Below are 57,671 nucleotides of genomic sequence, written 5' to 3'. Positions count from 1 at the left end.
CGAACCCGCCCGGCCTCAGCAGCGACGCCAAGCGGAAGACCCGCGCTTCGGGATCCGGCAAAGACTCGTAGCTGTCGGCGATGCCGGCCTCGACCGCCATGCCGTCGGCCTGCAGCATGCTCAGCAGCCGCTTGTGCAGCCGAGTGACGAACGTCGCCAGCGGCCAATTCGGCTGTCCGGATAACCGAGCGCCGGCGATCCGCACGGCTAGCGGGAGCCCGCCGCAGGCGTCGACGATGTCGGCGGCGGCGCCTGCGTCGGAGTGAATGCGCTTGGCGCCGATGATCTCGCCCAACAGGCTCAGCGACTCCTCCGGTGACAAGGGTTCCAGCCGCACCATCCGCATCCCGGCTCCGCCGACCAGCTGCGCGCGGCTGGTCACCATCACCGCGCATCCCGGCGTACCGGGCAGCAGCGGATCCACTTGGTGCATGCCGGACACGTCGTCGAGCACCACCAAAACCTGGCGGCCGGCCAGCACCGAGCGGTAGAGCGCGGTGCGACCGGGGACGGTGGCGGGCACGTGGCCGAGTTCGACCCCCAGCGCGGCCAGCACCTCCCCCAGCACATCGGTGGTCTCCCGCGGCTGGTCGGACATGCCGGCGAGATGCACGTACACCTGGCCGTCCGGGAAGTGCGGCCGCAGCAGGTGCGCGACCTGATGGGCCAGGGCTGACTTGCCCACCCCTGGAGGGCCGCTGATGGAGGCGATGGGCACGCGACCGGTCTGTCCGGCGGTGCGCAGGTATCGCGCCAGTTCTTCCATTTCCGCCGCGCGACCGGTGAAGTCGCTCACCGCCGGTGGCAGCTGCGCCGGAGGCAGTCCTCCGGCTCCCCATGTGGTGACGGGGGTAACTTGCTCGTCTTCGTCCAGAGTCCGGAGATCGAGGGCGTCGTTGGCGATCTCGTCACGCAGCCGGCGCAGCCTGGCCCCTGGGTCCGCGCCGGTCTCCTGCGCCAGCAGTGTCACGAGGCCGTCGTAGTGCCGTAGCGCCTCCACCCGGTATCCCGCCCGGTACAGGGCGGTCATCAGCAACGCGTTGAGCATCTCCGACAGCTGGTCCTCAGCCAGCTCCCGGCGGAGGTCGCCGAGGAGCTGATGGTGCTCGCCCGTGTTCAATCGGGCCTTCAGGAGATCCTGCTGCGCGACCTTGCGCTCCCACAGCAGTTCTTGCCGCCAGGTCGCCAATCGGAGGGGGTCCTCAGGTACGTCGACTAAGGGAGGATCGCCCCATAAATCCAATGCCCTTCGTAATGAGGCGACTGCGGCATGTTGATCACCAGTTGATATCTGGACTCGGCCCTCCTCGACCAGCCGCCGGAATTCCGTCAGGTCGAAACTGTCTTCCGGGCGCAGCACGATGCGGTACCCATGGTTGCGTGCGGACGGAATGCGCCCCGGGAGCAGTTGACGAAGCTGCGACATGGCGGTTTTCAGTGAGTTCTCTCGGCCGTGAGTATCACCCCAGACCGCCTGCATCAGCGTCTCAGCGACGATCCCGTCGGAGCCGGCCAGCAACAGTGTCACCAGCAGCGATCGCCTGGTACGCGTGATCTCGACCGACTCGTCCCCGCACTCGACCTGGAGCCGGCCCAAGATTGCGAACCGCACAGGAGCCCCCCATTCACCACGTGAAGGCGATCGGCGATGTGATAGCAGTGATTCCTGATCAAATCTGACCATTGTGGATATTACTGCGCAAATCCACGAGAGGATCATGACCAGGCGACAACCACATCACAACCAAGTCAACACCACTGCCTGACAGGTCCTGACATCCCGCACCCGCGCGGGCCGGATGGTCCGCCGCGTCATCGCCACCGACGTGTCCACCACCTCGTTTGGCCAGGGGACCTGGTGCCGTACTGCGGGAACGTGCCAGGCCAGGACGAGGCCACCAGGGACTGGCACTCCGGCCACGATCGGGATCTGCTCATCGAGTCCGTCAGCTTCGGGCCGCCCGGGTGCTTGACCTGCCTGTCCCGCCTGTCCCCCGAGGCGCTGGGCGGCTTCACGCCGCTGATCCTCGAGGATGAGTGACGGCCCGAGCGAGACTGCGACGGGGGAGTTCTAGATGCCTCAACCCGGCGCATCGGTGAAATGTCAGTGGTCGGTCGTAGCTTCAGGTGAGGGCTGAGAAACGCTCGCCCGAATCAGAGTGAGGAGCCCGCAGTGGCGACCAAAACGGTGTTCTATTCGTTCCACTACGAGCGTGACGTGAACCGCGTCCAGCTTGTCCGGAACATCAACGCGCTAGAGGGTCAGCCGCTGCTCAACGCCCAGGACTGGGAGGCAGTGCAGCGACGCGGCCAGCAGGCCATCGTCGACTGGATCGACGAGCAGATGCGCTACAAGCGCGCAGTCGTGGTCCTCATCGGTCAACAGACGGCCAGCCGTCCGTGGGTGATCTACGAGATCGAGAAGGCGTGGAAGGAGAAGAAGCCGCTCGTCGGGGTGCGCATCCACGGTCTCTCTTCGTTCGGCAGCGCGGACCGCGAGGGTGCCAACCCGTTCGACAAGGCGTCCCACGTCAGCGGCATCCCGGTGTTCGACCCGACGGTCAAGGACTGGCACGGGGGCATCGACACGAAGGCGACGTACTCGAAGCTCGTCGACAACCTGGAGGGCTGGGTCGCGCAGGCGAAGGCCCGCGTGTGGTGAGTGAGGCGTGCGAGTTCTGCGAGATCGTTGCCCGTGAGGATCCCGACGTCCGGGAGGTGTACCGGGACGAGAACGTCGTGGCCTTCTTCCCTACCGAGCCCGCGGTTCTCGGCCACGTCCTGGTCGTTCCTCGGCGGCACGTGCCCGATATCTGGGGACTGGAGCGCGGCGAGGCGGGCCACTTGGCGAGAGCCGCTCTGCTGCTGGCCAACGCGATCCGCGATGCGGTAAGACCGGAGGGCCTCAATGTCATCCAGTCGAACGGCGAGGCCGCGACGCAGACAGTGCCCCACCTCCACGTCCACCTCGTCCCCCGCTGTAAGGACGACCCGATGGGACCGATCTGGCCAGCTGAGACGGACTACCCGGAGGAGTCGAAGGAGCGCACGATGCTCGACGTCCGCGACGCGGTGCAGCGGCTCAATCTCTCGGCCGAGCCGCCGATCGCTCCGGAGGACAGGCGCAAGCACCTCGACTACATCCAGGCCGTGGTGACGCGACAGTCAGCAGCTTCGGCGTCGGCGAAGGGATGGCTGCTGCCCATCGTCACCGCCACGTTCGGCTTCGCGCTCACGCAGCACTCGTGGCCGCTGGCCGCCCTGGGCATGGTGGCCGTGATGCTGTTCGCCTATCTCGACGCGAACTACCTCCGCAGCGAGAAGCAGTTCCGCCGGCTCTACAACACCGTCGCGCGGTCGAGCCGCAAGGTGCCTCTGTTCACGCTCGACCCGGTCGACGCCGATGAACCGCTCCCCGACGATGCCCCGGCGATGTCGAAGTGGAAGAAGGCCCTCCGGACGTACGTGCCCGACCGGTCGATCTGGACCTCGTGGTCTATCGCGCCGTTCTACATCGCGCTGCTGCTTCTGGGAGTGGGGGTCCTGATCGTGTCGGCATCCTGAACCACTGGCGTCACCATTGCGCCGGGACGGGCTTTCACGCCGCTGACCCACCGAGGATAAGCGAGGCCGCTTCCGGCTCTCCTTCAAAACTCCTAACAGAATGCATTCTGGGGTGCCCCTTACCTTCCAGACTCATGGTGAACCCTACTTGGGTCCGTATCCGGAGGTCGTGGGGCGCCCTACTCCCGCCTTCGCCCCAGCAGCATCCACTTCCATCAGCTCCCGATCCGTCGAGTTTTCCGACTTCTCGCGTGCCACCGCGGCGTCCTCCAGGTTCGATCTCCGTCGATGCCTGGATCACAGTACTCATCAGCGCGTTCTCCTTGATCAGGAGTTACAACGAAGACCGTACAGTCCCGGCCCGCCCAAATCCCCGGCATCAATGCCGTAAAGATGCTGTTTCGTGACAGGCCGTCCATAAGGTTGCCTCGCTGTACAGATCATCTATGGAGGGCTCGTTGTCCGACGAGACGACGGCAATGCCGCACCAGCAACCGGGGATGCCTAGCGCACGAGGAGCCGAGGACAGCTTGGCCCCGCTGGGCCAGCATGACCCAGTCGTGATGGGGCCCTATCGCCTCGTCGGCCGGTTGGGGGCAGGCGGCATGGGGGTGGTGTTCGCCGGTGTCGACAGCGCCGGCCGGCGCGCCGCTGTCAAGGTGATCCACGCCGAACTGGCGCATGATGACGAGTTCCGTGTCCGCTTCCGGCGAGAGATCGACTTACTCCGGCGAGTACGTGCCCGCTGCATGGTTCAGGTGTTAGGTGCTGACGCCGAGGCGGAGCAGCCCTGGCTGGCCACGGAGTACGTTCCCGGCCCGACCCTGGCCCAGCGAGTGGAGCAGAACGGCCCCCTGTCAGAGCAGGAGATCGTCGGCCTGGCCGGCGGCCTGGGTGAAGCCCTGCGCGCGATGCACACGGTCGGGGTGGTTCACCGTGACCTCAAGCCGTCCAACGTCATCTTGTCACCGACCGGCCCGCGCCTGATCGACATGGGCATCGCACGAGCGATGGACGAGACCAGCGTCACCCGCACCGGAGTACTGGTCGGCTCACCAGGCTGGATCAGCCCGGAAGAATACCGGGGCAGCGACGTCGGCCCGGCCGCGGACGTGTACGGCTGGGCCCTGCTGGTGCTGTTCGCCGCCACCGGCCGCCCACCCTTCGGCACCGGCCGACCCGAAGTACTCGCCATGCGCGTCCTTGCCGACACTCCCGATGTTGAGGCGGTCCCCGAGCCGCTCAAGGATCTCGCCCGGCGGTCGCTGGCCAAGCAGCCGTCGGAGCGGCCTTCCGCCGAGGACGTCCTGAACGCCTTGGTGCAGGGATGGCGCGAATCCGCCGTGGGTCAGACAGCTGGTGACGTCACGCTGGTGGAGGAGGTGACTCGGTACCTGGATCGGACCTGGGTGATGCCTCTGACGAACAATTCCAACTGGATCGTTCCAGCTCCCCCATCTCGATCAGGCGCCCGCCGGTGGGGCATGGTCGCCGGCGGGCTCGGTGTCGTCGGGGCAGTTGCTGCGGCTGCCGCGCTCTTCATCAACGGCGGCGCAGGCGAACCCCAGGCTCCTGCCGCCGTTCGTACAGACCGAACCGCCGTCCCGGCTCCCACAAGCTCCTCGGCGCCTCAGACTAAGGCTTCTTCGGCTACTCCGAGCCCTACGAAGGAGGCGACATCCTCCCCTAAACCCTCTTCCCTCGGGAAGAAGGTGACGATGATCAGAGGACACTCGTTCGTCCTCCCCTCCGACTGGCTGTACTTCCCGGACAACACCAACAACACCGAAGGCATGTGCCTGCGCCCCAAGAGGATGAAGGACGCCGACTACCTCTTCTGCAGCCAGTTCGGCATGAGCATCCATCCATGGCTGTCCACCGGAAGTGGGGCGAGTGAGGATGACGACCTGAGCTGGCTGGAGGACGCCGATGGGCTGAACTACACCTACAGCGGCGAAGGCCCCTGCATATCTGGCCACACCAGCCGAAAAGGAGAAATCGTCAAGGGCGGCCTGAACAAGATCGGTAACCTTCGGGCCCACTACCGCAAGGCACGGAGCTATTGCGATGACGGCTCGACTCGTGAAACGGAGACCCTGGTCCTGCCGATCACCGGGCTGACCATTGTCATCGACAAACTGCCCGCTGAAGAACGCGCTCAAGCTGAAGACATTCTGCGCTCGTTCAAGTTCGCCAAGAAGCAGACGCGATGAGTGCAACCAGCCAGGGCTGGCTATCTCCACTGCTGGCACACGATCCCGACCGCATCGGTCCTTACCGACTGGCCGGCCGACTGGGGGCAGGCGGCATGGGAGCGGTGTTCGCCGGAGCCGACGACACTGGTCGGCGCGCCGCTGTCAAAGTGATCCACCGGCAGCTGGCGCATGACCCGGAATTCCGTGCCCGCTTCGCGCGCGAGATCTCGGTTCTCCACCGCGTGAACGGCCTATGCACCGTCCGCGTACTGGATGCTGACGCCGAGGCGGAGCAGCCCTGGCTGGCCACGGAGTACGTTCCCGGCCCGACCCTGGCCCAGCGAGTGGAGCAGAACGGCCCCCTGTCAGAGCAGGAGATCGTCGGCCTGGCCGGCGGCCTGGGTGAAGCCCTGCGCGCGATGCACACGGTCGGGGTGGTTCACCGTGACCTCAAGCCGTCCAACGTCATCTTGTCACCGACCGGCCCGCGCCTGATCGACATGGGCATCGCACGAGCGATGGACGAGACCAGCGTCACCCGCACCGGAGTACTGGTCGGCTCACCAGGCTGGATCAGCCCGGAAGAATACCGGGGCAGCGACGTCGGCCCGGCCGCGGACGTGTACGGCTGGGCCCTGCTGGTGCTGTTCGCCGCCACCGGCCGCCCACCCTTCGGCACCGGCCGACCCGAAGTACTCGCCGCGCGGATCCTCACGGAGACTCCTGACGCCAGTGCCGTTCCCGATGGTCTCCGGCATTTGGTCAGGCAGGCGTTGGCCAAGGATCCCGCCGCTCGCCCCTCTGCCGACCGCATCATCGAAGCCGCCGCCCATATTTGGCGGCAATCCGACGAAGACACAGCGACCGCGGTAGAAGAGGTCACCCGGTTCCTGGATCAGACCTGGGTCATGCCTCTCGACGAGGAACCGCAGTGGTCCTTCCGGGAGAGCCTGTCCCGCCAGCGCAGGATCACTCCGCTTGTTGTGGCCGGGAGCGCCCTAGCGGCCGTGGCGGTAGCCGTCGCAACTGTCGACTTCGTTCTCAACCTGCCGCGGGCGGGCTCGGTAAATGTCTCTCCCCCGTCCTCCGGTCCTGCGGTCTCATCACCGCCCGAACACCACACCCCTCCGACGGCGGGGAGTCCCTCCCCCGCTTCCGCTGCACAGACTTCACAGCCGGACAGCGCCTCGGTTACACCGACAGGGCGGAGAGCAGAGGTAGGTCCTGGGCACTCCTTCGTTCTGCCGACGCGCTGGAAGACCTTCGTCTACGGAGGCGCCTCGGGTGGCACCATGTGCGTGACCCCGAAGAGCCAGGAAGATTGCTACCGGGCGGTCACCATCTACCCCTGGTTCGAGATCGACGATCTCAACCTCGATGACGCTCGGCAACGCTTCAGCTGTGATGACGGCGACGCCGCCGACGGGTCCATTGCAGAGCGGGAGCTGCGCAAGGTAGGGACCGCTGAAGCCCAATACCGGAAATACCTGCTCTTCTGCGATGGGGAAGAGTCGGGTACGGCTTACAGCTGGTGGATCCCTGACCAGAAACTCCTGATCGAAGCGGTGGACATCCCCAACGCCTACCTGCCGGATCTCAATTCGATCGTCGCGACCTTCAGGTTGAAGAAGGGCACATAGAGTCGGCTCTGCCAGAGGAACAGGACAGTATGCGCTGCAGCAGTCCTGCGAGACCTCGACCTGGACCTCGATCATCTGCGGATCACCCGCAATATCTTGCTCGTCCTGGCCGGCGAGCCCGATCCGGCATCCCCGCCCCACAGGCTCCCGCAGTGCCCGACCATCCCGCCCACCAGCAGGTCCTCACTCTCGTGACCAGCGCCGGCCAGCCCACACGAGCGCGCGACCTTTGCCTGGCCCTGGACCTTCCCCTGGAGCGTAAGAACATCGAGGACACCCGCGCCAAGCTCAAACGCCTGGTCAACCTCGGCATTCTCATGGAGACGGAGCCGGGATTGTTCGCTCAGCCGCGTCCATAATCGGCAGCGAGCCCGTGACTAACGTTCCGCACGCACCGCAAGCGATCAAAGGGACATCAGCTCGCGAACCGCCCTCTCCGGTCACAGCCGTCGGCAATGCCATCCAGGCCCGCGTGGACCTATCAGGGAGCGTGGCCGCGATCCGCACCCGCTGTCACGCGACCCCCGTTCCCACCCGGGCAAGCAGGCCGGCGGATGATGGTCTGCTCCCCCGGCGGCGAAGGGGTGGCATCCTGCGCGCGGCTTGCACCAGACGAGGCAGTAGCGCAGCAAGGTGGCGTCGATGCTCGAAGCCGGGCAGGATCTCGGCGGCTAGCGTCCACACCCGCTGTAGGTGACTGTGGCGGCCACCCAGCCGCAGGCTTTACACCGTAGATCACAGTTGCTCTATAGCCGCTCGGCCGCAAAGGGCCGCGCCCGGTCCAATGCAGACGTGTCCGGACAAATCTTCTGCCTGGCGCTGGCCGCACGTCTCCTCCATTGGGGGACCGTAGGGGGACCGGCGGTCTCGGACACGCCCGCTTCAGAGCGGTATTTCCGACACTGTCCGGTCCACCCACAACGCACCTACCTGCAGGAACGCCAGAGAGCGGCGGGGCTCGACATCACCTGACATGCTGATCAACAGACTCATAATCCGTGGGTCGTGGGTTCAAGTCCCACCCGCCCTACCCACTTCACCAGGTACGGAGCACCCTATCCCGCTTCCGCGGGCGGGGGAAGCGGCGGTTGGGGGACCGAAGGGGGACCGCCAGTTTCGGACCCCTCCTTCAGCATGATTTTTCGAGGCACCAGGCGAACCGCCGCCCTGGCCACATCCGGCGGCACCGCCGTGTAGACGTCGGAAGTGATCCCGATCGACGAGTGCCGCAGCATCGCCGACACGTACTTCATGTCCGTCCCCGCCGCCAGGCTGAGCGTGGCCGCGCCATGCCGGAGATCGTGAAGGCGGATCGGCGGCAGCCCGGCGGCGAACACCAGCCGCCAGAAGTGCTCCGACACCCAGTCCGGGGTCAGCTCCGAACCGTCTTCCCAGGTGAACATCCTTCCTGTGTCGATCCAGGACGGCCCGAACGCCGCCCTCTCCTGGAGCTGACGTTCGCGGTGCTCTCGCAAGGCCTTCAGCGTGCCTCGATCGAGCGCGATGATCGCATCGGACGACTCCGTTTTCGGTATCCCCTCCTGCACCTTCCTGCCGACGTTCGTCAGTTGCGTGGACACCTGGCCGATGGCGGCAGGCAAGGAGGCGATGATGATCTTTCTGTCGGCGCGCGGGCTGTCCCCGGCCCAGATCTCTGACCTGCTGGAGTGCGATGCCGGCACGGTGCGGCGGTGGATCGGCCGGTTCAACCGCCGCGGGCCGGCGGGCTTGGCCGACCGGCCCCGGCCCGGGCGACCGCGCATCGGCGGGCCCCGCCTGCTCGCCCGGACCACCGCGCTGCTGCAACGAGCTGAACCTTGGACCGTACCCGGATTGTGGCGGTACCTCGAGCGTCCGAAGCTGTGCCCGCGTACCGATCGTGGCGATCTGGCGTCGCACCGCCGAGCATGGCCATATCGATCGACATGTGACCGTGTTCGGCAGACCCGCACAGCTGACCTTATGATCACAACCTCTGACGATCACGAGTCAGCGAGGCAGCAGGCAATCTCGTACCATTCACCAGACCACGTGATGCGCCAACCGGCAGTAGTACAACCTGGGGTTGATGCGCAGCCACCACGTACGGAGTTAGCGTGGCGGGTGCCCTTCACCGCCGAGCCACTGCTCCAGCGGTCCTCCAGGCTCAACCCCCTCGTCCTCGACGGCCTGATGGCACTGGCCCTGGTCGTGGGCACCTGGGTGTGGGACTGGTGCGGGCCCAACATGGGCAAGCCGCCCGACCTGCTGTCGTTGACCCTGACGTTGCTGGTCAACGGGCCACTAGTGCTGCGCCGCCGTGCGCCGCTGACGGTTCTCACCATCAGCGCAGCCGCGTCGTTCCTCTACCATCTCCTGGGATACCACCTGGGCCTCAACACCGTCGGCCTCCTGGTGATCCTCTACACGCTCGCCGCCCACAGCCGCGCGGCCGCCAACCTGGTGGGCGTCGCGATGACCGTGGCGGTGTGGACGCACGCCTCGATGCTTCAGCGGAACGTCTCGCTGACGTCGGCGCTGGGGTCGGCGGTCGTCCTGGCCGCCTGCGCCGTCGGGGCGGGGCTGAGCGCCCGGATGCTGGCTGAACGCACTCGGCAGCTCGCCGTCCTCGCCCAGCGGCTCCGCGACGAGCAGCGGGCGGCCTCTCAGCGGGCCGTCACCCGCGAACGCGTACGGATCGCCCGCGAACTGCACGACATCGTCGCGCACCACATGTCCGTGATCTCGGTGCAGGCGGGCCTGGGACGCTTCGTGGCGTTGTCCGATCCCGCCATGGCACATGTCACGCTCGGTGTGATCGCCGAGACCAGCCACGAGGCGCTGAGCGAGATGCGGCGCCTGCTGTCGATCCTGCGCATCGAGGCGAACGACGATGACGGCCCCCTCTACACCACCGCGCCCGGCCTGAAGGACCTCGGCTCGCTGGCCGAGCGCATGCGTGCCGCCGGGCTGCCCGTCGAGGTGACCATCGCGGGCGCGGTGAGGCCGTTGCCGCCGGGGCTCGACCTGTGCGTGTACCGCATCGTCCAAGAGTCTCTGACGAACGTGCTCAAGCATGCCGGGACCGTCCGCACGCGGGTCCACGTCACCCATGGCCCTGCGTCGCTCACTATATGCGTCGCGAACGACGGCACCACTGTGTCTGCCCAGCCGCCTGGCGGGCACGGGTTGATCGGTATGACTGAACGTGTCAGGCTCTACCAGGGAACGATCACCGCACGCGAACTCCCGTCCGGCGGGTTCGAGGTGCTTGCGATCCTCCCGCTGCCCCCTCCCGACGAGGTCGATTGAACCGACGCGATGATCAGCGTATGCGTGGTCGATGATCAGGTGCTCATCCGTGCCGGTTTGGCGGCGTTGCTGCGCGCTGCGGGACTGCTCGTGGTCGGCGAGGCGGCTGACGGCGAGGAGGCGGTTGGCCTGGCCGCCGCCGTCAAGCCCGACGTGATCCTCATGGACGTCCGCATGCCGGGCATGAACGGCCTGCGCGCCACCGAGCTCATCCTGCGCGCCGCCGAGCCGCCCGCACCCAGGATCCTCATCCTGACCACGTTCGACCTGGACGAGTACGTCTATGGCGCTCTCAGGCTTGGCGCGAGCGGCTTCCTCCTTAAGGACACGCCGCCGCAGCGGCTCATCGCCGCCATCCACACCGTGGCCTCCGGCGACGTTCTGCTGTCGCCTACTGCGACCAGGCGGTTGATCGAGGCGTTCACCGACCCGCCGACGACCGCCCACCCGCCGCAGCTCGACCGTCTTACCGCGCGCGAGATCGAGGTGCTGCGGCTGGTCGGGCGCGCCCTGTCCAACAGAGAGATCTCCGAGCGGCTGTCGGTCAGCGAGGGCACCGTTAAGACACATCTGAACCGGATCATGGGAAAGCTCGGGCTGACGAGCCGCGCCCAGATGGTGGTCCTGTCGTACGACTCCGGACTGGTCAAGCCGGTCCTCGGCTGACGCCGTGAGGCATACTCCGGCGGTTGGAGAAACGCGCCACCCGCTATCCCGGAAGTGAGAGCCGAAATATGTCCGGCGACTGACGTCCGGACGAAATCCACGTGCTGTCATGTGGACGGCGGTTCATCCGCACTCAGATGAATGCGTGAACCGGCCATGCTCAGCAGCGTGCACTTCCCAGAAGGGAGATCAACAGGATGAGAGGCTCTCGTCCTGTCGTCCGCATGGCCTCGCGGGCCGCGACGATATCCGTCACCGCGGCCATGACCGCCGGGTTCCTCGTCACCGGCACAGCGCAGGCGGACGGCACGTTCCGATGGCAGAACCACTGGAAACGCACCTACCTGGAGGTCTACCGCAAGTCGAAGAGCAACGGTGCGATCGTGAACGTCTGGCCCTACAACGGTGGCAAGAACCAGCTCTGGAAGGACACCAAGACCAGCTCCGGCTACTACCGGGTCCGCAACGTGCACAGCGGCAAGTCCATGGACCGCTGGGACCAGGCCTTCCACTCCGGCTATCACGGCGCCGCGTGCCCCGTGACGCAGTGGAGCTGGTGGGGCGGAACTCAGCAGTTGTGGAAGGGCCGCAGCGTCTACAGCAGGATGAACGGACGCCGGTTCACCATCTGGTACAACTACCGGGGCTGCCGGGGCAACGCGTGGCACGACACGCTCGGCGTGCTCAATCCTCACCGCGCTTCCAATGTGATCCTCTACTCCCGGGACTACTGCACCGAGGGCGCGTGGATCGGCAAGGACGAGTGCTACTGGAGGAGGAACGGCAAATGAAGAAGAGCACTCCCCCGCTGCTCGCCGCCGTGACCGTCCTCGTCATCGCCACGACCGCCGGGCTTGCCGCCGCCTCGGGCACGCTGAGCGCGGCGGCCGACCCGCCACCGGCGCCCACCCCGAGCCAGACGCTCGGCCCGGACCCGCTGCCGGACACCGGCGTGGTGCCGCTGCCCGAGCCCACGGGCTCGCTCGGGCCGGAACCCTCCCCGGTCCCCGAGCCCGCGCTCTCCGGCGTCCCGGCGGATCCGGATCTGCCCATGCCGCTCGACCCCTTCATGACGTCCATGCGCGGCATCCACACCATCGACCTGGCAAAGGACGCCGGGGCGGCCGAGTGCATGCGCTCGCTCGGGTTCTCCGCCTGGACCGCGGGCGTCGTCCGCAACTGGAGCCCCGAGGACTACATCGAGGCGGACGTGCTCGAACCTGTCGACGGGGCCACGGCGGCCCAGGCCGGTTACCCGCGCACCGCGCCCGATCCCGCCGTGGCGGCCGCGGCGGAGGAGACCGAGGACCAGCGCGGCGCCACCCAGGAGGAGATGCAGGCGCTCGATGGCACCGCGGACACCACCGCGTCCGGCGTTGACATCCCCGAGGGCGGCTGCGAGTCGGACGCCGCTGACAGGATCTTCGGTGCCGCCGACACCCTGCCGGCCGATCCCAGGCTGCTGGCCGACGACGCCGACTTCCTCGCCCTGGAGCACAGCGCCGTCCAGCAGGCCCTGGCCGCCTGGGTGACGTGCATGACCGGCAAGGGATACGGCTACGACAGCCCGATGAGCGCCCGCGCCGACATCGAATGGGCCGGGCGGGAGGCGTACCAGCCCGCGGGCGCGCGGGAGAAGCGGGTCGCCGCCGACGACGCGGCGTGCGCACAGGAGACCGGCCTGTTCCCGACCTATCGCCAGGCCAAACGCGCGTACGAGCAGATCCTGGTGGACGAGCGGCGGCAGGAGCTGACCACGTCCCTGGCGGTCTTCGACACCTGGGTCTCGCGTGCCGAGGCGGTGCTGGCAGCCGGGTAACGGCCGCCGGCATCGGCCGCCGGCCGCGAGGGCGCGGCCGGCGCGCCTCTCGTGTCCCCGTGCCAGCTCCGAGACTCTCGAAGTGGAGACCTGCGTGAGACGACCTCTGGTCCGGCGGCTGATCGCCGTCGCGGCGCTCGTGGCGGCGCCGCTGACGGCGACGGGCACGGCGTCAGCCACGACGACGGCCGCGAAGACGGGCACGACGACGGGCGCGGTGGCCGGGCCTTGGGTGGATCCCGCGCTGGCGGACAAGCTCGCCGGCGGTGGCGAGGCGCGGGTGAACGTGGTGACGCGCGAGCGTGCGGACCTGGCGGCGGCGTCCGCCGCGGCCGGGTCGGGCCGGGTCGTCCAGACGCTGTCCCGATTACCGGTGGTCACGCTGCGCGCGGACCGGGCGGCGCTCGCCCGGCTGGCGCGGCAGCCGGGCGTGGTCAGCGTGTCGGAGGACGTGCCCGTGCCGCCGGCGCTGGCCGAGAGCGTCCCGCTGATCGGCGGGGACCGCACCCGGGCGGCGGGGCTGACCGGTGCGGGGAGCGTCGTCGCCGTCCTGGACTCGGGCGTCGCGACCGGTCACCCCTTCCTCGGCGGAAGGGTCGTTGCCGAGGCTTGTTTCTCCCCCACCGACGCCGCCTATGAGGCATCGAGCCTGTGCCCGGACGGCGCGGACCGGCAGGTAGGGCCGGGTGCGGCCGACTCCGAGAGCGGCCCGTGCGCGAGCCCGGCGCTGGACTGCGCCCATGGCACCCACGTGGCCGGCATCGCGGCGGGCGACGGCGAGGGACTGGACGGCGCCTGGGGCAGCGGCGTCGCCCCGGCCGCCGGACTCGTCGCGATCCAGGTCTACAGCAGGTTCGACTCTTTCGCCTACTGCGGCGCCACCGGACCGCCGTGCCTGCTGAGCTTCGTCAGCGCCCAGTTGGCGGGGCTGGAGAAAGTCCTGGAACTGGCCGACGCGGGCATGCCGGTGGCAGCGGTCAACATGAGCCTGGGCAGCGGCGGCTACACCACGCCGTGTGACAACGACCCCCGCAAGCCGGCCATCGACAGCCTGCTCGCCGCCGGCGTGCCCACGGTCGTGGCCGCGGGCAACTCGGGGTACGAGTCCGCCGTCAGCGCCCCCGCCTGCGTCTCCTCCGCCGTCGCCGTGGGCAGCACCACGGACGAGGACGAGGTGTCCGGCTTCAGCAACCGGGGGCCGCTGCTGGACCTGCTCGCGCCCGGTTTCGACATCGTCTCCTCCGTGCCCGGCGACCTGTGGCAGACCATGAACGGGACGTCCATGGCCGCCCCGCACGTGGCGGGCGCCTTCGCGGTGATGCGCCAGGCCCGCCCGGCCGCGACCCCGGCCGAACTGGAGGCGGCCATCAAGAGCACCGGCAGGCCCGTCACGTACGAGAGCGGCACCACGCCGCGGCTGCAACTCGACGACGCGGCGCTCGGAACCACCCCCAGGCCGGGTCCCGATCAGCTCTTCCACGTCCGTGCCCGCATCGCGGACAACCTTCAGATCAGCGCGAACTCCACCATGACCCTCCAGGTGACCGGGGCTGCCGGGCTCCCGCCGAGGGGCATCGCCACCGTCGTGCTCAACGTCGCCGCCAAGGGCGACCTGTTCAACTCCGGCTCGCTGACCGTCGGCGCCGCCGGGGAACCCGGGCCGGAGGGCGACGCGGTCTTCTACGACGCCGCCCGGTACGCCTCGACCATGGTGACAGCGAAGGTCGGCGCCGACGGGAGGATCGCCGTGACGAACCGCGGCGACCAGCCCGTCCGGATCTACCTCGACGTGCACGGCTACACCCTCGACCATGCGACGGACGCGATCGGCGGCACGTACCGTCCGGTCACGCCGGCCCGGATCGCCGACCGCGTCTCCGTCGCGGCGCTCCAGAACCTGGTGCTGACCTCGTCCGGCATGCCCGGTGTCGCGGCGTCCGGCGTCCAGAGCGTGGCGCTCACCGTGCTGGTGAAGAGCGCCTCGACCGGCACCGTACGGGTCTACGCCGACGGGGACGGCTTCCCTGCCGACGCCAACATCGACTATCCGGCCAACACCCCGGCGCAGTTCTTCACCATCGTCAAGCTCGGCGCCGGCGGCAGGATCAACGTGCACAACATGGGAATCGGCGCGGCCGAGATCTCCGCCGAGGTGATCGGCTACTACTCCACGGCCGAGAGGGGCTCGCTCGTCAAGGCGGTGCAGCCGGTCCGTCTGACGGACGAGGTGACGATCCCCGCCGGCGGCACGCGCCCGCTCAGCCTGTCGGGCGCCGAGGAGGTGCCCTCCTCCGGCGTCTCGGCGCTCGGCGTCGCCGTCACCGCGCGCGGGGCCACCGGCGGCGGTGTCGTGGAGATCGTCCCGCCTGCCGGCGGGTCGCCCGTACGGGCCGTGGCCTACACGGCGGGCCGGCACACCGCCGGCTTCGCCACGGCCGTGCCCCGCCCGGACGGGACGATCGTCCTGAGGAACACCGGAACCTCGCCGGTGACCGTGTCCCTGGACGTCTACGCCTACTTCAGGTGATCCACCCGCCCAGCACCCACCCCCCACGGAGCGCAGCAATGAACGCAAAGACGATCAAAGCGCTCGTCATCGGCGCGGCGGCCGTACTGCTCGCCGCCGACCTCACCCCGGCGGTGCACGCCACCGCCCCGGCGGTGAGCGCCACCGTGCCCGCGAGCCCGCCCGGGCCGTCCGTGGACCCGGCCGAGCGCGGCCGGGTGCTGGCGGACGACTGGCGTACCTCGCCCGACCTGGCGTGGACGACCGACGGAGACCCGACCGGCCTGCACGTGCTGGTGGCCGAGGAACGCACCGGGTACGCGTGGCGCACGGTGGCGACGCTCAGCGAGCCGGGCTTCGAGACCGACCGCTGGATCGGCAACGTGTGCTTCACCGCCTCCGGCCGCACGGCCGTGGCCGTCTACGCGCCGCGCGCCTTCACCAACGACGGGCGACTGTTCGACCGGGGCGCCTTCACCGCGCTCATCGACGTGCCCACCGGCAGGGTGACCAGGCTGCCGGCACGCTCGACGCTCGCGTACTTCAACCCGGGCTGCGGCAGCGGCGAGCTGAGCGTGATCACCCAGGCCAAGGGCGGCGACCTGCCGGGCGAGGAGAAGACGGCGACGAGGATGTCGATCCTCGACACCCGCACCGCCACGCTGGAGCGGCCCGTCGAGCGGCCCGGCCAGATCACCTCGGCCATCCCGGTGGGCGACGGCATCGTCGCCTCCGCCGGCACGCATCTGATCCGGGTCGAGCGGGACGGCGCCACCCGCCGGCTGGCGCGCGCCGCGTCGGCGCCGTTCCGGCTGGCGGCCGACGGCGCGGGCGGCGTGGTCTACATGGAGTACCGGGGCGACGTCGCCAACGTGCGCAGGCTGGCGAAGCCCGTTCCCGGCGAACGGCCCGAGCACCTGGCGAGCGGCCCGCTCACCGAGGTGGACGTGGTCGCGGGGACGGCGGGCAAGGTTTTCCTGACCGGGAACGCCCGCGTGCCGGGACGCCTGCCCGCGGCCGTGACCCGGCTGGACGTGCCGGCGAAGGCGCAGGTCTCGACCCGGGGACGGCTCGCCATCCTGCCCGGGACCCGGCCCTCGCCCGGTGGCGCGGCCACGCCTTCCAGAGCGTGGCAGGAGGCCATGACGCTGCCGGATCCGCGTGAGCGGCGCACGCTGGAGCTGACCGCCCGGATCGTGTCGACGGGCCGGCAGGTGGAGTTCGCCGTCTCCCCCGGGGACGCGTCCGGCGGACAGAGCACCGCTCCGGCCTCAGCGGGGGCGGCGGTCGCGGTCTCGACGAACCCGATGGACACCGAGGCGTACTGCGCCGTGCCGCGCAACGATCCGCGCTCCCAGGTGTACCAGCCGACGCCCCGGCAGGTGGAGTGGGCGGCCGACCAGGCGGTCGTCGGAAACCTGACCATGACGCGCCCCGCCGACTGGAAACGGTCGGGCCTGCCGGCGTGGTCGCCGCAGAGCCTGTTCCCGCCGCGGTCCCTTGCCGGCGGCGGGCGGGTGCCGGTGCAGGTGTTCCTCGGCATCATGTCGCAGGAGTCGAACCTGTGGCAGGCCTCGGGTCATGCCCTGCCAGGAGTGACCGGCAACCCGCTCATTGGAAACTTCTACGGACGCCAGGTGTACAACGATGACGCGAGTGACGACTGGGTGATCCGCTGGGCCGACAGCGACTGCGGCTACGGCATCACCCAGATCACCGACGGCATGCGCAAGGCCGGGCGGGAGCGACCCTGCAAGGACGGCTACTGCGAGGTGGCGCTGCCCGCCACGCACCAGCGCGCGGCCGCGCTGGACTACGCCACTAACATCGCGGCCGGGCTGCGGATCCTGCAGGACAAGTGGAACCAGACCTACCGTGCCGGGCTCATCCACAGCGACGGCGATCCCAAGTGGCTGGAGAACTGGTTCTTCGCGATCTGGGCCTACAACTCCGGCTTCCATCCCGACGAGGGCGACGGGTCGCCCTGGGGGGTCGGCTGGATGAACAACCCGGCCAATCCTCGTTATCCCGCCAACCGCGGCTTCTTCAACCAGGATCCGCACGATCCCGCCCACCCCCAGCACTGGCCCTATCCGGAGAAGGTCATCGGGTTCGCCGCCTACTCCATCGCCACCCCCACCGGCCCCGGCTTCCGCCCGGCCTGGTGGGTGAGCGAGGTCGACCGCGAGCTGGCCAAGCCTCCCATCCACCACTTCTGCGTCGCGGACCGGAACCACTGCAGTCCTGGCGGCAGCTTCCTGCCGAACGACCCCGACGTGGTGGGCGAGCCCGCCGGACCGTGCGCACACCGCAACGGCGCCGGCCAGTACGACCTGAAGTGCTGGTGGCACACCCCGACAGAGTTCCACGCGTGCGGGAGCGGCTTCTGCGGCAACGAACTGCACCGGTTCGACACCACCTATCCGGAGCAGCCGGACGGCACCTCATACCCGCCGAACTGCTCGCTGTCGGGCCTGCCCTCCGGCGCGTACGTGGTCGACGACGTGCCGACCTCGGTGCCGTCCGTCCGGCCTGGATGTTCTCCGGCGTGGGGCAGCCACGGTTCGTTCACGCTGGCGTTCGAGGCCGACGGATTCAACGCGTACGCGTCCAAGGTCGACTTTCACCAGCTCGGCAGCGGCTTCGGCGGGCATTTCTGGTTCGCCCACACCCGGGCCGAGCAGGGCAACCACATGTTCGGGGTGACCGGGACCTGGCGGCCGCCCTCCGCGGCGGTCGGCTGGACACGCGTCATGGTCCACCTGCCGAGCCACGGCGCCCACACCCAGCTCGCCAAGTACGTCATCGACCTCGGCGGCGGCGCGGGCAAGCGCCACCGCATGGTCAGCCAGCGGTGGGGCAAGGACGTCTGGGTCGACCTCGGCGTGTTCAACCTCAGGTCCGGGGCGAGCGTGTCGCTCAGCAACCTGACGCCGCGCGAAGAGGGCGCCGGCTGGGACTGGGACATCGCCTTCGACGCCATGGCCTTCATCCCCACGAGCAAGCCCACGGTCGACTACGTGGCGCTCGGGGACTCGTACTCCTCAGGAGAGGGCAACGCGCCGTACGACCCCAACTCCGAATACACGCTGGGCAGTCGCAAATCCAGGTGCCATCGCTCGATCCACTCCGCCTACCCGCGCCAGATCCACCTCCCCGGCGGGATCACCCCCATCGCCTCCGACCCGGACGCCGCGTTCGCCTTCATCGCCTGCTCGGGCGCGAAGTTCGCGGAGGTGACCGGATCCTCCTACCCCTCCAAGGGCGAGGCGCCCCAGCTCTCGCAGGGGTACGTGGACGTGGACACCGACCTGGTCACCCTGAGCGTCGGCGGCAACGACGCGGGCTTCAGCCTGATCGTCACCGAGTGCCTCAAGGGGGTGTCGTGCATCGACGGCGCCATCGCACAGCGCATCAGGGGGCTGGCGGACGAGTACTACGCGGCCTATTCGGCCATCCGGCAGAAGGCGCCGCACGCGACGATCGTCGCCGTCGGCTACCCGCACATCTTCAATCCCTCCCTCACGATCCCGCTCGGCTGCACGGAGCTGCTCGCCATCACCATCTCGGAGTCCCGCTGGATCAACGACATGACGGACCTGCTCAACGAGGTCGCGGCGGACGCCGTGGCGCGGCTCCGGGGCGAGGGCGCGGACATCCGCTTCGCGAACCCGGTGCCGGCCTTCCGCGGCCACGCCGTCTGCGACCAGGATCCTTACATCAACACCCTCTCGGTGGTGGACGGCGAGACCTTCCACCCGAACATGTACGGGCAGCAGGCGTACGCGGGCGTCGTGGAGCGGGCACTGACCGGTTGACCAGTCCTGCTGATCCGCGCACGACACCCTTAGAGAACCGGCGCCTGTTCGGAGATCTTCAACGGAGGAGGTGCGCGGGTCGTCGTCGGCTCGCTGTCCTCAGCGGAGCAACATCACTGGCGCAGCTCGCCAGGTTCATCGCCGGGTACGACCCCGACCTGCGCACCCAACTCGGCCTCCCGGCCACGACGCGACCGGCCGCCTCCACCCTGGGACGGCTGCTGGCCCGCCTGGACGGCGACGCCTTCGACACCGCGACCTGCGGCTACCTCGCCGCGTTGGCCGCCTGCCAACCACCCCAACAGGCGACATCCACCCGAACGTCCCCGCTCGGCCTGTCCGTGGACGGCAAGACCCCACGCGGCAGTCGCACCCCGGACGGCAGCACGGTCCACCTGCCGGCCGCAACCCGCCACGACACGCAGACCGTCCTGGCCCAGCAGCAGGTCAAGGCCAAGAGCAACGAGATCCCCGCCTTCACACCCCTGCTGCGCAGCCTGGACCTGTCCAGCACGGTCATCACCGCCGACGCCCTGCACACCCAGCACGACCACGCCCAGCAGATCATCGCCGCCGGCGGCCACTACCTGTTCATCGTCAAAGGCAACCAGCCCACGCTCCTGCGCCGGCTCAAAGCCCTGCCCTGGCGCGAGGCCATCCTCAACGACCGCACCGACGAGACCGGACACGGCCGCCGAGAGATCCGCCGCATGAAGATCTGCACCGCCCGCCCCGGCCTGCCCTTCCCCCACGCCGCCCAGGCCATCCAGGTCAAACGCCGCCGCACTGACCGCAGAACCGGCAAGACCACCATCGTCACCATCTACGCGATCACCAGCCTCACACCGGGCCGGATCACCCACGCCCGGCTCGCCGCATTGATCCGCGGCCACTGGAGCATCGAGGCCCTGCACCACATCCGCGACGTCACCTACCGCGAAGACGCCTCCCGCGTCCGGACCGGAGCAGCCCCGCGCATCATGGCCAGCCTGCGCAACCTTGCCATCAGCCTGGCCCGCCTCATCGGCTGGACCAACATCGCCTCCGCCGCTGACCACTACCGCAGCCACCCAGCCGATGGCCTTCACCTACTCGGTCTCACAACGTGAGAACGCTTCAGCCCTGTTGGCCTCCCGGACAGGCTCATACGGGCGAAGGCGTCCGGTGTGACGATGGGGATGCCGTAGGCGCGCGCCTTGCGCGCTTTGCCCGACATCGAGTCGGGATCGGCGGCGACCAGCAACCGGACGCGTTTGGTGATGTTGCCGTGCGGGACGTAACCGGCCTGACGAGCCCGCTCCTCCCAAGTCTCACGACCGCCCTCCATCTCACCGGTGAACACGACGAGATCACCGGGCTGGAGACGGAAACCGCCAGAAGCGGAAGGATGCCGGGGCGCGCCACCGCACGCCAGCGCGGATTCCACCGCCTTCGGCCCAAGACCGAGCAGGTCGGCTACCAGATCGAGTTCCCGGCGTTCCGAAGGTGTGACAACACCGTCGGCCTTGGCCGCGTGCGCCAGCGCGCTCAGGTACTCATGGTGCAGGCGGACGGCATCGGCCCGGCTGAGGTCCAGTTGGGCGGCCAGGGCGATCAACGCGTCGGCTTCGGCAGCCGAGATGTGATGGTCGAGAAGCACCCGGTCCAGCAGGGCGAAGTAGGGGTCCGCGCGGACCGTGTCGGAGGCGCGCGGCAGCCTGTCCAGCAGCCGGGCGAGGAAATGGGTGTCGCGCTCGGCGGACACGCCCCGCCGCACCGGGTCGGTGTCGGTACGCGGGATGGCCGGCCAGGTCAGCGCGGAGGCGGAGTGGAGGACGTGAGCCCAGGGCGACTCCGGGTGCGCGAGCCTGAGGTAGTGGCGCAACAATGCGGCGGCGGCCCGGGCGTCGATGAGCGCGTCGTGATGGCCGTCGAGCGGGATGTCGGCGACGGCGCAACAGCCGGCCAGCGTGCGGGGAGCGACCGGCAGGAAGCGGGCGGCCTCGGTCATCGTGCAGACGCCGACGGCGGCCAGAGCGGGGATCGCGGCGCCGGTCCGGGCGAACTCGTACTCCAGGAAGCCGAGATCGAAGCGGAGATGGTGCGCCACGGGCACCCGGCCCCGCAACAGACCGGCGAGACTCCCGGCGATCTCCCTGAAGGTCGGCGCGTGACGGACGTCGGCGGCGGTGATGCCGTGGATGCGTTGCGGTCCCAGGTCGCGTTCGGGGTTGACCAGGGTGCTCCATTCGCCGGTGACGAATCCGTGCGGGTCGAGCAGCACGACGCCGACCTCGACGATCCGGTCGTGCCACGACGGGCGCAGGCCCGTGGTCTCCAGGTCGATGACGGCGTATCCGGGTTGGCCGCTGCTCATTTCCCTCACCCCTTCGTCCATCAGGACGACGCGTCCTGATGCCTCAGGGTTGGGGTGCGGGCACGGATTGTGACTACCTTGTGATGATCAGCAAACGCTCCTTGGCGATGCCTTTACATTGTAGATCACTATTGGGGCGCTCCCGCGAGAGTGAGCTCGGATGAAGGCAGGGCCTGTTGAACATCACCCGCCGGACGGGGTCGCCGAACGAGCCCGCAGCCCGCCATTCCCTGGCGGCCCGAGGGAGGGGTGAGGGATCATGCAGGGGTCAGATCGGAGTCAGACGATCAAAAAGCCGGACCCCGCTCTGGGAGCCCGGCTTCTGACCTGCTGCAACATGGTGGGCGATACTGGGATCGAACCAGTGATCTCTTCGGTGTGAAACATGCAGGCTAACAGGTAGCCGCCACGGCCTATTGCCCCTCCCATTTGCGGGACCGTGAGGCGACCGGCAGTCTCGGACACTCCCGTTTTAGAGCGGCATCTCCGACACTTCCGCGGGCGGGGGAAGCGGCGGTTGGGAGACCGCCACTCGCGGGCGCTCCCTCCGCCCCCGCTCTGCGTTGTGCACCAGAGCCGCGCTGGCCTCCGCGGCCGCGTGCGCCATCTCCGGGAGCACTGATGTGTAGACATCTGAAGTGAGCGCTTTCCATCCCGCTTCGCGGAGTTGCGAGACGAGGATCGCTCTGACGAGCTGACCAGCGTAGCCTCGTTCTTCCGCGACCTTGAGTTGGTCGGCTGAGGTCTTCGGCTGGAGGTCGATTGCCCCGCTGGGGTCAGCGTGGGTGCCCGGCTGTCGCGCCGGGTGGGCGGGGTTCCTCGGGCCCGCGGGTCTCCTTTCCGGGTCGTGGGGGCACGTCCGCTGCCACAGCTGGACGCCGGGGTCGGTGGAGCAGGCGTCGCCGCCCGCGCGTTGCGGCGCAGCCGTGGGCTGCCGGGCCGGCGTCCCGCGTGTGCTCGGTCAGCCGGCCCGGCGACCCATGCGGCCTTGTGGAGCGCAAGGCGTGGCGTCAGCTCCGTGGTCCCCACGCCTTCGCCGGAACCGTCACAAGAGCGTCCACCTCTGGTTGGCCCCGCCGTGGCACGACCACATGATCAGCGCGGTGTCGTTCGCGGTCGCGCCGCCGTAGGCGTCGAGGCACTTGCCGCTGGAGCGCAGCGACTGGGTGGCGGTGTCGTAGGTCCACTGCTGGGTCGTCGAACCGTCGCAGGCGCGGATGGCGGCCACGTCGGATGCGGCGTCGAGGCATTTGCCCAGGGCGCGGACGGTCCCGTCACCCGGGCGTGACCAGGACTGGTGGGCGCCGTCATGGCAGTCCCAGAGGATCACCCGCGTGCCGTCCGCCGTGTTGCCCCCGGTGATGTCGGCGCACCGTCCGCTCGCGGCGCCGCGGATCGCGCCGGTGCTGACCTCCACGGTGATGTCGTCGCAGTGGGCGGGGCCGCCGCCGGTCGCCTTGTAGCAGTAGATCGTGGCCTCCCTGTTGGCCGCCCCGGTGGTGAAGGTGACCGACCCTTCGGTGTAGCCGGTCGAGGTGATCGTCGCGGCGAGCTCCGCGCCCCCGTAGTGCTTCACCCCGATGTGTGTCTGCTCGCCCGCGACCGCCGACTTGGCCCACCCGGACAACCGGTACGTGGTGTTCGGATTGAGGGTCACACGCTGTTCGGCCGAAGCGGGGGCGGAGCCGAGGCGCACCGCGTGCGCGCCGCTGCGCACGTTGTCGTTGACCACGGACGCGCTGTTCCAGGCACCCCAGGGTGACAGCGAACCGGTCTCGAAACCACCGTTGACGGCGATCGAGGTCCAGGGGATCTGCGACGAGCGGTAGAAGTCGATCCCCATGAGCGCCAGGCGCGCGCCGTGGGCGCCCAGACGGGTACGGAAGCCGTTCCAGTCGTGGGTGGACCAGGGCGACCAGCCGAGCTCGGCGATGGCCGGCAGGCGCGGGAACGCCAGGAGCTCGATGTGCTCCTCCGTGACGACGGTCTCGCTCCACAGGGGCGCTTCGACGCCCAGCACGGACGAGGCCGGCACGCCGTTCAGGTGCGTGCCCGGGTTCCACTCGTAGGCCGTCTGGACCTCGATGTATCCGCCCCAGGTCAGCCCGATCGGGGTTGAGGCGTTGTACTTCATGTCGATGTAGGCCTTGTTGGCCGGGGACATGACGACCTTCGCGCCTTGCGACACGGCATTGCTCACCGTCGCGTCGGAGTTGCTCGTGCCCCAGTACTGCACGACGCGGTTCGGCGAGTGCTGCACCGCCTGGGTCCCGATGTCGTCCCAGCCCATGACGGTCTTGCCCGTGGCCGCGACCAGCGGCTGCACCCGGTTCATGAAGGTCGCGTAGTCGGCCGGCGAGGTCGAGGCCGCCTCGTCGCCGCCGATGTGGAGGTACGGTCCGGGCGTGAGCGCCGCCAGTTCGGTCAGCACGTCCTGCACGAAGGTGTACGTGATCTCCTTGGGGACGCAGAGTGAGCTGAAACCGACGGCCGTGCCGGTGTAGAGCGGCGGCGCCACGCCGTTGCAGTTCAGCTCGGCGTACGAGGCGAGCGCGGCGTTGGTGTGGCCGGGCATGTCGATCTCGGGGACGATCGTGACGTTCCGCCGCGCGGCGTAGGCGACGATGTCCTGGAACTGGGCCTTGGTGTAGTAGCCGCCCGGGCCGCCGCCGACCTGGGTGCTGCCGCCGTGGGTGGTCAGCCGGGGCCAGGCGTCGATGGCGATGCGCCAGCCCTGGTCGTCGCTCAGGTGCAGATGCAGGTGGTTGAGCTTGTAGAGCGAGATTCTGTCGATGTGCCGCTTCACCACGTCCGCCGGCTGGAAGTGCCGGGCGACGTCGAGCATCGTCCCCCGGTAGGCGAAGCGGGGGTGGTCCACGATGCGCCCGCCCGGCACGACCCACGGACCTGGCCGTACGGACGAGCTCTCGATCTCCGCCGGCAGGAGCTGCCGCAGGGTCTGCACCCCGTTGAAGAGCCCGGCTGCCGTCTGCGCGCGGATCACCACGGCGCCGGAGGTGACGTCAAGCTGGTAACCCTCCGGTCCGACGCTCGCGTCGGCGCCGGTGAGAAGCAAGGAGATGCCGTCGCCGGGAGTGCCGCCGGCGGCGGCCGAGACCGGCAGGGCGTAGCCTGTCGACGGCCGCAGACGGTCGGCCAGGTAGGCGCCGACGTCCGCCGCCGGGGCCGACCCCGCCTGGGTGAAGATGCCCGCGCCGGGGGCGAGCGTGTAGGTCGTGCCGCTCGCCGGCTGCACCGAGACGGGCACCGGCACCACGTCACCGAGGGCGGCGGCCTGTGCGGGCGTCGCGGTGGTGGTCACCACTGCGATGACGGTGCTCAAGGTGAGCAGTAGAGCGCCGGCCATGGAGGTCAAGGTCTTCATAGGCATGTCCGTTTCTGGTGTGGCCGGCGGCGCCGCGCGGGCGCCGCCGGAGGTGAAGAGCCGGTGTCAGCTGATCCGGGTCAGCCGCCACTGCTGGTTGCTGCCGGACCCGCAGGTGTACTGGATGAGCTGAACTCCGTCGGCCGTCGAGGCGGCGGGCACGTCCAGGCACTTGCCGCTGTGCACAGACACGATGCGGAAGACACCGCCGGCGGCGGGTTCGAACCTCCATCTCTGGTTGTTGCCGGTGTTGCACGCCCACTGCACGAGGAGGGCGTGGTCGGCGGTGGAGGCACCGTTGACGTCCAGGCACTTGTTGCTGTGGACCGCGGCCAGGGTGAAGGCGCCGCCGCCCGCGTCGGCCGCCCTCCACCGCTGGTTGGCGCCGCCGTTGCCGGGCCACTGCACCACGGCGCCCCCGTCGGCGGTGGAGTGCCCGCTGACGTCGGCGACCTTGCCGCTGTGGGCGGCGGTCAGCGTGTAGACGCCGCCGTTCACCGGTCCGGAGCCGCCGCCGGGGACGCCCACACCGGGTCCGTTGAGGGTGAAGGCGTCGAGGTCGAACGGCCCGGCCATCGGGGACTTGAACACGGCGTACAGCGTCTTCGTGCCACCGGGGTCGGTGACCGGGACCGGCGGCAGCCACACGTAGGTGTTCCATCCGCCGGTGCTCGGGACCGTCCGGCTCGCGACGAGCGGACCGGTGGGCGAACCGCTGCGCAGTTCGATCGAGCCGCCGTTGTCCGCCGGTGAGGAGACCCGGAACGACACCGAGGTGACGTTCTTGAGGTTGATCGCGTCGAAGGCGATCCAGTCGTTGTTGGAGATGTCGCCGATGCGCTTGCCGTTCTCGGCCCCGGCCTGGTCGACCACGCGGATGCCGGACGAGCCGGTGTAGTGCTCGGCCTGCCGGTGCATCGGGAGAAGCCTCACGTTGACCGTTCCGACCAGGCCGCCCTTGTCGGTGTACTTGGCCAGCAGCACATGGAAGAAGTTGGCGGTGGCGTCGTGGCCGCCGTTGTCGGTGGGGAACGAGCCGGTGCAGCCGTTGATCGTGCTGACGTCGTGGCTGTGCTCGTCATGGCCGATCGCGTACAGCACCGAGACCTTGGAGCAGTCGATCGCGGTGCCGTCCTCGGGATCGGTCACCTTGACCCGGTAGTTGATCGTGTGGCCGTCGCCGAGGAATCCGCCGTCGGGCGGCTCCTCGAAGACGACGGTCGGCCTGGTGTTGCCGACGGTGACGTCGGCGGTCGCCGAGCCGGTCTTGCCGCCGGGGTCGCGGACGGTCAGGCGTGCCGTGTACATGCCGTTGGAGGTGTAGGTGAAGGCCGGGTTGGCGGCGGTGGAGTCCGTGGTGCCGTTCCCGTCGAAGTCCCAGGCGTAGGTGAGCGCGTCCCCGTCGGGGTCGGAGGACCCGGCCGACGAGAACGTGACGTTCAGCGGCGACGGCCCGGTGTCCGGGGTGACCGTGATCTTCGCCAGCGGGGAGCGGTTGCCGTTGACGTAGTCGACCCGGTAGACGCCGTCGTCGGGGTGGTCCTCGAACCAGCCGATGCCCCAGTCGAGGTAGTACATCGCGCCGTCGGGGCCGAAGTCCATGTCCATCGGCGAGCGCAGGTTCAGGCCGGGCACGAAGTTGTTGATCTTCAACAGGCCGCCGTCGCCGTCCAGCCGCATCTCGCGGATGTAGTTGCGGCTCCACTCGAAGAAGAACGGGGTCTTGTCGTAGTAGGCGGGGAACTTCCGCTCAGAGGTGCTCGCGGCGTCGTAGCGGTAGAAGGGCCCGCCCATCGGCGCGCCTCCGCCGCTGGTCCCCATCTCCGGGTACGGCGAGCCGGCGTGGTAGTCGTACCAGACGGTGGCGGGTTTGGCGGCGGGCAGGTTCTGCAGTCCGGTGTTGTTGGGCGAGGTGTTCACCGGCGCCGTGCAGTCGAACGTCGGCCCGGACGGGCCGCTGGGGAAGGTGAAGTCGTTGAACGGGGTGTTGTCGCCGATGCAGTAGGGCCACCCGTAGTTGCCCGGCTCCTTGATCAGGTTCCATTCGACGATGCCTTCAGGACCGCGGCCGGGGTTCGCGGAGCCCGCGTCCGGGCCGTAGTCCGCGGCGGAGATCCAGCCGGTCACGGGGTCCACGTTGAACCTGAACGGGTTGCGCCAGCCCATGGCGTAGATCTCGGGCCTGGTCCTGGCGGTCCCCTGGGGGAACAGGTTCCCTTGCGGGATCGTGTAGCCGCCGTTCTCCCCGGGGTGGATCCGCAGGATCTTGCCGCGCAGGTCGTCGGTGTTGGCCGAGGTGCCCTGGGCGTCGAACCGCTCGCGGCCCGGCCGTTCGTCGATCGGGGTGTACCCGCCGGACTCCGACGGTTTGACGTCGTCGCCGACGCCGATGTAGAGGTTGCCGCCGGGGCCGAACTCGATGTTCCCGCCGGTGTGGCCGGGTTCGGGGGTGCGCCAGGCCGGGATGTCGATGATCTTCTTCTCGCTGGCCAGGTCCAGCGCGGTCCCGGCCGCGTTCAGGGTGAACTGTGAGATCCGGTTGATCTCGGCGCCGCCGGCGGGCGAGTAGTTGATGTAGAGGCGCCTGTTGGTGGCGAAGCCGGGGTCGGCGGCGATGCCGATGACGCCGTCCTCGCCTCCGGTGTAGACGTTCAGCGTCGCCAGGGTGGTGGTCGTGTGCACGCCGCCCTCGCTTGTGATCATCTTCACTTTGCCGAGGCGTTCGACGTAGAAGACCCGGCCGTCGGCCGCGACGTCCAGGGCCATCGGCTGGGCGGGCTGGTTGTCGAGGGTCACCTTCTGATAGCGGCCGGCGACCGTGCCGCCGCAGGATCCGGCCTCGGCGCCCGCCGCCCATTGCACGCCGCCGAGGACGTGCTGCTGGAACATCGGCTCGGAGTAGGACGAGGCCTGGTGTCCCATGGCCGTGGCCCATACCTTCGCGGGCTGGCCCTCACGGCACCACGAGATCGGGTGGTCGTGGCCCATCCGCGACGGGCCGGCGTCATAGGTGGTCTCGTCCGCGGTCACCAGCACGTGGACGTCACCGCGCATGTTCTTGTCGAAGTTGTACCACTCCTCGGCGCGCACCCACCGGTCCGGCAGCCCTCTCGTCGAGGGGTGAACCTTGTCGGCGACCTTCGCCGTCCCCTGGACGACGGCCGAGTGCGCGGTCATGTGCGCGCCGCCCATGACGACCTGGTCCCACCAGGGGAACTGCGTCTCGATGTTCATGTCGGTGGTGTTGTGGACGGCGACGATGCCCTTGCCGCTCGCCGCGTAGTCCTGGACGCCCTGGCGCTGGGCGGCGGTGTCCCAGACCATGCCCGAGTTCTGGAACATGATGATGACGTCGTAGCTGCTCAGGGTGGCCGAGGCGAAGACGTTGGAGTCCTCGGACAGGTCGAGCTGGAAGTTGTGGTCGGCGGCCAGCCGCTGGAACATCGAAATGCCGGCGGGGATGGCGTCGTGCCGGTAGGCGCCGGCGGCGGTCTTGGTGAACAACAGTGCCTTGAACAGGGGCGCGGACGCCTGCGCGGGCAGGGCCGGGGAGAGCAGGAGGGTCAGGGTGAGGGCGAGGAGTGCGGATAACTTCTTTCGCATGGGGGGTGTCCTGTCGGGCTAGAGAATCCATCTCTGGTTGGCGCCGCCGTGGCAGGTCCACAGGACCAGCGCGGAGCCTGCGGCGGTGGCGGCGTTCTTGACGTCCAGGCACTTGCCACCGATGCCGGTGAGCGTGCCGTCGGGGTTGAGCGTCCATTCCTGGTTGGCGCTGCCGGAGCAGGGCCACGCGATGACGGGGGTGTCGTCGGCCGAACCGCCGCCGCTGGCGTCCAGGCACAGGCCGGTGCCCGCGGTGACGGCCCCGGCGGCGCCGCCCAGGGTCCAGCGCTGCCCGGCGCTCCGGTCGCACGACTGGATCGTCACCGGTGAGCCGTTGCCCGAGCCGGCCGCCAGGCAGCGGTCCGAGGCGGAGCCGACGAGCGCGACGGCCCACTTCTGGGCGGCGGAGCCGGACACGCACGTACCGAGTCGCACGGCAGAGCCGTTGACGGTGACGCACATGCCGCCGATGCCGGTCAGGGTGCCGCCGGCGGTGAGCGTCCATCTCTGGTTGGCGCTGCCGGAGCAGGGCCAACCGATCAGCGCGGTGCCGTCGGCCGAACTGCCGCCGAAGGCGTCCAGGCACAGCCCGGATCTGCTGGTCAGGGCGGCGGTGGCGGGGTCGTAGGTCCAGTCCTGGCCGGCCGAGCCGTCGCAGGCGGCGGTCTGTACGGCGGTGCCCGGGGCGGGCGTGCCGCCGGCCAGGCCGGCGCACCGGCCGGTGGCCGGGTGGTGGAGCGGGTTGGCGGCCTTCCGGACGGCCGCGATCGTCCCGGTCGCCCGGTAGGTGCGGCCCGCCGTGGCGGTGAAGGAGACGCGGTCGCCGTCGCGGGTGGCGGTCACGGTCTGGCCGGTCGTGGTGTCGACCAGGGTGAAGGGGCCGGTGAACAGGTGGCCGCGCACGGCGAGCGGCCCGCTGTTCTTCGGCGTGAGGATGAACTCGGTGCGGCCGTCGGCCTGCCAGGACGCGCCGACGGTCACGTCGCCGCGGGCCTTCAGGCCGGTGACCGAACCCGACCGCCACGCCGCGGGCCGGGCCGGGAGCAGATGGACGTCGCCGTTCTGGCTCTGCACCAGCATCTCGGTCACGCCCGAGGTGGCGCCGAAGTTGCCGTCGATCTGGAACGGCGGATGGGTGTCGAACAAGTTGGCCAGGGTGCTGCCCTTGAGCTGCTCGGCGAGCATCTTGTGGGCGTGGTCCCCGTCGAGCAGCCGCGCCCAGAAGTTGATCTTCCAGGCCTTGGACCAGCCGGTGCCGCCGTCGCCGCGGGCGGTGAGCGAGGTCTTGGCCGCCTCGGCGAACTGAGGGGTGGTCGCGGGCGAGATCTGGTTCCCGGGATGCAGGGCGTACAGGTGGGAGACGTGCCGGTGGGTGTTCGTGCGGCCGTCCAGGTCGGCCTTCCACTCCTGGAGCTGGCCCCAGGAGCCGATCCGCAGTCCGGGGTCGAGCCGGTCGAGTGCGGTGGTGAGCCGCCCCTGGAGGGCGGTGTCGGCGCCGAGCTTCCTGGCGGCGGCCAGCGTGTCGGTGAGCAGGCCCCAGACGATCTGCTGGGCCATGGCCCCGCCGGCGGTGAAGTCGCCGTGCTCGGGCGAGTAACTCGGAGTCACGACCAGCTTCCCGTCGCGCGGGTCGGTGCGCAGGCTGGCCAGCCAGAACTCGGCCGCGCCCTTGAGCAGCGGGTAGGCCCGGTCGCGCAGGAAAGCCTGGTCCTGGTTGAAGCGATACAGGTCGTAGACCTGGGAGGCGAGCCAGCCGTTCGCCTCGGGGAACCAGAACGCCGTCGCCCAGTCATGCACTCCGGTGAAGCCGTACGGGTTGGTCTCGTTGTGCACGACCCAGCCGGGCGCGCCGAACATGTCCGTGGCCGACTTGGTGCCCGCGGCTTTCAGGTCCTCGACGAAGGCGGTGAACGGCTCGGCGGTCTCGGCGAGGTTGGCCTGCGCGGCTGGCCAGTAGTTCATCTGGAGGTTGATGTTGGTGTGGTAGTCGGCGCTCCACGGGGGCGCGGTGGAGTTGTTCCACACGCCCTGGAGGTTGGCGGGCAGCGACCCGGGCCGCGAGGAGGCGATGAGCAGGTACCGGCCGTACTGGTAGAACAGCTCCTCCAGGCCGCGGTCGTCCGGGGAGGCGCCTCCGGTGTAGGCGGCGCGGAGCTGGTCGGTGGGCTTGTCGGGCAGCGCCCCGCCCAGGTCCAGACTGACCCGGTCGAACAGGGCCCGGTGGTCGGCGACGTGCGCGGCCCGCAGATCGGCGTACGGCATGGCCGCCGCCGCGTCGACGGCCCGCGTCACCGCGGCGTGCGGGTCCGTCCCCCGGTAGGTGGGGTACCGCGGCGCGTAGTCCGTGCCCGCGCTCATGACGAACGTGGCGCTGTCGGCGCCCGTGACCCGCACCTGGCCGTTCCCGCCGGTGACCGTGCCGCCTTCGGCCTCGACCTGGATCTGCGACTCGAACGCCAGGCCGTTGCCGGCCAGCGCGCCGCGGATCGTGAGCCGTCCGCCGTTCGCCGTCGCGGTGAAGTCGCTGCGCGGGGAGGTGTAGCGCAACGTGAAGGAGATCTTGCCCGGCTGGTTCGCGGTGAGCCGTCCCGCCACGACGCCGCCGGGGTGGCTGGCGAAGTACTCGCGGTCGAACACGGTGCCCGCGCTGGTGTAGGAGACCTTGGCGACGGCGTCGCGGATGTTCAGCGACCGCCGGTAGCCGGTGTGGGCGGGATTCGCGTCGGCCATGTCCAGGCGCAGGTCGCCGAACGTCTGGTAAGCCCCGTATCCGGTGCGCGCCTGCCCGAGCTTGCCCGTCACCCAGCCGGGGGCCGCCTTGCCGTCGGCGTCGATGGCGTCGACGACCTCCTGGAGAGCGGACGGGCGCGGCGAGGTCCAGTTGCCGTAGGTGTATCCGGCCGTGCCGGGGCCGCCGGTCCACAGGGTCTTCTCGTTGAACTGCAGTTGTTCGGAGCCGACCCCGCCGAACACCATCGCGCCGAGGGCGCCGTTGCCGATGGGTAACGCCTGGGACTCCCAGGCCGTCGCGGGCTGGGCGTACCACAGGGTGTCCGGCTCGACGGCAGCCGAGGTGCTGGTGGTAGCGGTTGTGGTTGTGGCGGTGGTGGCCTGGGCCGCCGTGGGGATCGGCATCAGCGCCGCGGCGGCCAGGCAGGCGAGTGCCAGGGCGGTTTTGAGAGATCTCATGGTCAATCCCGTGCTAGGTGAGTGTCCAGCGTTGGTTGGGTGCGGCGGTGCAGTCCCAGATGATCAGCCTGGTCCCGTTGCCCGTGGCGCCCTGGAAGGCGTCCAGGCACTTGCCGAGGGAGCGCAGGGTCTGGGTCCCCGCGTCATAGGTCCACTTCTGGTTGGCGCCGCCGTGGCACGCGTGCAGATCGACGCTCGCCCCGCTGACACCGATGCCGCCATGGACGTCCAGGCATTTGCCGAGCGCGCGTACGGTGCCGTCGCCCGGCCTGGACCAGGTCTGGTTGGGGCCGCCGTGGCAGTCCCAGAGCACCAGCCGGGTGCCGTCGGCGGTGGCCGCGCCGGGGACGTCGACGCACCGCCCGCTGGCGGCTCCGCGGATCGGGCCGCTGGTCCGCTCGCCGGGCGGGGTGCCGGTCACCGGGGTCGCGGCGGGCAGCGTGGCGCCGGAGGCGACGACGGTGAACGGCGCGCCGGTCGGCTTGGTCCCGGTCTTGACGCGTAGCACGGTGTCGTGGAACCAGCCGGTGTCCGCCGCGTCGAAGGCCGCGCGGGTGGCGTGGGCGGGGAGCGTCGCGCCGTCCAGTGTCACCGCAGCCGGGGCGCCGCTGACGTGCAGGTCCAGCTGGTAGCCGCGGGAGGTCAGCTTGCCGGCGAAGTTCCCCTGGGAGGCGCCCACGGTGACGGTGATGTCGCCGCTGCCCTGGGCGGGCGCGGTGACGTCGACCTTCTGCCGGGCGGACGCGCCGTTCTGGTGAGCGCGGGTGACCCCGTCGTCCTCGTACAGGGTGAAGGTGGAGGAGCCGCGCGGGTAGACGTCGAAGGTGATCGGGGTGAGCGGCTTCTCGCCGCTGTGGTTCATCTGCGGCCACATCGGGACGATCGAGCCGCCCTTGACCAGGAGGGGCAGCCTGTCCAGCGGTGCGCTGTAGCCGTCCAGCCATCCCGGCCCGCGCCAGGTCCTGCCGGTCCAGTAGTCGGTCCAGGTGCCCTCGGGCAGATAGATGTCGTCGCGGACGGCGGTGTCGGAGGTGACCGGCGCGACCAGGAACGCCTCGCCCGCCATGAACTGCTGGCTGGTCAGCTCTCCCCGCGCGACCGGGTCGGCGGGGAACTCCAGCGGCATCGCCCGCACGGTCGGCACGCCGGTGTCGGCGGCGTGGCGGGCGTGGGTGTAGAAGTACGGCATGAGCCGCATCTTCAGCTTGAGATACGTACGGTTGATCGACAGGTAGGGCTCGTCCCACCGCCAGGGCTGCTTGTCGTTGTAACCGGCGGCCGGGTTGGCCGCGCCCCAGCCGGACATCGTCATGAAGGCCGGGGTGAACGCCTTCCACTGCAGGTCGCGCACGTAGGTCGGGCCGGAGCCGCCGTAGATGCCGTCCACGTCGCCGGAGGCGTAGTTGAAGGCGGAGAAGCCGGCGCCGGCGATGGCCGGCACATGCCAGCGCATGTCGTTCCAGGTCCCCGAGGTGTCCCCGGTCCAGACGACCGCGTTGCGGTGGGTGCCCGCCCAGCCGTCGACCGTCCAGACGAACCGGCGGGCGTCGGAGTTGCCCTCGATCCCGTTCACCGCGGACTGCACGCCGTCGAAGGCCCGCTGGTAACCGGAGCCGACCCAGGCGACGTCGGTCTTGACCGCGCGGGTGCCGGCGGTGCCGACCTCCCAGGCGATGTCGGACAGACTGCTCTCGGTCCACAGGCCGGTCTGGAAGCCGAGCCTCCTCAGCTCGGTCACCACGTGCGGCAGATCCTCGTACCCGCAGCTGTAACCGTCGTTGGGCAGGAACCAGCCGGAGGGCATGTCCTTGGTCCGGGCTTCCTGGGCGTAGGCGAGGACGTCGGGGGTCCTCAGGTGGCCTGCCCGGTTCCGCGGCCCGGTCCCCGCCGGTGTGTCGTGGGTGGACCAGCAGTCGGCGTTGCCCAGCTCCAGGCCCCAGATCGGGGCGAGGAACGGCTTGCCGGTGACGTCGGTGTAGTCGCCCAGCAGGTCCTTGGGGGTGTCGCCGACGAAGAAGAAGGCGTCCAGCCGGTTCTCCTCGTGCCTGGTCGTCACCGGTGAGGCGAAGGTGTACTGGCCGGGCTGCCAGGTGTTGCGCATGACCGCGTACCCGTTGGTGGACATGTAGAACGGGGCGGGGCTGGCGTTGCCGTTCTCCTTCCAGTCGTTGGTGACCCGCACCGGGACGCTCTTGCCGCGCAGCGCCCAGGCGCCCAGGCGCAGCCCGGTGCCGTAGAACTGCTCCTCGGCGCCCCGCGACAGGGTCTGCGTGGTGGCGGTTCCGTCCCAGGTGAGGCCCGTGGTCTCCGACCAGACGAGGGTGCGGTTGTCGGCCTTGTAGAGCGCGAACCTGAGGGGGGACTTGTACACCCGCAGGTTGAGTGCGCCGGTCGTGATCCGGTGGTGGTCACCGGCGTCGGTGTGGACGGGGTTGACCGGGCCGAACTCCGTCGTCGTGGCGAGCCGGCCGCCGACGGGGTCGCTGAAGTCGCCGTCGGGGGCGAGCCACAGCCGGAAGACGTCCGCGCGGGCGAAGTCCACCCGCACCTGGGCGGAGCCCGCCGTGATCGTGAACGTGTCGCCTGTCCGCCCGAATCCGGTGACCGGGCCGATGGTCGTGGCGGCGTGGGCCGCCGGCGTCACGGTCACCGCGCGGAGCAGGCAGACGAGGAGGAGCAGGGAGAGGAGGGCGCGGGGGTGTGACATGGCATGACCTCCCGGGGCGGAGACGATCAGCTCGGTGCGCGGAGGCACGGCAGGCCCATGGTTCGGACGACGGTGACGCGTAAGGCAGGGGTGGTGCGAAGCGTTCCGGTGCGTGTATCTGCCGGAATCCGGCGATGTTCGTGCGGTATTGCGCCGTAATATAAGACGATATGGGGACCTTGCCCAGATCTTTCGCCGAAATTCGATAAAAGTTCCGTGCGAGTCACGACAAAAGGCCCGCATCATCACGTAGAGCATCCGCCCCGACGCTCTGCGCATTGGGCCTTGCAAGCTCGTTCTTGCGCTGCTACCAAAGATTTCGATCAGCTTCAAGCAGGGCTCTCTCGCACCCCCTCACGTCCCAGAACTTGTGGACGAAACCGCGTAATGAGGTCGTACGGCGTCACCTCTCCCTAAGTGAGGAGGCGCCCATGCCCGATACCGGCGGACCCTGGACCACGAGTCTGCACTCATTGATCCGATGATTCAAGGATATTCAGTCCGGTTCGGTATCATATGACGATGACATCTTGCCTATACATCCGATGTGTCGCACACTTCCGGTGACGACCTCGTGAATCCCGCCGACACCCCCAGGGAGACAGGCACGTGTTCAGCCATCTGATCGGCGCGCCCTTGAGCCGCCGGCACGCGCGGCGATCCGCGATCACCGCTCTGGTCATGCTCGCCACCCTCGTCAGCGGGACTGCCGCCGCCGGGCCGGCGTCCGCCGAGGAGAATCCCGTCGTCGGCATCTCCGACTCCGACACGCACGCGCAGATCATCGAGAAGGCGGCCAGGGTGACGCCGACAGCGCGGCAACTGGCCTGGCAGCGTGAGGAGCTGACCGGGTTCATCCACTTCGGGCCGAACACCTTCACCGGCCGGGAGTGGGGTACGGGCACCGAGGACCCGGACGTGTTCCAGCCGTCCGGCCTGGACACCGACCAGTGGGCGGCCACGTTCAAGGAGGCGGGCTTCAAGAAGGTCATCCTGACCGCCAAGCACCATGAGGGCATGCTGCTGTTCCCCTCGGCGTACTCCTCCCACGGGGTGGCGTCGAGCAGTTGGATGGGCGGCAGGGGCGACGTCGTCAGGTCGTTCACCGACTCGGCGCGCGAGCACGGGCTCAAGGTCGGCTTCTACCTGTCGCCCTCGGACCTGTACGAGGCCCAGCCCGGTCGCACGTTCGGCAACGGCAGCCCGAAGGTGACCTCGACGATCCCCGGCGGGGGCGGCACGGGGCCGTCGTTCACCTTTCAGGCCGACGACTACAACCGCCTCTACATGAACACCCTGTACGAGCTGCTCACGAAGTACGGAACGATCGACGAGGTGTGGTTCGACGGCGCGGACCCGACCGGCGGCAGGCAGTCCTACAACTTCACCGACTGGTTCCAGATGGTGCGCACGCTGCAGCCGACGGCGGTCATGTTCGGCGGCCCCGATGTCCGCTGGGTCGGCAACGAGCTGGCCTACACCACACGTGCCAGTGAGTGGAGCGTCGTCCCCCAGCTCGGCACGCCGGATCCGGACGGGCCGCGCAACCCCACCTACGGCGAGAGTGCCGACAACATCGCCGGCGATGACAAGCTGACCACCGCGTCGGACTACCTGGCCTGGCATCCGGCCGAGTGCGACGGCCGGTTGACGGGGAACTACTGGTTCTGGAACCCCAACGCGAGGCCGATCTCGCTGAACGCCCTGACCGACGCGTACTTCAACTCGGTGGGCCGCAACTGCCAGCTGCTGCTCAACGTCGCGCCGGACAGGACGGGGAGATTCCCCGCCGCCGAGGTGACCCGGATGCGCGAGTTCGGCGACAGGATCAGATCGATCTTCGCCACCGACCTCACCGCCGCAGCGAGCGCCGCCAACGACACGGGGACGTCCAACACCGCCGGCAACGGCCCCGGCAACGTGCTGGACTCCGACGACGGCACCGCCTGGCAGCCGGCAGGCACCAGCGGAGGCCTCGTTCTCGACCTCGGCTCGGACAAGACCTTCAACGTGGTGAACCTCCAGGAGAACATCCAGGTGGGCCAGCGGGTGTCGAGCTTCGCGGTGGACGCCCTGGAGGGCACGACCTGGCGGCAGGTCACCGGCGCCACCACGATCGGCTACAAGCGTCTGCTGCGGCTGCCGGCCCCGGTCACCACCCGTAAGGTCAGGCTGCGGATCATCTCCTCCCGGGCGCTTCCTCCGGCGATCGCGACCCTCGGCCTCTACCAGGACGGCCCTGCGGAACCGGACAACCTGGCCCTGAACGCGCCCGCCACCCAGTCCAGCACCCACGGCAGCGGAGCCGTCGCCGGACGGGCCGTGGACGGCGACACCAACGGCGGCTTCTTCGCCGGCTCGGTCACCCACACCTCCGACACCCCCCTCGACGCCAACCCCTGGTGGCAGGTCGACCTCGGTTCCTCCAAGCAGGTGAGCAAGGTCAACCTGTGGAACAGGAGCGACTGCTGCTCCGACCGGCTGCGCCAGTTCTACGTCTTCGCCTCCGACACGCCCTTCACCTCCGCCGACCCGCGGACCACCGCGGCCCAGAGCGGGGTGTGGCACCACTTCCAGAGCACGGCCGCGGGCACGTCCCTGTCCCTGCCGGTGGGCCGCACCGCCCGGTACCTGCGCGTCCAACTGGTCGGCTCCGACCGTCCGCTGTCACTGGCCGAAGTCCAGGTCTTCGGCTGACCCTGCGAGCATCCCTTCCACCTGGCCCATGGCGGCTGTCACCACGACAGCCGCCTCGGCCTGTCCCCGCGTTCGTCACGTTGACCGGGCCGGCGCGGCCCCGTCGTCCGAGGTCTCCCCACGGGGCCGCCCCACGAGGAGAACAGAAGTGAAGCGCACGACGCCGCGGCAGGAGAACGCCCAGCGGGAGCGTCTCCTGCGCCTGCTGCAGGATGGCCCGCGGAACCGGGCCGAGCTGGGCGACCTCGTCCGGTTGTCGCGCTCCGCGCTCGCGGGGGAGCTGGCGCGGCTGAGCGAGCTCGCACTGATCGAGGAGGTGGAGCTCGCGACCTCCCGCAAGGGGCGGCGGTCCAGGATGGTGCGCCTGTCGCCGAGCCTCCGGTTCGCGGCCGTCGTGATCGGCGCCGCCTCCGTGAACGTGGCGATCACGACAGGCGACCTGGAGATCCTGGCGCAGGCGTCGGAGTCGTGCGACGCCCGGCAGGGGCCGGACGCGGCGCTCTCGGTCGCCCTGGATCTGCTGGGCGAGCTGCGCTCGCAGGGGCTCGCGCCGAGGCTGCACGGGGTGGGGATGGGGGTGCCGGGCCCGGTCAGCTTCCGCGACGACTTCGCGGTCGTCCCTCCGGTCATGCCGGGCTGGGACCGGTATCCGGTACGGGACGCGCTCACCCGGCGGCTCGGCTGCCCGGCGCTCATCGACAACGACGCCAACCTCATGGCGCTCGGAGAGATGCACGCCGGGGTGGCCAGGACCGCCGGCGACTTCCTGCTCGTCAAGCTCGGAACGGGCATCGGGTGCGGCATCGTCATCGATGGCGGGATCCACCGTGGGGCCTCCGGCAGCGCGGGTGACATCGGCCACGTCCAGCTGGACGACCACGGCCCGGCCTGCTTGTGCGGCAACACCGGCTGCCTTGAGGCCTACATCGGCGGCACGGCGATCGCCCGCCAGGCCGAGGAGGCGGCCCGCTCCGGAACGTCCGCCGGCCTGGCCGAGCGGCTGGCCAGAGCCGGCCGGCTCACCGCGCAGGACGCCGGCGCGGCGGCCGCGGCGGGCGACGCCACGGCGATCGCGATGATCCGGGACGGGGGACGCCGCCTCGGCCAGGTCCTCGCGGACCTGGTCAGCTTCTTCAATCCCGGTCTCATCGTGATCGCGGGCGGCCTGGCCGATCTGACCGGCCTGGGCCATGTCGTGCTCACCGAGGTCCGCAGCGTCGTCCATCGCCGGTCGCCGCCGCTGGCCACCCGGGAGCTGCCGATCATGCTTTCCGAGCTCGGGGACACCTCGGGAGTCGTGGGGGCGGCCAAGCTGATCAGCACCCACGTCCTCTCCCACCGGCCCGCTGACCTCTGACCGGACCGCCGGGGCACCCCGCCCCGGCGGTCCGGTCAGAGCGTTCTGAGGAAGGCCAGTCCCTCGACGGCCAGAGTGTCCTGGCTGGGGGCGAGCGGTCGCCAGATGGAGGCGGCGGTGGCGATGCTCTGGTTGTGCGCGGTGAAGGATTCGATGACGAGCGGCCCCGCGTACCCGGCGTCGCGCAGGGCCCGGGTGAAGGCGGGCCAGTCGAAGCGGTCCTGGCCCGGGGCGCCGCGGTCGGTGCCGCAGACCTGGACGTGCGCGATCCGGCCGGCGGCGCTGCGCACGGCCGCCGCCGGATCCTTCTCCTCGATGTTCATGTGGTAGATGTCGAGAGCCAGGTCGACGCCCGGCGGGAGGGCGTCCAGCGCCTGCTCGACGGTGTTGATCAGGCTGGTCTCGTAGCGGTTGAGGGGCTCGACCGCGATCCGCACGTCGGCGTGGTCGACCAGCGGTTTCAGGTTCTCCCGCAGCTCGGCGCAGGCGGCGCGGCGCTCGCCGGGCGACATGCGCCAGGTCCGCCCGACCGAGGCGTAGGCGGGGCCCGCGATGACCGGCGAGCCCACGGTGACCGCCACGTCCATGCAGTGGCGGAGGTAGTCCTGAGTCTCCTTGACCGCGCCGGAGGCGACGAGCTCCCGGCCGGGCGGCATGACCAGCACGACCGTGGCCTTGAGCCCGTGCTCGGCGAGGATGTCGGCCGCCCGCGCCGGGTCCCAGTCGCCCGGCTGCTCGACCGGCAGCTCGATGACGTCGAACCCCCAGGCGGCGACCTGGGGAGCGAGTCTCTCCAGGTCACCGTCGGTCAGGGGCGAGGTCCACACCCAGGTGTTGACCCCGATGTTCACTTCTGGCCGCCCCACTTCTCCGGGAAGCCGGGCATGTCCTCGCAGCCGCAGAGCGCGTAGTGCAGCGGCGGCAGGTTGGGCTTGAGGTAGGTGTCCAGGGTCTCCGCGGTGATCTTCGGCTGCGGCAGGTTCCAGGTCTTGGGCACCTGCTCGCCGTTGAGGATCTTCAGCGCGGCGATGATCGGCGTGCGCCACTGGTAGGTCGGGTAGGTCGGCGCGATCGCGGTGAGGTCGCCGTCCTTCCACTTCTGCAGGAAGTCCTGCTGGTCCTCGCCGTTGATCGGCGGGACGGGCCGGCCCGCGTCCTCGAACGCCTCGACCGCGGCGACGGCGGTGGCGCCCGCGTCCATCCAGACGCCGTCGATCTTGCCGTGGCGCTGGATGTAGTCGCTGACGATGCTCTTGGTCTTGGCCGCGTCGCCGTCGGTGAACTCGACGCCGACGACCTCGAGCCCGCTCTTGTCGAACGCCAGCTTGGCCGCCGACCAGCGGGTCTCCAGCACGTCCACGCCGGGCAGGATGCGCAGCGCCAGGACCTTGCCGCCCGCGGGCACCTTCTCGACCAGGAACTCCGCGCCGTCGGCGCCGAAGGCGTAACCGCCGATCGGCTTGATGAACGTCACCGGGCAGTCGGTCTCGACGCCGCGGTCGAACACGATCACCGGCAGCTTCTCGCAGGCGCCCTTGACCGCCGGGGTGAGGGTGGCGGTGGTGTTCGGCGAGATGATCAACGCGTCACAGCCCTTGGCCTGCAGCTCGGCGATGTCGGAGATCTGCTTGTCGTCCTTGCCCTCCGCGTCCAGCGCGGTCAGCTCACTGATCTCCTCGTGCTCCGCCACCTCGGCCTGCATGGTCTTCCAGCCGACCTGCCGCCACGGGTTGTTGACGGCCGCGTTGGAGAAGCACAGGTGGTACGGCCCGTCCTTCTTGTACTGAGCGGTGTCGGTCATCTCCGGCGCGATCGCCTGCTCCCATGGCTTGTCCGCCGGGCCCTCGGGAGTCTGCGACCGCATGGCGAGCTGCGCGTCGTGGTCGGCCTGGTCGAAGAACTTCGACTGCTCCCCGGTTCCCGACGCCTGTGCCTGGCTGCTCGGGGCCGCGGACGACGAGGTTACGGTGGCGGCCGGCTTGTCACTGGTGCATCCGGCGAGGGCGACCAGCGCGAACATCGCGACCATGGTTTTACGACGCGACACGGGCGTCTCCTTTGCGGGGGGTGAAAATCCGCGGCAGCCTCACGGCACCCGCGGCGACAGCGGCGATGATGATGACGCCCTGCACGGTGAACTCCAGCGCCCCGGAGATCCCGTACAGGTTGAGCAGCGTGAACAGCGCCTCCAGGGTGAGCGCGCCGGCCATGGCGGCCACGACCGAGCCGCGCCCGCCGCCGAGCACCACACCGCCGAGGACGACGGCGGTGATCGCGGAGAACTCCAGGCCCTGACCGACCTGGGCGGAGACGCCGGCGAACCCGCCGAGCAGGATCCCGGCGACGGCCGCGGCCAGCCCGGAGAGCACGAAGGCGAGGATCCTGACCCGGTTGACCCGCACTCCCGACAGGGCGGCCGCGCGCTCGTTGTCGCCGGTGGCGACGAGCGTGCGGCCGAAGTCGGCGCGCATGAGCAGTGCCGCGGCCACGCCGACCGCGAGCAGGATGAGGACGGCCCACAGCGTGTCGCGGCCGAAGACGCGGAACGCCTGCGACAGCGCCCCCACGGGCGCGCCGCCCGTCCAGAGGAAGACCGCGCCGGTCAGGATGAGCATGGTGCCGAGTGTGGTGATGAACGACGGCACCCTCAGCAGCGTCGTCACCGCCCCGTTGACCAGGCCCACGAGCAGGCCGAACCCGATCAGCAGGACGAGCACGGGCCACGTGGCGTCCTCGTTCCCGTCGATCAGGCGGGCGGCGATGACGACCTCGGCGGTGACGAGCGAGCCCACCGACAGGTCGAACTCCCCGGAGACGATCACGAAGTACTGGCCCGCCGCCAGGATCACCAGCGGCGCGGCCCGCTTGACGAACGCCAGGAACCCGGCCGGTTCCAGGAAGAAGGGATTGGCCAGCGCGATGGCCGCCAGCAGGACCAGCAGGACGGCGAAGATCGGCAGGTTGCGCTTCATGACGTCCGCCTCCTGGCGTAGAGCGCGACGGCGGCCACGATGACGACGCCCCGCACGACGTCCTTGAAGAAGGAGTTGACCTCCAGCTGGTTGAAGACGCTGTCCAGCACGGCCAGCAGGAGGACGCCGCCGACCGTGCCGGCCACCCCGCCCTTCCCTCCCGCGAGCGCAGTGCCGCCGAGGACGACCGCGGCGATGGACTCCAGGTCGTAGCCGCCGTCAGTGCCGACCGTGGGGACGCCGGCGCCGAGCCTGCTGGCGAGGAGCAATCCGGCGATGCCCGCGCACAAGGAGCAGAGCACGTGCGTGACGACGACCACGCGATCGGTTCTGATGCCCGAGAGCCTGGCCACCTCGACGTCGCCGCCCACGGCGTGGACGCGGTAGCCGTACCTGCTCTTCGCCAGCAGGAACCACGCCACGCCGGCCACCGCCGCCCAGAGCAGGGCCGAGACGGGGATGGGACCGATGCGGTCGTAGCCCAGGTGCTGGAACGACTCGGGAACGCGTCCCGCCGGACCGTCGTAGAGGTGGTCCAGGACGCCCTTGATGATCAGCGCCACGCCCAGGGTGGCGATGAAGGCGTGCACGTGGAGCTTGGTGATCACCAGCCCGTTGACGAGGCCGACGAGGGCGCTGACCCCGATGACGGCCGCCACGCCTCCCGGGACGCTGCCGGCTTCCATGACCTCGGCGGCCACCAGGGAGCTGAGACTGATGAGATAGGCCACCGAGAGGTCGAGGGATCCGGCCAGGATCGCCAAGGTCTGGCCGACCGCCACGATGCCGAGGGCGGCGGATCTCTGCTGGATGCCGACGATGGTCTCCGTGGTGAGGAAGGCGCCGCCGTCGAGGGCGACCAGCACCCATCCGATCGCGATGACGGCCGCCAGCGCGAGGTAGACGACCTTCGTGGGATCCAGCGCCGTCCATAAGCGCCGGGGGCCTCCGCTCCCGGTCCGGCCGTCTCCGTCCGGGGAGGCGCTCGCCTCGGCGACCCGGGGTCCTGTCGTGCTCACGAGTCCTCCTCCCCCGCGGCCAGGTGCATGATGGCCTCCTCCGAGACCCCGGCGGGCAGCTCGCCGGCGAGGCGGCCGTCGCGCAGCACGAGGATGCGGTCGCTCATGCCGATCAGTTCGGGCAGTTCGGACGAGATCATCAGGATGGCGGTGCCCTCCTCGGCCACCGAGCGCATCAGGTCGTGGATGGCCGCCTTCGCTCCGACGTCGACGCCACGGGTGGGTTCGTCGAAGAGGAGGACGTCCGGCGCCATGACGAGCCACTTGGCCAGGACGACCTTCTGCTGGTTGCCGCCCGACAGGTATCGGACCTCCTGTTCCTGGCGCGGCGGTGACAGCCGCACCCGTTCCAGGAGGGCGGTCAGGGCGGGGACGCGCCGGCCGGCGGCACGGGCCACGAGCAGCGCGTTGTCACGGACGGACTGGCGCAGCGCCAGGCCCTCCGCCTTGCGGTCCTCGGTGACCAGGCCGAGCCCGGCGGCGACGCCCTCGCGCACCGAGCGCGGGCGAACGGGGGTCATGGCACCGGTGGTGAAGGGCTCGGCGCCGAACAGGGCCTTGACGAGTTCGGTGCGCCCGGAGCCCTGCAGTCCGGCGAGGCCGACGATCTCGCCGGCCCGGAGTTCGAGGGAGATGTCGTGCACGTGGGCGTTGCCGCCGCCCGTGACGCTGAGCCGCACCTCACCCGCGGCCGAGGAACGGGGCGGGAAGTAGCTGCCGAGATCACGGCCGACCATCAGGCGGATGAGCTCGTCGGGACCGGTGGCCGCGGTGTCCAGGCAGGCGACTCGTGCGCCGTCCTTCAGTACGGTCACCCGGGAGGTCAGGTCGAAGACCTCGCGCAGGCGGTGGGAGATGTAGAGAACCGCGAGTCCGCGGTCCTGTAAGCGCCGCACCAGCCGGTGCAGCAGTTCCACCTCGTGCTCGGCGAGCGCGGCCGTAGGCTCGTCCATCACCACGATCCTGGCGTCCAGGGAGAGCGCCTTGACGATCTCGACCACCTGCTGCTGCGCGACGGACAGCCGTTTGACGGGGTCGCGGGGGCCGAAGGAGTCCTCGCCCAGTTCCGCCAGGAGCCGCCCGGTCTCCCTGATCATGGCGGCCGCGTCGACGAGGCCGCGGCGGGAGGGCTCGCGGCCGAGGAAGACGTTCTCGGCCACGCTGCGCTCGGGCAGCAGGTTGAACTCCTGGTAGATGATCGCCACGCCGGCCCGCTGCGCGTCCAGCGGATGGCCGAACCTCACCCGCCTGCCGTCGATCTCGATCGTGCCGTCGTCGGGCGCGTGCACCCCGGCGAGGATCTTCATGAGCGTGGACTTGCCGGCCCCGTTCTCGCCCACGACCGCGTGCACCTCGCCGGGCGCGACGTCGAGGTCGACACCGGTGAGCACCCGGACGCCGAGGAAGCCCTTCGTGATGCCGACCATCCGCAGCAACCGGGAGCTTTCGGCCGATTTTCGGCCTTTACCGTCCATGTTGCGAGATCGTAGATCGGACTTCTGCCGATGGTCAATCAAAAGTCGGCGTAATCTTGGCTTAACTCTCGAGCGAGGAGCTTCGTTGACCCAAGAATCACCGGGGGCCCTGCTCTCGATCTTGCGTGACGGCCGGGCCCGCACGCGTGCCGATCTCGTCCAGGTCACCGGCCTGGCCAGGTCGACGCTCACCCAGCGCCTGGACGCGCTGCTGGACCAGCGCTGGATCCTGCCCGTCGAGGAGGCGATCTCATCCGGCGGGCGGCCCGCTACGGCGTTCGCGTTCAACCCGCGCGCCCGGCTCGTGCTCGCCGCCGACCTGGGCGTGACCCGCGCGCGGGTGGCGCTCACGGACCTCAGCGGCGCGGTGCTCGCCGAACATGCCGCCGACCTGCCGATCGACGGCGGTCCCGAGCGCTGCCTGACCTGGCTGCTGGACACCGCCGACGACCTGCTGACCGACAGCGACATCAGCGACGTCGGAGGCATCGGCCTGGGGCTGCCCGGCCCGGTCGAACACCGGAGCGGCCGCGCCGTCAACCCACCGCTCATGCCCGGCTGGGACGGCTTCCCCGTGACCGAATGGCTCGGCGCCAAGATCGACGCGCCGGTCCTGGTCGACAACGACGTGAACATCATGGCCCTCGGCGAGCACCGGGCCGCCGCCCCCGACGTGGAGCACATGATCTTCGTCAAGGTCGGCACCGGCATCGGCTGCGGCATCGTCAGCGAGCGCCGCCTGCACCGCGGCGCGCAGGGCGCCGCGGGCGACATCGGCCACGTCCGCGTGCCGGCCGCCGACCTGGCGCTGTGCCGCTGCGGCAATCTCGGCTGTCTGGAGGCGATCGCCGGCGGCGCGGCCCTCGCGGCCCGGCTGCGGGTCGAGGGCACCCGTGACGTCGTACGGCTGGTGCGCGGCGGCACCGCCGAGGCCACCAACCTCGTACGGGAGAGCGGCCGCGAGGTCGGCCTGGTGCTGGCCTCGATCGTCAACTTCTTCAACCCCAGCGTCATCGTGATCGGCGGCGACCTGGCCGAGGCCGGAGAGCACCTGCTGGCCGGGGTGCGGGAGATCGTGTACGGCCGCTCACTGCCGCTCGCCACGCAGCGGCTCGACATCCGGGCCAGCGTGCTGAGGGACCGGGCGGGCGTGAGCGGGGCGGCCATGATGGTGATCGAGCACGTGCTCACACCGGCATCGGTGGACCGGATGGTCGAGTTCGGCTGACTTCCGACGTAAGCGAGTGTCTTGATCGACAAAATAGGGCCTTTACATCCCGATATTTCCGAACTTGCATGTGATCACCGGCAGATGATCGGGAGGCACCGTGGCTGGGGTCGGTGTATGGCTCATCGGGGCCCGCGGTTCGGCGGCGACCACCGTCGTCGCCGGGGCGGCCGCCATCAGGGCGGGCCTGGCCACCGCGCATCCCGACGGCCGCCTCTGATGCCCGCGACTTCGGTTACTCGGCGTGCTCGACTGCGGCTTTCGGGAGTGCGAGCATCACGAGCGCCGTGACCAGGTAGAGCGTCGCAGAGGCGATCAGGACGATGCTGAGCGCGTGACTGTGGTCGGGCAGCGCCGGTGCCCCGGTGGCTGAATCGGTGACGGAGGTGAAGAAGACCGTGCCGAGCACGGCGATGCCGACAGCGCCGCCGATCTGGTTGACGGTGGACAGCACCCCGCCCGCGGCGCCCGCGTTGCGCCCGGGAACGCCCGCCAGGACGACGTTGACGAGAATGGGCGCGGCCAGACCGAGCCCGAGACCGCCGACGAAGAGGGCGAGGGCGAGGAGCCAGTACCCGGGATCGCTGCCGTCCTTGACGACGGACCACAGGACGAGCTGAGAGGCCGCGATGGTGAGCGAGCCGGCGACCAGGAGTGCTCTGCCCGCCTTGGCGGCGAGAGCGACGCCGAGGCCGGAGGTGATGATCGAGCCGAGCGCGTACGGGAGGATCACCAGCCCGGTCTCCCATGCGGTCCGGCCGGTTCCGTTCTGGAGATAGACCGAGAGCGTGAGGAAGTACGCCCCGATGCCGCCGAAGAAGAGCACCGAAGCGCTCAGGCCGACCGCGAAGGCGCGGATTCTCAGCAGAGCCGGGTCGAAGACGGGTTCGTCTCCGCGTCCGGTGAGGCGGCGCTCGTGGGCGAGGAAGATCGCGAGCACGATGATTCCGGCTGCGAGGAGGGCGTAACTGGCCCAGGTCCATCCCCACGTCTCGGTCTGGATGATCGGCAGCATCAGGAGAAGGATGCCCGCGGCGGCGAGGAACGCGCCGAGGAGGTCCAGCCGCGCGGTCGAGGCGGAGCGGGACTCCGGCAGGGCCTTCGCGCCGACGATGAGCGCCAGGATCGAGACGGGCACGTTGATCCAGAAGATCGTCCGCCAGCCCAGGCCGAACAGGTCGATGTCGACGAGCAGCCCGCCCAGCAGCGGGCCGGCGACCGAGGCGAGGCCCTGGACCGCTCCGTAGGCGCCGAACGCCTTGGCACGCTCGCCCGGGGCGAATGACGCCCGGATGATCCCGAACACCTGCGGGACCATGATCCCTGCGGTCAGTCCCTGCGCGGCCCGCATGCCGATGAGCATCGCCGGATCGGCGGCCAGCGCGCACAGTGCCGAGGTGAGCATGAACCCGGCCAGGCCGATCAGGAACAGCCGCTTGCGGCCGTACTGGTCGCCGAGGCGCCCGCCGGTGATCAGGCCCGCGCCCAGGGCGAGGGTGTAGGCGGCGATCGTCCACTGGATCTGGGCGTCGCCGGCGCCCAGATCCTGGGCTATCGCCGGGGCCGCGACGGTGACGATCGTCGCGTCGAGAAGGTCCATGAAGGAACCGAAGAGCACCACGAGCAGGGCCGCGGTCGTGCCGGCGCCGACGACGGGCGGCGCGGAAGCCTCAGTGGTGCGGATGCCCTCTCGAGGGCTGGACGAGTCAGTCATGCCGGCCATCATCGTCGGCATAGTTGCCATCGAGTGACCGCTATCGGTGGGAGAATCGGAGAGTCATGGCTGCCACCTCCGCGCGGACGCTCAAGCTGCTGTCCATCTTCGGGATCGGCGCGACCCTGACCGCCGAGGAACTCGCCGCCCGGCTCGGGGCGTCGGTGAGAACCGTGCGCCGCGACATCGACACGCTCCGAGACCTCGGGTACGAGATCGAGGCCGTCCGCGGGGCGGGTGGAGGGTATCGGCTCGGTCGTGCCACCCGCTTGCCGCCGGTCGTCTTCGACGAGGACCAGGCTGTCGCCACGGCGGTCGCGCTCCAGACCGTGCCGACGGTCCTGTCCGGTATCCGGGAGAACGCTGCCCGTGCTCTCGCCACGCTGCAGCAGGCGATGCCCGCGCGCAGCCGCCTGCACGCCGAGGCGTTCACCGTCTCCTCGGCCCGCAACTACTGGGAGTTCCCCGCGCCACCGATCGACACGGGGATCGTCCGCGCCGTCGGCAGCGCGATCAACCGGCGGCACCTCGTCCGCGTGGACTACACCGGCGACGGCGAACCCGTCACGCTCACGCTGGAGCCGCACGACCTCGTGGTCTGGGCCGCACGCTGGTATCTGGTCGCCTTCGACCCGGGCGCGGACCGATGGCGGGCGATGCGCGTGGACCGCTGCAAACCGCACCTGCCCACGCACACCCCCTTCGACCGGCGTGACATCCCGCACGGCGATCCTGTCGCCTTCGTCATGACCGCGCACGACCGCGGAGACGCCGCCGCCGAATGGCCATGCCGCGGCTCTGCCGTCCTCGCCCTGCCCGCCTCCACCGTCGCCCGGTTCGCCCCCGGCGGATCAACAGTCGAGTACGACACCGAGACCACGTGCCGGCTCACACTCGGGGCCTGGTCATGGCCAGGACTGGCAGGACTGCTCCTCACCTTCGACGCCGATCTCACCGACATCGAACCTGCCGAGCTCAGGCAAGCCCTGCGCTCCCTGCGCACCCGGATCGGCAAGGGACTCCGGCCTGGCCGGCCTCACCGCTGACCTGCACATCCGGCGTCCGCGACTGCTCCGCTCGGCGCTACAGTACGCCGTACGGGAAGACGACCTGGCGGCATCCTGATCATCCGCTGGAGGGGCAGTGGGGCGCTGTTCCGGTGGCGCCCCTGTGTGGCGAGCGGAATTCCTCCACTCGGGATGTCGATCCGCTCCCCGCTCACTCGACGCCTCAGCAAGAGCAACCGTGAGCGTACGTGGAAGGCCGGGCGCATGCCGAGAATCGGTAGTGGCGGACCGTCGAGTTTCGCCCCCACAGGTCCCTGATGACCCCTGCCTCCGATGCCCTCCGCCGTTTCCTCACGGAGCCGGTGTCCGCGTTGCGCCTGGCGCGGTTGGTGGCCGTCGTCGTCAGCGCGGGCTTCGCCCTGGGCGGCCTCGCGGGCCTCCTCGCCACTGCGCCGCCCGGGTTCGCGCTCATCGCCGGCATCACTGTCCAGGCAGCGATGCTCTCCCTGCACCTGTACACCTGTGTGCTCCCGACCCGGGGAGGGCGACCGCGTGGCTGGCGCTGGTCGCTGCTCGCCCAGGTCGCGCTGACGGGCGGTGGCCTGATGTGGCAAGCCGGCTCCTGGTGCGGCATTTCCGGTTTCCTGGCTGCCTCGATCCTGCTGCTGGCCAGACCGGCCCGCGCAGGGTGGGCCGGGTGGGCGGGATGGGCTGGGTTCGCCGGTGTGCTGGTGGCGCAGGGATGGTCCTGGTGGACGGTCCATCCCTCCCCGGGCGAGGTGGCGAATCTGGTCTTCGGACAGACCGCGTTCGTCGCCATGGCGTTGTACGGTAGCGTCCGCGTGGCCGACCTGGTTGCCGAGCGGTACGACGCCCGTGCCGAGCTGGCCACCGCCGAGGTGAGGCGGGAGCGCCGGGCCTTCGCCGACGAGCTCAACGGCCGGGTGGGGAACAGCCTGCGTACGGTGATCGCCGCGGGCGAGGCCATGATGGCTTCGCCCGATCCCGCCCAAGCACGCGGCGAGCTGGACAGGGCGCTGGACACGGCTCAGTCCACGCTCGACGAGGCCCGGGCGATGTCACACGCCCGTCGCGACGCGCATGCCCGGGGCCGTACGCCGGCCGATGACCTGCGGCCGGCGTACGTGGTCGTCCTCGGCAGCGTCACCGTTTGCCTGATGATCGTCCCGCAGGCGGTGCGGTTCGCGGTCGAGGCGGGGCTTTCCGTCGCCGGAGGGTGGGCGTTCGGCCTGCTGCTGGTGTCCTTCACCGGGCTCCATATGTGGCACTGCCTGCCGGGCAGGACCGGGGGGCGGCCTTCGCGCTGGCCTTGGACCCTGCTGATCCAGGCGGTCATCGCGGTCGCCCCCGTTGCGTACTTCGGCTTGCAGACGTGGCACGTCGTCGCCTTCCTGCCGGGGCTGACCCTGATCCTGCTGCGAGGATGGCTGCGCTGGGCGAGTACGGGTCTCCTGCTGGTGCAGAACGCCCTCTATCTCCTCTGGGGTGGCGGCCTGGGTGAGGCTGAGCTGTTCGACCAGCTCACCCGGGTGGTGTGGGGCGGTGAGCGGGCTCTGGTCGTCTATGGCCTGGCGCGGATGGCGCGGATGACCTGCGAACTGCGTGGATTGAGAGAGGAGCTCGCGCGTACGGAAGTGACGCGCGAGCGCCTGCGTTTCGCTCGTGACCTCCACGATCTGTTCGGCTACAGCCTGTCGGTCATCGTGCTCAAGGCCGGCCTGGCGGGACGGCTGCTGACGGTGGACAGGGCGCGCGCCGAACGCGAGATGGCCGAAGGCGTCGCGGCGGCACGCGAGGCCCTGGACGACATCCGGACCGTCGCGTACGGCTACCGGCGGATGTCACTCGCGGTGGACTTCGAGTCGGCCCGGTCCCTGCTGGAGGCAGGCGGTTTCGAGGTACGCGCCCACTACACCCCTGTGCCGATGCCCCCACGGGTCCAGACCGAGCTGGCCGCCTTGCTGCGCGAGGGCGTCACGAACATCCTGCGGCACAGCCGCGGCGACACGTGCGCGATCCGTATCGAGCGCAAGGGGAACCACGTGCGCATGGTGCTGTCGAACAACGGCGCGCGGGCGGACGCCGGAAGCCGGGGCCTCGGCACGGAGAGCCTGGCCGCTCGCGTGCGGGTCCTGCGCGGGTGGATGGACCGGCGCGTCGTCGGCGACGTCCATGTCCTCACCACGGAGATCCCGCTCGGCACCGGGCTAGAGCCAGCCCTCGTCCGTGGCGATGCGGATGGCGTCGACGCGATTCCTGGCGCTGAGCTTCACGACCGCGGAGGTGAGATAGTTGCGGACCGTGCCCAGGCTGAGAGACAGAGCAGCGGCGATCTCCTGAGGCTCCGCCCCCGTGGCGGCCATCCGCAGCACGTCGGCCTCCCGCTCGGCGAGTGGGCTGGTCATCGTCTCCAGTGCCCTCATCGCGAGCGAGGAGTCCACAACGCGATCGCCGGCGGCGACCTTGCGAATGGCGTCCACGAGCTCCTCCGGCGGCGAGTGCTTCAAGAGGAAACCGGCCACCTGCGCGGTCAGGGCGCGCCGCAGATAGCCCGGCCGCGCCATGCCGGTGAGCATCAGGACCCGGCAGACGGGCAGCAGCTCACGCAACCGCGCGGCGGCGGTCAAGCCGTCGATGCCGGGCAACGCGATGTCGAGAAGGGCAACGTCGGCGCGTACGCGGACAGCGGTGCCCGCCACCTCGTCCCCCCGCTCGACGGTGGCCACGACGTCGAAATCGTCTTCAAGGCTGAGGACGGTGGCGAGGGTGTCACGCAGAATTCGGACGTCCTCCGCAATGATGATGCGAATCATATGTGTCCCCCGAGGAAAAAGACGCTGGGCGGTTTTATTTTAGCGCTTCGCCATAGGGTGAACCGCCTTCTGAATGGCTCACGGCCGCCTTGGTGACGTATTCATCAAGGGCTGGTGATCAGCGCACTTACCCCGTACCGGCTGTCGCGAGAAGCTCGAACCCGCACACCGGAATATCGCTGAAAGGAGTGATGATGCTGCTGGCGAAGAAGAACGTCGTCATCTATGGCGGCGGTGGGCCGATCGGCAACGCCTTCGCCCGGACGTTCGCCCGTGAGGGCGCGCGGGTGTTCCTGGTGGGACGTACGCGGGAGCCGCTGGAGCACACGGCGGCCGAAGTGGAGTCGGCGGGCGGCAGCGCCCACGTGGGGGTGCTGGACGCACTCGACGAGCGGTCGGTGAACGAGCACGTCCAGGAGGTGCGATCGCTCGCCGGTTCGGTCGATGTGTCGGTGAACCTGGTCTCGCGTGGCGACGTGCAGGGCATCCCGCTGATCGACATGGCGGCCGACGACTTCGTACGGCCCATCACCGTGGGGCTGACCGCGGCGTTCGTCACCGCCCGGGCCGCCGCGCGGGTGATGGTCGATCAGGGCGACGGCGTGATCCTGACGCTGAACAGCGGCTCGGCTCACGGCAGCCCGATGATGGGGGCCAGCGGGCCGGCCGACGCCGCCACCGACACCTTCGTCCGCAACCTCGCCGCCGAGGTGGGCCCGCGCGGGGTGCGGGTGCTGGGCATGTGGACCGCGGGCGTGCCCGAGACCTTCGCTCCCCGTTTCCTGGAGCACAATCCCACGCGGCGGGCCTCCGGCATGTCGGCCGAGGACATCGACCAGGTGATGAGCGGGCTCAGCATGCTGGGCCGCGCCCCACGGCTGGCTCATGTCGCCGAGACGGCCGCCTTCCTGGTCTCCGACCGGGCCGGCGCGATCACCGGCGCCTTCGTCAACGCCACCAGCGGCGTCTTTCCCAGCTGACCTGTCCAGGCCGGCACCCGACCAGAGATGAGAACGATGAACCACGAACCCGACGAGACCGTCGCCTTCAAAACCCTCTCCCCGCAGCCCGTCATCAGCGTGCGCCGCACCGTCCCCGTGGCCGAGCTCCCCCAGACCCAGGCAGAAAGCCTGACAGCGCTGTGGACCCATCTCGGCGAGCTCGGCGTGGGCCCGGCCGGGTCACCGTACGTGCGCTATCACACGTTCGGTGAGACCGAGACGGACGTCGAGGTCGGCGTTCCGGTGCAGGACGCGGCCGCAGGCATGGGAGAGGTCGCCGCGGGTGAGCTTCCCGGCGGCCCGGCCGTCACCACCTGGCATCTCGGCGCGCACGACCGGCTGGCCGGCGCATACGAGCGGCTGACGGCCTGGACGGGGGCAGCACCGTACGAGCCGGAGGGCGGCGCCTGGGAGGTCTACACCTGGATCGACCTCGCCCACCGCCCCGATCCCGCGGCATGGCCGGCCCCGTCCACGTGGCGCACGCAGCTCGTCCAGCCCCTCAATCGAGTCTGAACGCCCATGACCGACATGATCAGCAGGCCCACGGCGGGCCGCCGGGAATGGCTCGCGCTGGCCATCCTGTGTCTGCCCACGATGCTGACGATGCTGGACATCAGCGTGCAGTGTGGTGCTGTCCCTGGCGGCTGTTCTGCCGCTGGCCTACGGGCTCAAGGAGATGGCGCAAGCCGGCTGGTCCCCTGCTCCGGTCACGCTCGCGCTGGCAGGGCTGCTCGCGGGGGTCGTGTTCGTGGTGCGTCAGGGCCGGTTGGCGCACCCGCTGCTGGACCTCCGGCTCCTCCGGATCCCGGAGGTGCGGGGCGCGCTGCTGATCTCCCTGCTGGTCGGCGTCCTGCAGAGCGGGAGCGGCTTCTTCGTGGCCCAGCATCTGCAGTCGGTGGCAGGACTGAGCCCGCTGCGGGCGGGCCTGTGTGCTGCTGCCGACCTTCGGCCTCGTCATCGGCATCTTCGTCAGCCAGGGGATCGCGCGACGGGTACGTCCCGCCCAGGTGGTGGCGGCGGGAGCGGCGATCGCCGCGACGCGTTCGCCGCCGGCCTCAACGTCACTGCGGCGGTGTGTGCGGTAGCGTTCGCCGGCATCGCCGTGCTTGCCCTGACAACCCTGCGACGCATCCCGCCCTTCGGACCGCCTGCCGCCCGGTGAAGGGCAGGAAGAACGAGACATGACGACTCACCCCACCAGCGAAGTCTTCACCGAGCGACTGACGGCCTTGCCCGTGCCGGAAGAGCGCCGCACCCGTACGTCCGAGCAGGGTGTCACGCTCGGCATCCGGATGCGCGACGTCTTCGATCTCGCCGAAGAGTTCATGGACATGCCTCCGGACGAGATCTCCAAGCTCCTCGACAGCGAGGTGCACGAGGTAAGGGTCGGCGCGTGCAGCATCATGGACAAGCAGGCCCGCCGCAAGCGCACGCCCGCGTCGCACCGTACCCAGCTGTACGACCTCTACCTGGGCCGCCACGACCGCATCAACACCTGGGACCTGGTGGATCTGGCCGCGCCCTATGTCGTCGGAGGTCACCTGTACGACAAGCCGCGCGACACGCTCTACACGCTCGCCCGTTCCGCGCACTGGTGGGAGCGGCGCACCGCCATCGTCGCCACCTACTACTTCATCCGGCACGACGATCTCGACGACACCTTCGGCATCGCTGAGATCCTCGCCGATGACCCCGTCGAACTGGTGCAGAAAGCCTATGGCGGGTGGATCCGCGAGGCCGGCAAGCGGGAGCCGACGCGGCTGCTGGCCTTCCTGGACCGGCACTCCGCCACGATGCCCCGCACCGCCCTGCGCTACGCCGTCGAACACCTCGACGGCGACCTCCGAGCGCATTACATGGGCGCGGCGAAGCGGTCTCCCCGCTCTTCCTAGGCCTGGGCTCGTCGAGGCCCTAGGGCCTGGACGAGCACTGCCACACCTCCACCTGGACGCCCTCCCACCGAGTCAGCACGGGGACACGACGAGCCCATTCGACGGCCTCCGCTCGGTCCTTCGCTTGAATCAGCCAGAATCCGGCGATCCATTCCGTCTCGGTGAACGGCCGGCCGATCATGACGGCCTCGCCGCCGCTATACGCGATCTGCGCTTCTCGGCTCCTTTGATGCAGCTTCCCGGCGAACAAGAGCACCCCGGCCTTGGCCAGGGCCTCTCCATAGACCCGCAGTTCGGCGGCAATCTCGTGGCTCGGTGCATGGCCCGCCTCGATGTCTCCCCCGGCCCTCCGTATGATCATGAATCTCATCGGTCTTCTCCCAGCCGGGCCATTTCCACTGTTCGTGTACTCGACGCTCAACCAGGTTGGCGCTTTCTCGCCATGACTGTGCAGTGTGCCATTCATCGGATGCTGATGAGATATTCATGTCCGGCCGCGAGGAATAAGCATAAGTGATCTTGCATATGAGGAGCTCAATTGTATTTGCGGCGTTTGCCGGTGCCCTGGTGTCACCGACCGCCGTAAAAGCGGGAAGCGTGAATCCGGTGGCAGCGGAGAAGCGGTTGATGGCCGGCCAGTTCACCGTCAAGGTGGAAGCCCGAACACCCGCTTCGTGCCGTCCGGGTGTGCCGTGAGTGACAGGGGCAAGATCACCGACGTCCACGACCTGACCAGCCGGGACCGCTCCGAACACAGCACGCGGCCCTCCGGTGACGAGGCCCCGGCCGGGGCTGCCCCTGCTGGCGGACCTGCGCGACTGGCTGGCCGACGTCGAACCTGACCTGATCGCCGCCGCCCGCGACGCCGGTGTCACCTGGGAGGCCCTGGCGCCCCCGGCGGCAGCGCCGTCCCTGCGGTGATGTGGACGGGTTCGGCTTCCTCGGCAGCGATCGCCGCGCGCAGGGTGCGCGGCGCCCAGACCGCCGCGGCGGCCGCTATCGAGGACCTGACCGACCACACGGTGACCGGCTGGGACTCCAACGTCTCCAGCCGCTCGCTTCATGGCGAGTCGTCCCTGGTGTCCCACACATCAACGCGCACGTCATCCTCGTGAGGGGCTGACGGGAGTTTCGGGAGACGCATCGCGCGCATGCGCGCATGTCTAAGGACACCATCGCGCACCTGGAAGCGCTGGTTCTGGAAGACAGCAAGAACAAGGCCCGCGACGGTCAGGAGCAGAACGCGCTCCAGGCGGCGCGGCTCGCCGGGTCGCGCAGCCGGTAGTCGCCGGTGGGCCAGTCCAGGTCGAAGTAGAGGGCCCACACCGAGGCGTGCCGGTTGAGATAGCCGGTCATGTCGGCGAGCCAGGCGGCCCGGCCGGTGCCGTCGTCGCCTGCGGCGATGTGGCTGCCGAGTTCGGCGACGCCGTGCGGGAGATTCTCAGCCCGGTTCACCGCCAAGGTCGCATCCAGCAGGGTGGCGGGAGCCAGGTAGCGGCCCTTGGCGGCGGTCGTGTCGTAGTTGTAGACGTCCCAGGCCAGCACGTCGAGCGCGGCGCGGCCGGGGTAGTAGTCGCGCCAGTCGCGGCCGGAGGCCGGATCCACCGTCCAGCCCATCAGGATGAGCGTGCCGCGCAGGCGCGGGTTGGCCGCCTCGCGGGCCAGCCCGGCCAGCCGGCTCCAGGCCTGACGGTAATCGGCGGCGGTGAACTCGCCGTTCCTGATGTTGTCCTCAGGTTCGTGGTAGAAACTCCAGTAGATGTCCTGGTCGCGCGGCGCCGCGGCGAACCAGGTGCGCATCGCCGCGTCATGGGTTCCGGCGACGACAGCACCAGGGCTGGCCTTGAACGAGATGACCATGGGGCGGTTGCCGGCGTCCAGCTTGCCGGGCCAGGGCTGCGGCAGCCCGCCGTAGAAGACGCGCACCGCCTCCAGCCCGCCGAACAGGGAGTCCTCGCGAGCCAGCGCCTGCTGGTACGTCTCGCCGGTTTCGGCGGCGAAGGAGGCCCCGCACAGAGTCGGCCCGGTGTAGGAGACGATCAGGCGAGGGCCCAGGTCACCGGCCTCGCGTGAGTGCACGACGGTCGCCGACTGGGCGGTGGGGTTGGTCATCGCGAAGGAGTACGTGCCGGCCGCGCGCACGGTGGCGGACACGTCGAAGCTGATGGCGGTGGCGCCGGGCGCGGGCAGGGTGGCGGTCGCCACGACGGGGCCGACGGCGGGACGGGACGCGTACGTCATGGACTCGGTCCAGGAGTTGTCGGCCACCGACCGCAGTTCGGTGACGCTCGCCTGCTGCTCGGTCTTCTGGTAGAGCATCTCCAGCCGGGCCGAGGCGATGCTTCGCCCGGCGGGCGGCGCGGGCACCGAGAACCTGAGGTAGGCCTGGCTGTGCCAGGGGGTGTTCCAGTGGGAGGCCGCCAGCTTGGCCGCCGTCCCGTAGACGTTGCCCGGCGCCTCGGCGACGACATAGGTGTCGGCGACGGGGGCGAGGCCGTCCCGGGCAGCGGCGGCGGCAGCGGGGGAGGCCAGGGACAGAGCCCCGGACACACTCGCGACGGTCACGAAGACGCTGAACCAGCGGACCGTGCCTCGGCGCATGTCTCTCCTCGTTTCGGCGCGTGCGTTGGTGGCGCCGACACGATAGCCGCCGCTCCCGCCCGCGAGCATCAACCCACAGTCGTCGAAATCCACTACATCCACCGTGGCAGAAATCCGCGATGTCCACCTTCCGCAGCAGTCGCCGCTTGCCGGCCGTCGCTACAGCCCGACCACGGCGGTAGCCGGGATCAGCCTCTGATCCGATGACGAACCGGGGCGGCGGGCTCTATGCTCCGAGCGATGATCACGTGGTTGCGCGGCCGCGCGCAGCGGCTCCACAGGATCGACACGCGGGTCCTCGACACCGCTCTGGCCCTGCTGCTCACCGGGGCATGTTGCGGGTCGGCGACCCAGTTCTCCGGGCCTGGCTGGCCGCCCCTCGATGCCCTCGCCCTCCTGCTCATCTGTCTGGGAAACCTGCCCCTGGCATGGCGCAGCCGCGCCCCGATGATCGTGCTGGTGGTCACGTGGACCGTTTGGGCGGTCTACCTTCTTCTCGGCTACCCACCGATGGCTTCGTGGGCGTCCCTGGTGGCGCTGTACACGGTGACCGCGCGACGGCCGGTGAAGGTGTCGGCGATCTGCTCCGCGGCCGTCGGGCTGCTGGTGCTGGTGGCAGGAACCCTGCTGATGTCGGTGACGGCGGCCTTGGGGCAGACTCTGGCGGTGCTGGTCCTGTGGGCCTTCGGCGTCGACCGTCGCCAGCTGGCGATGCTCAGCTCGCGACTACGGCGCGAGCAGGAAGACCGGGCCCACAGGGCGGTCACCGAGGAACGCGTGCGCATCGCCCGCGAACTGCACGACATCGTCGCCCACCACATGTCCGTGGTGTCTGTCCAGGCCGGACTGGCCCGGTACGTCTTCTCGTCCGACCCCGGCATGGCCCGCACGGCCCTGGACACCATCGCCGCCAGCAGCTTCGAAGCCCAAGAGGAGATGCGCAGGCTTCTAGCCGTGCTGCGCACCAACGGTGACGGTCCCGGCTACGCTCCCGCTCCCGGCCTGGCCCGGCTGAACGAACTGGCCGACCGGGTCCGGGCCGCCGGGGTGCCGGTCGAGGTGAAAGTGCGGGGCGTGCCCAGGCCGGTCGGGCCGGGCGCCGACCAGTGCGTCTACCGGGTCGTCCAGGAGT

Annotated in this window: 40 protein-coding genes and 2 pseudogenes (1 of these 42 running past the window's edge); 26 read left to right on the top strand and 16 right to left on the bottom strand. The window is 69.8% G+C overall.

Annotation, left to right across the window (positions count from 1 at the left end; genetic code table 11):
* A protein-coding gene (locus KME79_RS24200; protein ID WP_219546460.1) for an AfsR/SARP family transcriptional regulator crosses the window boundary here: on the bottom strand, nt 1-1,612 show its 5' portion. It extends 1,208 nt beyond the left edge of the window; only the first 1,612 of its 2,820 coding nucleotides appear in the window; its start codon is at nt 1,610-1,612; the stop codon falls past the left edge of the window.
* Between the two features lie 246 nt (nt 1,613-1,858).
* On the opposite strand from KME79_RS24200, the gene KME79_RS24195 reads away from it, so the two are divergent.
* From KME79_RS24195 to KME79_RS24170, 6 genes are all read left to right on the top strand, one after another.
* Nucleotides 1,859-2,041 (top strand): hypothetical protein, encoded by a 183-nt coding sequence (locus KME79_RS24195; protein ID WP_219546459.1) that lies wholly within the window; start codon nt 1,859-1,861, stop codon nt 2,039-2,041.
* A gap of 132 nt (nt 2,042-2,173) precedes the next feature.
* Entirely contained in the window at nt 2,174-2,662 is a 489-nt protein-coding gene (locus tag KME79_RS24190; RefSeq protein WP_219546458.1) for a TIR domain-containing protein, read from the top strand.
* Entirely contained in the window at nt 2,656-3,564 is a 909-nt protein-coding gene (locus KME79_RS24185; protein ID WP_219546457.1) for an HIT family protein, read from the top strand. The genes KME79_RS24190 and KME79_RS24185 overlap by 7 nt, the downstream gene beginning before the upstream one ends.
* A gap of 458 nt (nt 3,565-4,022) precedes the next feature.
* On the top strand, nt 4,023-5,777 hold the full coding sequence (locus KME79_RS24180) for a serine/threonine protein kinase (protein WP_219546456.1): 1,755 nt from the start codon (nt 4,023-4,025) through the stop codon (nt 5,775-5,777).
* The gene (locus KME79_RS24175) at nt 5,774-7,399 is read left to right on the top strand and encodes a serine/threonine protein kinase (protein WP_219546455.1); all 1,626 of its coding nucleotides are present in this window, start codon (nt 5,774-5,776) and stop codon (nt 7,397-7,399) included. The genes KME79_RS24180 and KME79_RS24175 overlap by 4 nt, the downstream gene beginning before the upstream one ends.
* A gap of 152 nt (nt 7,400-7,551) precedes the next feature.
* A complete protein-coding gene (locus KME79_RS24170; RefSeq protein ID WP_219546454.1) occupies nt 7,552-7,758 on the top strand; it encodes a hypothetical protein in 207 nt (68 codons plus the stop codon).
* A 696-nt stretch (nt 7,759-8,454) separates the two neighbouring features.
* On the opposite strand, the gene KME79_RS24165 is transcribed toward KME79_RS24170, so the two are convergent.
* A complete protein-coding gene (locus tag KME79_RS24165; RefSeq protein ID WP_246640338.1) occupies nt 8,455-9,108 on the bottom strand; it encodes a tyrosine-type recombinase/integrase in 654 nt (217 codons plus the stop codon).
* On the opposite strand from KME79_RS24165, the pseudogene KME79_RS47475 reads away from it, so the two are divergent.
* The 8 genes and pseudogenes from KME79_RS47475 to KME79_RS24130 form a co-directional block, all read left to right on the top strand.
* Nucleotides 9,035-9,193: pseudogene (locus tag KME79_RS47475) on the top strand (helix-turn-helix domain-containing protein); the annotation flags it as partial. The gene KME79_RS24165 and the pseudogene KME79_RS47475 sit on opposite strands and share 74 nt — an antisense overlap.
* Before the next feature lie 309 nt (nt 9,194-9,502).
* Complete coding sequence (locus KME79_RS47090; RefSeq protein ID WP_308249032.1) at nt 9,503-10,690, top strand: sensor histidine kinase; 1,188 nt, start codon at nt 9,503-9,505, stop codon at nt 10,688-10,690.
* Nucleotides 10,691-10,714: 24 nt separating this feature from the next.
* Nucleotides 10,715-11,356 (top strand): response regulator, encoded by a 642-nt coding sequence (locus KME79_RS24155; RefSeq protein WP_308249031.1) that lies wholly within the window; start codon nt 10,715-10,717, stop codon nt 11,354-11,356.
* Between the two features lie 197 nt (nt 11,357-11,553).
* The gene (locus tag KME79_RS24150) at nt 11,554-12,147 is read left to right on the top strand and encodes an RICIN domain-containing protein (protein ID WP_219546450.1); all 594 of its coding nucleotides are present in this window, start codon (nt 11,554-11,556) and stop codon (nt 12,145-12,147) included.
* The gene (locus KME79_RS24145; protein WP_219546449.1) at nt 12,144-13,175 is read left to right on the top strand and encodes a hypothetical protein; all 1,032 of its coding nucleotides are present in this window, start codon (nt 12,144-12,146) and stop codon (nt 13,173-13,175) included. Before KME79_RS24150 ends, KME79_RS24145 begins: the two co-directional genes overlap by 4 nt.
* Nucleotides 13,176-13,269: 94 nt before the next feature.
* On the top strand, nt 13,270-15,702 hold the full coding sequence (locus tag KME79_RS24140) for a S8 family peptidase (protein ID WP_219546448.1): 2,433 nt from the start codon (nt 13,270-13,272) through the stop codon (nt 15,700-15,702).
* A 38-nt stretch (nt 15,703-15,740) separates the two neighbouring features.
* Nucleotides 15,741-19,499: a GDSL-type esterase/lipase family protein gene (locus KME79_RS24135; protein ID WP_219546447.1), complete on the top strand. Its 3,759-nt coding sequence runs from the start codon at nt 15,741-15,743 to the stop codon at nt 19,497-19,499.
* Nucleotides 19,496-20,608: an ISAs1 family transposase gene (locus tag KME79_RS24130; protein ID WP_219546446.1), complete on the top strand. Its 1,113-nt coding sequence runs from the start codon at nt 19,496-19,498 to the stop codon at nt 20,606-20,608. The genes KME79_RS24135 and KME79_RS24130 overlap by 4 nt, the downstream gene beginning before the upstream one ends.
* Here KME79_RS24130 and KME79_RS24125 read toward each other — a convergent pair.
* From KME79_RS24125 to KME79_RS24105, 5 genes are all read right to left on the bottom strand, one after another.
* Nucleotides 20,584-21,855: an exonuclease domain-containing protein gene (locus KME79_RS24125; protein ID WP_219546445.1), complete on the bottom strand. Its 1,272-nt coding sequence runs from the start codon at nt 21,853-21,855 to the stop codon at nt 20,584-20,586. The two genes, KME79_RS24130 and KME79_RS24125, sit on opposite strands and share 25 nt — an antisense overlap.
* Nucleotides 21,856-22,900: 1,045 nt before the next feature.
* Complete coding sequence (locus tag KME79_RS46490; RefSeq protein WP_281429477.1) at nt 22,901-25,240, bottom strand: family 20 glycosylhydrolase; 2,340 nt, start codon at nt 25,238-25,240, stop codon at nt 22,901-22,903.
* A gap of 66 nt (nt 25,241-25,306) precedes the next feature.
* The gene (locus KME79_RS24115) at nt 25,307-28,843 is read right to left on the bottom strand and encodes a ThuA domain-containing protein (protein WP_219546443.1); all 3,537 of its coding nucleotides are present in this window, start codon (nt 28,841-28,843) and stop codon (nt 25,307-25,309) included.
* An 18-nt stretch (nt 28,844-28,861) separates the two neighbouring features.
* A complete protein-coding gene (locus tag KME79_RS24110) occupies nt 28,862-32,032 on the bottom strand; it encodes a glycosyl hydrolase family 95 catalytic domain-containing protein (RefSeq protein ID WP_219546442.1) in 3,171 nt (1,056 codons plus the stop codon).
* Between the two features lie 13 nt (nt 32,033-32,045).
* The gene (locus KME79_RS24105; protein WP_219546441.1) at nt 32,046-34,739 is read right to left on the bottom strand and encodes a ricin-type beta-trefoil lectin domain protein; all 2,694 of its coding nucleotides are present in this window, start codon (nt 34,737-34,739) and stop codon (nt 32,046-32,048) included.
* A gap of 609 nt (nt 34,740-35,348) precedes the next feature.
* On the opposite strand from KME79_RS24105, the gene KME79_RS24100 reads away from it, so the two are divergent.
* Both KME79_RS24100 and KME79_RS24095 read left to right on the top strand, forming a co-directional pair.
* Nucleotides 35,349-37,436 (top strand): alpha-L-fucosidase, encoded by a 2,088-nt coding sequence (locus KME79_RS24100; protein WP_219546440.1) that lies wholly within the window; start codon nt 35,349-35,351, stop codon nt 37,434-37,436.
* Nucleotides 37,437-37,584: 148 nt separating this feature from the next.
* The gene (locus tag KME79_RS24095) at nt 37,585-38,793 is read left to right on the top strand and encodes an ROK family transcriptional regulator (RefSeq protein ID WP_219546439.1); all 1,209 of its coding nucleotides are present in this window, start codon (nt 37,585-37,587) and stop codon (nt 38,791-38,793) included.
* 35 nt (nt 38,794-38,828) lie between these two features.
* On the opposite strand, the gene KME79_RS24090 is transcribed toward KME79_RS24095, so the two are convergent.
* Genes KME79_RS24090 through KME79_RS24070 form a run of 5 tightly spaced genes read right to left on the bottom strand, consistent with a single transcriptional unit; the run spans nt 38,829 to nt 44,259 of the window.
* Nucleotides 38,829-39,644 carry a sugar phosphate isomerase/epimerase family protein gene (locus tag KME79_RS24090; RefSeq protein WP_219546438.1) on the bottom strand — a complete coding sequence of 272 codons (816 nt, stop codon included), beginning with the start codon at nt 39,642-39,644 and terminating at the stop codon, nt 38,829-38,831.
* Nucleotides 39,641-40,822 (bottom strand): ABC transporter substrate-binding protein, encoded by a 1,182-nt coding sequence (locus tag KME79_RS24085; protein ID WP_219546525.1) that lies wholly within the window; start codon nt 40,820-40,822, stop codon nt 39,641-39,643. Before KME79_RS24085 ends, KME79_RS24090 begins: the two co-directional genes overlap by 4 nt.
* Before the next feature lie 4 nt (nt 40,823-40,826).
* On the bottom strand, nt 40,827-41,765 hold the full coding sequence (locus KME79_RS24080; RefSeq protein ID WP_219546437.1) for an ABC transporter permease: 939 nt from the start codon (nt 41,763-41,765) through the stop codon (nt 40,827-40,829).
* Nucleotides 41,762-42,784 (bottom strand): ABC transporter permease, encoded by a 1,023-nt coding sequence (locus KME79_RS24075; RefSeq protein ID WP_308249029.1) that lies wholly within the window; start codon nt 42,782-42,784, stop codon nt 41,762-41,764. The genes KME79_RS24080 and KME79_RS24075 overlap by 4 nt, the downstream gene beginning before the upstream one ends.
* Nucleotides 42,781-44,259 carry a sugar ABC transporter ATP-binding protein gene (locus KME79_RS24070; protein WP_219546436.1) on the bottom strand — a complete coding sequence of 493 codons (1,479 nt, stop codon included), beginning with the start codon at nt 44,257-44,259 and terminating at the stop codon, nt 42,781-42,783. The genes KME79_RS24075 and KME79_RS24070 overlap by 4 nt, the downstream gene beginning before the upstream one ends.
* Nucleotides 44,260-44,344: 85 nt before the next feature.
* On the opposite strand from KME79_RS24070, the gene KME79_RS24065 reads away from it, so the two are divergent.
* A complete protein-coding gene (locus KME79_RS24065; protein ID WP_246640337.1) occupies nt 44,345-45,487 on the top strand; it encodes an ROK family protein in 1,143 nt (380 codons plus the stop codon).
* 100 nt (nt 45,488-45,587) lie between these two features.
* The gene (locus tag KME79_RS24060) at nt 45,588-45,707 is read left to right on the top strand and encodes an inositol-3-phosphate synthase (protein ID WP_219546434.1); all 120 of its coding nucleotides are present in this window, start codon (nt 45,588-45,590) and stop codon (nt 45,705-45,707) included.
* 15 nt (nt 45,708-45,722) lie between these two features.
* Here KME79_RS24060 and KME79_RS24055 read toward each other — a convergent pair whose 3' ends face one another.
* The gene (locus tag KME79_RS24055) at nt 45,723-47,201 is read right to left on the bottom strand and encodes an MFS transporter (protein WP_219546433.1); all 1,479 of its coding nucleotides are present in this window, start codon (nt 47,199-47,201) and stop codon (nt 45,723-45,725) included.
* 65 nt (nt 47,202-47,266) lie between these two features.
* On the opposite strand from KME79_RS24055, the gene KME79_RS24050 reads away from it, so the two are divergent.
* Both KME79_RS24050 and KME79_RS47085 read left to right on the top strand, forming a co-directional pair.
* A complete protein-coding gene (locus KME79_RS24050) occupies nt 47,267-48,247 on the top strand; it encodes a helix-turn-helix transcriptional regulator (protein WP_219546432.1) in 981 nt (326 codons plus the stop codon).
* Nucleotides 48,248-48,525: 278 nt separating this feature from the next.
* A pseudogene (locus KME79_RS47085) lies at nt 48,526-50,058 on the top strand (histidine kinase); the annotation flags it as partial.
* A 378-nt stretch (nt 50,059-50,436) separates the two neighbouring features.
* Here the strand turns inward: KME79_RS47085 and KME79_RS24045 are convergent.
* Nucleotides 50,437-51,042 carry a response regulator transcription factor gene (locus KME79_RS24045; RefSeq protein ID WP_219546523.1) on the bottom strand — a complete coding sequence of 202 codons (606 nt, stop codon included), beginning with the start codon at nt 51,040-51,042 and terminating at the stop codon, nt 50,437-50,439.
* 191 nt (nt 51,043-51,233) lie between these two features.
* Between KME79_RS24045 and KME79_RS24040 the strand changes: the two genes are divergently transcribed.
* The 4 genes from KME79_RS24040 to KME79_RS24025 all read left to right on the top strand — a co-directional run bounded on the left by KME79_RS24040 (nt 51,234) and on the right by KME79_RS24025 (nt 53,938).
* Nucleotides 51,234-52,022: an SDR family NAD(P)-dependent oxidoreductase gene (locus KME79_RS24040; RefSeq protein ID WP_219546431.1), complete on the top strand. Its 789-nt coding sequence runs from the start codon at nt 51,234-51,236 to the stop codon at nt 52,020-52,022.
* 36 nt (nt 52,023-52,058) lie between these two features.
* The gene (locus KME79_RS24035; protein WP_219546430.1) at nt 52,059-52,559 is read left to right on the top strand and encodes a GyrI-like domain-containing protein; all 501 of its coding nucleotides are present in this window, start codon (nt 52,059-52,061) and stop codon (nt 52,557-52,559) included.
* Between the two features lie 112 nt (nt 52,560-52,671).
* Nucleotides 52,672-53,208, top strand: coding sequence for a hypothetical protein (locus tag KME79_RS24030; protein WP_219546429.1), 537 nt, complete (start codon nt 52,672-52,674; stop codon nt 53,206-53,208).
* Nucleotides 53,209-53,227: 19 nt separating this feature from the next.
* The gene (locus KME79_RS24025) at nt 53,228-53,938 is read left to right on the top strand and encodes a DNA alkylation repair protein (RefSeq protein WP_219546428.1); all 711 of its coding nucleotides are present in this window, start codon (nt 53,228-53,230) and stop codon (nt 53,936-53,938) included.
* 19 nt (nt 53,939-53,957) lie between these two features.
* Here the strand turns inward: KME79_RS24025 and KME79_RS24020 are convergent, their stop codons facing one another.
* A complete protein-coding gene (locus tag KME79_RS24020) occupies nt 53,958-54,308 on the bottom strand; it encodes a YciI family protein (RefSeq protein ID WP_219546427.1) in 351 nt (116 codons plus the stop codon).
* A gap of 401 nt (nt 54,309-54,709) precedes the next feature.
* On the opposite strand from KME79_RS24020, the gene KME79_RS24015 reads away from it, so the two are divergent.
* Complete coding sequence (locus tag KME79_RS24015; protein ID WP_219546426.1) at nt 54,710-54,859, top strand: hypothetical protein; 150 nt, start codon at nt 54,710-54,712, stop codon at nt 54,857-54,859.
* Nucleotides 54,860-55,168: 309 nt separating this feature from the next.
* Here KME79_RS24015 and KME79_RS24010 read toward each other — a convergent pair whose 3' ends face one another.
* On the bottom strand, nt 55,169-56,539 hold the full coding sequence (locus tag KME79_RS24010) for a CBM96 family carbohydrate-binding protein (RefSeq protein WP_219546425.1): 1,371 nt from the start codon (nt 56,537-56,539) through the stop codon (nt 55,169-55,171).
* A 240-nt stretch (nt 56,540-56,779) separates the two neighbouring features.
* Here KME79_RS24010 and KME79_RS24005 point away from each other — a divergent pair.
* On the top strand, nt 56,780-57,671 hold an 892-nt coding region (locus KME79_RS24005), incomplete at its 3' end, for a sensor histidine kinase (protein ID WP_219546424.1).

It is taken from the genome of Nonomuraea harbinensis (genome assembly GCF_019396385.1).
GTDB classification, from domain to species: Bacteria; Actinomycetota; Actinomycetes; order Streptosporangiales; family Streptosporangiaceae; genus Nonomuraea; species Nonomuraea ferruginea.
Note: the sequence above shows the minus strand (reverse complement) of the source record. Positions and strands in the feature narration are given on the sequence as shown.

Coding starts and splice junctions, on each gene's coding strand:
- KME79_RS24125 (WP_219546445.1), bottom strand. CDS start 21,855: ATGAGCAGCGGCCAACCCGGATACGCCGTCATCGACCTGGAGACCACG.
- KME79_RS24040 (WP_219546431.1), top strand. CDS start 51,234: ATGATGCTGCTGGCGAAGAAGAACGTCGTCATCTATGGCGGCGGTGGG.
- KME79_RS24150 (WP_219546450.1), top strand. CDS start 11,554: ATGAGAGGCTCTCGTCCTGTCGTCCGCATGGCCTCGCGGGCCGCGACG.
- KME79_RS46490 (WP_281429477.1), bottom strand. CDS start 25,240: ATGAAGACCTTGACCTCCATGGCCGGCGCTCTACTGCTCACCTTGAGC.
- KME79_RS24085 (WP_219546525.1), bottom strand. CDS start 40,822: ATGGTCGCGATGTTCGCGCTGGTCGCCCTCGCCGGATGCACCAGTGAC.
- KME79_RS24010 (WP_219546425.1), bottom strand. CDS start 56,539: ATGCGCCGAGGCACGGTCCGCTGGTTCAGCGTCTTCGTGACCGTCGCG.
- KME79_RS24050 (WP_219546432.1), top strand. CDS start 47,267: ATGGCTGCCACCTCCGCGCGGACGCTCAAGCTGCTGTCCATCTTCGGG.
- KME79_RS24055 (WP_219546433.1), bottom strand. CDS start 47,201: ATGACTGACTCGTCCAGCCCTCGAGAGGGCATCCGCACCACTGAGGCT.
- KME79_RS24175 (WP_219546455.1), top strand. CDS start 5,774: ATGAGTGCAACCAGCCAGGGCTGGCTATCTCCACTGCTGGCACACGAT.
- KME79_RS24080 (WP_219546437.1), bottom strand. CDS start 41,765: ATGAAGCGCAACCTGCCGATCTTCGCCGTCCTGCTGGTCCTGCTGGCG.
- KME79_RS24020 (WP_219546427.1), bottom strand. CDS start 54,308: ATGAGATTCATGATCATACGGAGGGCCGGGGGAGACATCGAGGCGGGC.
- KME79_RS24110 (WP_219546442.1), bottom strand. CDS start 32,032: ATGAGATCTCTCAAAACCGCCCTGGCACTCGCCTGCCTGGCCGCCGCG.
- KME79_RS24070 (WP_219546436.1), bottom strand. CDS start 44,259: ATGGACGGTAAAGGCCGAAAATCGGCCGAAAGCTCCCGGTTGCTGCGG.
- KME79_RS24045 (WP_219546523.1), bottom strand. CDS start 51,042: ATGATTCGCATCATCATTGCGGAGGACGTCCGAATTCTGCGTGACACC.
- KME79_RS24035 (WP_219546430.1), top strand. CDS start 52,059: ATGAACCACGAACCCGACGAGACCGTCGCCTTCAAAACCCTCTCCCCG.
- KME79_RS24145 (WP_219546449.1), top strand. CDS start 12,144: ATGAAGAAGAGCACTCCCCCGCTGCTCGCCGCCGTGACCGTCCTCGTC.
- KME79_RS24115 (WP_219546443.1), bottom strand. CDS start 28,843: ATGCGAAAGAAGTTATCCGCACTCCTCGCCCTCACCCTGACCCTCCTG.
- KME79_RS24025 (WP_219546428.1), top strand. CDS start 53,228: ATGACGACTCACCCCACCAGCGAAGTCTTCACCGAGCGACTGACGGCC.
- KME79_RS24105 (WP_219546441.1), bottom strand. CDS start 34,739: ATGTCACACCCCCGCGCCCTCCTCTCCCTGCTCCTCCTCGTCTGCCTG.
- KME79_RS24135 (WP_219546447.1), top strand. CDS start 15,741: ATGAACGCAAAGACGATCAAAGCGCTCGTCATCGGCGCGGCGGCCGTA.